Origin of the sequence: Marinobacter sp. tcs-11, assembly GCF_002049515.1 — a bacterium.
Lineage (GTDB): Bacteria > Pseudomonadota > Gammaproteobacteria > Pseudomonadales > Oleiphilaceae > Marinobacter > Marinobacter nauticus.
Genome location: NZ_LLYU01000019.1, coordinates 1 through 56,826 on the forward strand (window position 1 = coordinate 1; position 56,826 = coordinate 56,826).

Genomic DNA, 56,826 nt, shown 5'->3' on the forward strand with positions numbered 1-56,826 from the left:
GGAATATCGTTTATCGACAACTTCGGCGGTTACAGAAACTACCCCGGTTATTGAAGTCTTTTTTCGGTCATCCGGACCTGGCGTATATCGCCGGGTGATGTTCGCTTACTTTGTTTCTGATTAGTACGTACTGCGGGTGCAGAGCTCCGAGATTAAGAGCGGTACCGGGAACCGCACGCTCGCTTGGGGCGGCCTGGTCTTTAGTAAACGCCTGTAAGCGTCAAGGCAGTCATCATCCTGGGTAATAGGATCTATATGGCCCTGCAATTAGTTTTTATTGTTCCAAGCTCACATTCTTACGATCAGACGCTTCCGACAAGGAGATTATCTAATGAATCAAATTATTGATGTAACAGACGTGAACTTTGAGCAATCCGTGGTCCAGAGTGATCGGCCAGTCTTGGTGGATTTTTGGGCCCCGTGGTGCGGCCCCTGCAAAACAGTTACGCCGATGCTGAAGGAAATTGCTGATGAGCTGGGCGATCAGTTAACCATCGTCAAAGTGAACGTGGACGAGAGTCCGGAGATTGCTGCCAAGATGCGTATTCGGAGCATCCCGACTCTTGCTCTTTTTAATGAGGGCGGTGTGATTGCACAGAAAACAGGTGCCGGAAGTTTGGGTGAATTGAGAGCCTTTGTTAAAGGTAACTTATAAGTGCATAGCACAAGCCTCCTGCTTGGGAGGCTTTTTTGCATCTCGGGAAAAGTCTGATGAAAACCCAAGAACTTCAACTGTTGTACGTGTTCGATGCCATCATGACAGAGCGTTCAGTGACTCGCGCGGCCGATCGTCTCGCGATGACACAGCCGGCAGTGTCCAATGCAATTTCCAGAATGCGTCAGATTTGGAATGATCCGTTATTTGTACGCAAGGGCAGGAACATCGAGCCAACCTCCTATGCCTTGAGTCTCTGGGATCAGGTTAGTGATCCTATGTTTGCTCTCACCAACGCGGTCAGTGCGATACAGTTTGATCCAGGAACATCGAAACGCAGGTTTCGAATTGCAGTAACCGATATGTTCGTGGAGTTGGTCTGGCCTCAGTTGATTGAACTACTTGAGCGTGAGGCGCCGGGAGTGGACGTCCATGCCGTTCCGTACACGCCGGAGGGAACGCACCATGATCTCAGGGAGGCTCATGTTGATCTCGCTGTAGGTGTTCTCACTCAGCACGACCATAGTCTACGGAGTACTTGGTTATTCGAAGGTGGGTATTTGCTCGCTATGCGTGCAGACCACCCGCTTGCCGGAAGACCAATTACCATGGATGAGTTTCTGAGTGCCCGTCACCTGCTTGTAACAATGTCAGGGGATGCGCACGGGTTCGTCGATAGTTATCTGGATCAGAAGGGACATAGCAGGCGTATAGCATCGACGGTAAACCATTTTTCGATTGTACCGAAGATATTGCGAGCGTCAGACTTGATTGCGGCAGTACCCGAGTTGATCAGTCAGGATTGCGGTTTTGTGAACGGGTTGTGGATGGGTGAGCTTCCTTTCAGCGTGGATCCCACCAGCCTGTATCTAATCTGGCATGCTCGGCACGATCGTGATCCCGGTATAGTCTGGTTGCGAACACACGTTGAAAGGCTTCTTCAAGAGCGCTGGCATGACATCATGACCAAGTCCCCATGCAGTCGCCTCACCTCCAAAGCGATTGCATAGTCAAAGCATTCTATCGATCAGAGCCATGTTTGCCGGAAGACTGTTTGATTGATCAGGGCGGTCCTTAAGACCGCCCTTTCTCAACTGGTAACGGGAATAACGTTTGTGCTCGAGGCATCAGAACATTACGCCAACTTGTACACGCCGCCCTTGGCAATAGCCGATTGATAAGCAGGTCTGGAGTGAAGTCGTTCAAGCCAGGCTTGCAGATTGGGGCGCTGGCTCAGTAATTGAAACGACTTGGCAACTTCACCAATAAAGCTCATCTGAATGTCGGCGGCACTAAACGTATCGTTCACCAGATAGCTTTGTCCTTTCAGTGAGTTTTCGATAAAGCCCAGATGGTTGTCCAACTCGCTATTGATCCGCGGGTGTAGGGGGGCGCCATTGTTGCCAAGAGGATCAACGTAAATTTTCAGGAGCAACGGAAGCATTGCTGATCCTTCGGCATAGTGCAGCCATTGCACGTATTGATCATATTCCTTGGTGGTGCGGGGCGGCTGCAGATCAGCCCCGTCATAGTGCCGGAGGAGGTAGTCAATAATCGCACCAGATTCATGGATGATGGTTTGCCGGTCTTCAATGACGGGAGATTTGCCCAATGCGTGGATCTGGAATAATTCCTGTGGTGCCAAGTGGGTATCAGGGTCTCTTTTGTAGCGTTTAATATCGTATTCGAGGCCCAGCTCTTCGAGCAGCCAGAGAATCCTCTGCGAGCGTGAGTCATTTAGATGATGAACAATAATCATAATTTCCTTCCGTTTATGGTGTATCCAGATTGCTTCACTAGTTACGGAGGCTGGGCGTGAAATGTCTTAATGTTTTGCACTATAGACGACTGGTCTAATTCTGGCAAATGCTGAGTTCAGAGGCGACCATTCAGGGTCGCGGTAAAGAGGCTGGATAGAGTAACTGGCTCTTGGTGAAGTGTGACCTATTGACAACTAGACAATTGGTCTAGTGCGGCCTAAAATCGCCCCATGGAATCAAAAACAGTTTCTCACGATGTGCGAAAGCACGTTCTTAAAACGGCAGAAGTCATCATCAGTGGTAAGGGCTTCAGTGCTGTCGGATTAAATGAAATTTTGAAAGCCTCTGGTGTTCCCAAAGGGTCTTTCTATCACTACTTTGGGTCTAAAGAGGCTTTTGGTGAGGAGCTACTGAAAAGCTATTTTTCTGAATACCAGAGTTCCCTGGATTCGTTGTTGTCCCGCCCCGGCATGTCGGGGGCTGAGCGTCTTCTGAGTTATTGGGAATCCTGGTTAGAAACGCAATCCACGTGTGACCCGAAAGGCAAGTGTTTAACGGTTAAGCTTGCAGCCGAAGTTTGCGATTTATCGGAAGCCATGCGCAACGTATTAGCCAGAGAGACTGGCCGGGTTATTGCCAGACTGGCGCAAACCGTCGAGGAAGGAATCTCGGATGGGTCTCTGCCAGCCACACTTAACCCCAGAGGAACGGCTACTACTCTTTATCAGCTTTGGTTAGGCGCCAGTCTGCGTGGCAAGATCACCCGTGACCGGGAGCCGATGGAGTCCGCTTTGGAAGCGACCAAGGTGTTACTGGGCCAAACCTGACTTTTTTTGAACTGAAACTATACGACCGGTCTACTTATTTTTGGAGAAAATGCTATGAAAACAGTCACTCTTCGTGCTCCAGGTGGGCTTGATTCGCTGGAGGTAAGAGACACTCCAGACCCGGGGCAGCCGGGACCGGGGCAGATACGGGTTGCAATACGTGCCACCTCTCTGAATTACCATGACCTGTTGGTGGCGAATGGTAGTATCCCGACGGAAGACGGTCGGGTTTTAATGTCAGACGGGGCCGGCGTTGTTGAGGCTGTCGGTGAAGGCGTCACAGAGTTCCAGATAGGTGATCATGTTGTTTCCGGTTTTTTCCCTCAGTGGCAGGACGGGCAAGCCTACGACAGAGTTGGAAATTTTGCAGAAACCCCGGGCGATGGCGTCGATGGCTTTGCTGCAGAGTACGCGGTTCGCGCAGCTACTGATTTTACTCACGCTCCTAATGGGTGGAGTCATGCGGAAGCGGCGACTATCACTACTGCGGGATTAACAGCGTGGCGCGCTTTGGTTGTAGAGGGCAACTTGAAGGCTGGGCAAAGCGTTTTGGTGCTGGGAACCGGCGGGGTCTCAATCGCAGCTCTGCAAATTGCCAAAGCAATGGGGGCCAGGGTCATTGTGACCTCTTCATCAGATGCAAAGCTCGCAAGGGCTAGAAAGCTCGGAGCGGATCAAACCATTAACTATCGACGTTGTCCGGATTGGGGGCATGAGGTTCTCTCATTAACTGAGGGTCGAGGCGTTGACCATGTTGTTGAAGTAGGAGGGCCTGGTACTCTCAGTCAGTCTTTTCAGGCGGTTTGTGTAGGCGGCCACATAGCCCTTATAGGTGTTCTAACCGGTCGTGAGGGCCAGGTTCCTACGGGGCTGCTCATGGCGAAGCAGGCCCGGCTTCAGGGTTTGATTGTCGGTAATCGGCGGCAACAACAGGACTATATTGCGGCTCTTCAGCAAAATGATCTGCGCCCGGTGATAGATCAAAGCTTTCGTCTGGACCAATTAGCGGAGGCATTTGCCGTTCAACAAAGTGGCGGTCATTTTGGCAAGATCGTTGTTGAGTGGTGAGAGCTGTCGTGACGGCTAATCGGGTGATGTTGCGTCCGAGGCTCGGTTAGCATTAGGCAATGTGAAGCGTTGTCTCTTTGCCGTCCAGCACACTGGTGTTGAGGCGGCTTTTTTTGGTCTAGATATTCGGAAACTCTTGCTGAAGAAGGGTCAGTATCCAACTGTGCAGCGGATCCTGACTGGAACGAGAATGCCAGGCTGCGATCACATCGAAACACGGAGGCGATTGGTCGAGCTCGATCTCTTTCACCAGTGGGTTTGGCAAAATGCGTGATGGTAGGAATGCGATGCAGTCGGTTGATGCCACGCAAACCGGTGCGGCAGAGAAGCTTGGGACAGACATAACGACATTGCGTTTATAGCCATTACTGGCAAACCACTCATCGGCTGAGCCGATCAGGTTGGCTCGTGTCGGAGAGACAATGAGTTGGGGCAGTCCGGCAACGTCACCTATCGTAAGTCGCCGGGCGAGCAAGGGAGAATCTTTTCGGGTTACGCAGACATGGTGTTCTGAAAAAAGCCATTGTGTCTGACAGCTTTCAGGAACAAATGCCGGAAAAGTCAGCGCGAGGTCCACGTCTCCCGATGCCAGTAACGCATAGAGTCGATCACTTTCAAAATCTCGCACGATTAACTTCAATCCCGGTGCCAGCTTTCGTAACTTCATCATCAGTCTTGGCAATACAACCGCTACAGCGTAATCCGTCGCTGAGATCACGTAGGTCGCTTCCACAGTGGTCGGATTGAAGTCGTCAGGCGCCATCAAACGATCAATACTCTCGAAAACAGCGTTAACTCGTGGTTCTAGCTGTTCAGCAAGTGGCGTGGGTATGACCCCTTGTCCGGATCGTATGAACAGTCGATCCTGAAAGGCATCTCTGAGTTTGCTGAGCTGAGCGCTGACGGCTTGTTGGGTCATGCCCATCTGACTCGCGGCTCGTGTGACACTCCTCTCTTTTAACAGAATTTTGAACACTCGCAGCTGCTTCAGGTCGACTCGGCTAATATCACTCATAGTTGTATCTCTAACCAACAAATACTGTTTCTATTTGTTATTTTATCCGCATAGCATGCTCTTGTCATGACTCGCCACCCAGCGGCCTGGAATCTAGACATCGGTCTGTTGTGGGTGACGCGTTGATCCTATGCAGCGATAAGGTGAGAGCATTTCATGAGTCATAGTACTGATAGCGAACTAGTTCAACGGTCAATAAAGGCCGACTATAAGATGTTCATTGGCGGGCGATGGGTGACAAGTCTGTCCGGACGTTCTTCTCCTTCGATTAACCCGGCTACAGGCGCCGTGTTGACCAACATACCGATGGCCAACAAAGAAGATGTTGATGCTGCAGTGAAATCAGCGCGTAAAGCGCTGGCTGTTTGGGGTCAAACATCTCCCCAGGAGCGTCAACAGGCGTTGCTTGCAATTGCGAGCAGACTCGAAGCGCGAGCAGAAGAGTTTGCAATCCTTGAGACGCTTGACAATGGCAAGCCGGTCCGAGAAACCAGACAGATTGACGTCCCCCTGGCGATTGATCATTTTCGGTATTTTGCCGGTGTGATTCGTTCTCACAGCGATGAAGCTGTGCAGCTCGATAACAACACATTGAGCCTGGTGTTAAATGAACCTGTTGGTGTGGTTGGCCAAATCATTCCCTGGAACTTTCCGCTATTGATGGCAGCCTGGAAATTAGCGCCCGCGCTTGCAGCTGGCAATACTGTTGTCATCAAGCCATCCGAGATGACGTCTATAACCCTTCTTACATTGGGTGAAATTCTCAATGATGTACTGCCACCAGGAGTCGTAAATATTGTTACCGGTCAGGGTGCAGAAGCGGGACAAGCTCTTCTTGATCACCCAGACGTGGATAAACTTGCTTTTACGGGATCGACGGCGGTTGGGTACCGCGTGGCGAAGGCCGCGGCAGAAAAGCTGATCCCGGCCACTCTTGAGTTGGGCGGTAAATCAGCCAACATCGTGTTTCCCGATGCCAACCTGGAGAAAGCCCTGGAAGGAGCTGCTCTCTCTATTCTTCTCAATCAGGGAGAGGTCTGTGAGGCAGGGGCCCGTTTATTCGTTCATCACTCCATCTTTGAAAAATTCATTGGAGCGCTAAAAGAGCGTTTTGAACAAATCAGAGTAGGAGATCCTTTGGATCCTCAAACCCAAATGGGAAGCCAGGTCAGTGAACAGCAGATGGCGAGGATTCTGGGGTATGTCGACCTGGCGTCGCAGGAAGGCCTCAATGTTCTTACCGGTGGAAAGCGCTTGACCGGTGGGGCGCTGGGCCGCGGAAGTTTTATCGCGCCGACCATCATTACGGATGTATCAAACGATATGTCAGTGGCTCAGGAAGAGATTTTCGGCCCAGTGTTGGTGGTTATGCCATTTGAGGATGAAGCTGATGTTATCGCGTTGGCGAATGAATCCGATTATGGCTTGGCCGGGGCCGTCTGGACTCAGGACATCAATCGGGCCCTGCGAGTAGCTCGTGCAATTAAAACTGGACGGATGTGGGTCAACACTTATCACGAATTGCCCGCGCACGCACCCTTTGGTGGATATAAAAAATCTGGTATTGGCCGCGAAACTCACAAGATGATGCTCGATAGCTACACCGAGAAGAAAAACATAATCATCAGTTTGAATGAGTCCACGTACGGCCTGTTCTAGGGGCTTTTAGAGAGACCCTAAAGCAACATTAGAAACATACCTGAGAGGAATTAAAGTGATGAATGTAAGTTCTCTTTTTGAGTCGGTGAAATTGGGCCGTTTAAATCTGAAAAATCGTATTGTTTTGCCCCCTTTGACGCGATCAAGAAGTACGCAGCCCGGAAACATTCCAAATGATCTCATGGCCACCTACTACGCTCAGCGAGCCACAGCCGGTTTTATGGTAACCGAAGGCGTGCAGATTGAGCCGCGAGGTCAAGGCTATGCCTGGACTCCAGGTATCTTTACCGCAGAACAGATCGAGGGCTGGAAAAAAGTGACCCGCGCTGTTCATAGTCAGGGTGGCACGATTTTTTGTCAATTGTGGCACGTAGGACGGGTTTCCCATCGTTCGCTGCAGCCTGATGGGCAGGCTCCTGTTGCCCCATCCGCGATTCGCGCCGAAGGCGTAAAAGTTTTTGTTGAAACAGGGCCTGGGACGGGCGCGTTGGCAGATCCTGACGAGCCTCGTGAGTTAACCACGGCGGAGGTGCAGGAATTAGTTGCTATGTATGCGCGTGCAGCTCGTAACGCTGTTGAGGCCGGTTTTGATGGGGTAGAAATTCATAGTGCTAATGGCTATCTGGTCAATCAGTTTATCTCGGAGCATTCGAATCACCGGACCGACCAGTACGGCGGAAGCCTGAAAAACAGACTCCGGTTTCTTGAGGAAATCGTGTTTGCTATTTCTGCAGAGGTAGGCGCGGAGCGCCTTGGGGTGCGTTTTGCTCCATTGTTCGAGAGTACCGAGGAGGAACGAGTATATCTGGGGCTAGTTGAATCAGACCCGCATGAAACTTATCTGGAGGCTGCAAAGCTTCTGGAGAAGCGGGGGGTGGCCTATATCTCTATTGCCGAAGCGGATTGGGACAACGCACCAGAGCTTCCGGAAAGTTTCTGCGTGGCTCTGCGAAACGCGTTCAGCGGTGTTTTGATTTTTGCTGGCCGTTACACGCCTGAAAAAGCAATTCGCATGCTTGAGGCAGGTTATGGTGATCTGTTCGCTTTTGGTAAACCGTTCATAGCGAATCCTGATCTACCTGATCGAATTCGGAAGGGCTTGCCCTGGAACGATGTAGATCCGACAACGATGTACGGTGGAACTGATAAAGGATATACCGACTATCCGACTGTTGAGTCCCATCCCGATTCCCTCTCCAGAGAGAGGGTTACTGAACAGCTTTAAACAATGTCCCATGCAAATCCTCTTCCGAATCGGAAGGGGATTTGGTTGTTTTAAGTCTCGATGTACGAAGAGGGCGAAATCATACTTTCAGCAAAATTCATCATTTCAGGTGATGGTAGGCATATAGCGCAGTAATTATTCATATGAAAATCATTCCTTGATAATCAATCAACAATAGTAGATCGGCACGTTCAATAGTTTGAATTTTAGCCTCTCATCTGCTGCATCGTTGGAGTTCACGTCCGTTAAGGAAATGACCGATGAGTATTCATAGTACTGACCTTCTAGAGTGCATTGATTTGCGTAACCAAGCTGGTGAGGAAGAGGGGAGGTTTCCGAGGCGCGGGTATAAGCCCGTCACTGCAGTGATTCACAGCCAGAATGGTGATAAGCGAGTGATGAAGAAATACCCTAACGGAGTGTTTCCTTTATCATTGTATTTTCGTATGTTGGCGAATCATGAATACCGAATGCTCATCAGGGCGGATGGAACCGCGTTCACCCCCAGTTTGGCAAGCCGTTGTTCTGACGATCCGTGGACGATCACATATCGATATATCGATGGCATCGGTTTGAAAGATGCCTTCAGACAATCAGCGATTCCTGAAGATTTCTTCGTGAAGCTATACGCATCTGTGCAGCAGTTGCACCGGTACGGCATTGTCCATCTGGACCTGGGTAATTCTGGTAACGTATTGTGCTCGACTTCCGGGGATCCCAAAATAATCGATTTTGGATCTGCTCTTCCTCTGTATCTGCTCCCTCGTTCTATCGGAAGCTGGGCACGCAAGAGAGACTTGCTGGGCGTATTAAAGCTCTGGTATCGGTTTGATCGGAGGAGCATGCCAGAGGCTACGCTCAGATTTTTTCGGACAAACTATAAAAAAAAATATCTTCACCCCAAAACGCTTTCTAAAAGCGTTGAAGCGCTGTTTGGCTAATCCCTCGCAAGCACGGCAAGGGTCGTCGCCCGTAGCCGCCATTATCGGGTTGTTCATTTCTCTGCTTTTGTTGACGTTCATCATTTAACGTGATGTTAGGACCTTATCTTGAGCTGTTTCTTGACGGCACTATACGACCGGTCTAATCTATCGGTTTGATATCTTTTAGATTTAATGGCGACAAGAGGGCACCATGCAGACGGTGAAAGTAAACAATCAGACCCATGTTGTGGATGTGCCCGGTGACATGCCATTGCTCTGGGTGTTGCGGGACATTCTCAAACTGACGGGGACCAAGTTCGGCTGCGGCATTGCCCAGTGCGGCGCCTGTACGGTCCACATGGATGGCCAGCCCATCCGTTCCTGTGTCATGCCGGTGGGCGATGTCTCGGGCCGCGAGATCACCACCATTGAGGCCATCGGCGAGCAACCGTTGGCGCAAAAGGTCCAGCGCGCCTGGCTCGACCATGAGGTTGCCCAGTGCGGGTATTGCCAGTCTGGCCAGATCATGTCTGCGGTGGCGTTGCTGGCCAATAATACTGGCATCGACGATCACGCGATTGACCAGGCGATGGCCGGCAACATCTGCCGTTGTGCCACGTACACCCGGATTCGCAGTGCCATTCAGGACGTTAGCGAGAGTGTAGGAGTCTGGCAACCATGAGGGATAACCATCTGACACAGGAAAGCGCATCCCGCCGGCAGTTTCTGAAAGGCAGCACGGCGGCCATGGGCGGGCTTATGGTCGGCGCCTGGCTGCCACCGTTTGCGCCCAAGAGCGCCGCCGCAGCGGCCGTCGCCACCCAAAAGGGCGCCCTGGGTGACCGCTTTGCCGAAGGCTTTGGTGCCTTTGTCCGGGTTGGTCATGATGGCCGGGTTGCGGTGATCTCACCCAAAATCGAGATGGGGCAGGGCATTCACACGGGCATTGCCATGATGGTCGCCGAGGAGCTGGAAGTCGGGCTTGACCAGATTGACCTGCAGGAGGCACCACCCGATGCCGACCTCTATACCGACACGTTGCTGCAGTTTCAGGCTACGGGGGGCTCAACCTCGACCCGCTATACCTGGGAACCTTTGCGGCGGGCCGGGGCGACTGCACGAATGTTGCTGGTTCAGGCCGCCGCCTCGGTCTGGAAGGTTGAGGCAGGGCAGTGCCAGGCCCGGGACGGTCAGGTACTCGGGCCGGATGGTCAGGCACTCGGTTATGGCAAGCTGGTGGACCTCGCCGCGACCTATCCCCTGCCCGAGACCGTGGAGCTCAAGCAGCCGGAGGCATTCCGGCTGATCGGAACACCGGCGCAGCGTCTGGATACGCCGGCCAAAGTGAATGGTGAGGCAAAATTCACCATTGATCTGGACGTTCCGGGCATGCTGATTACTTCGGCCCGGGCCTGCCCGGTCTACGGCGGCACCGTGCGCCAGGTTTCTGATCGCGCAGCGCGGGCCATTCCCGGGGTGAAGGACATTGTGGTTCTGGAGAATGCAGTAGCCGTTACGGCCACCAATACCTGGGCGTGTTTTGAGGGCCTCAAGGCTCTTGACATTGAGTGGGACTACGGCGCCAACCGTGAACTCGATTCCGGCCGGGTTGGTGAGAAACTGCACGAGGCCAGCCGCCGTGATGGGGTGGTGGCGGCCGAGAACGGCAACATTGACCAGTCACTGGATACGGCAGCGACGCAGTTCGAGGCCGTTTATGAACAGCCGTTTCTGTCCCATTCCCCGCTTGAGCCGATGACCTGTGTGGCCCATGTACAGGCGGACGGTTGCGATCTCTGGGTGGGTACCCAGGTGCCCGGCCTGGCACAGCAAACCGCCGCGTCGGTCACCGGGCTCAGCCCGGAGCAGATCCGGATCCATAACCAGTGGATTGGTGGTGCGTTCGGGCGCCGGCTGGATTTCGATTTCATCACCCAGGCCGTCCAGATTGCCAGCAAGGTGGATTATCCGGTCAAGCTGACCTGGAGCCGGGAAGAAGACATGACCCACGATATGTACCGGCCCCGGTACGTTGACCGCATGACCGCAGCCATCGGGGACGACGGCTATCCGGCGGGATGGCGTCACCGCATTGCCGGAGGCTCGATTATTGCGCGCTACCTCGGTGGTTTGCCAGACAATGGTGTGGATTTCGATGCCGTTGAAATCGCGGTGGACCCGGTGTATCACCTGGATGATCTCAAGGTCCACTATATTCGGGAGGAGCCGGAGGTGGTGCCCATCTCCTGGTGGCGAGGAGTGGGAGTGTTGCGGGGCATTTATGCCGTCGAATGCTTCATCGATGAACTGGCGCATAACGCCGGCATCGATCCGCTGGCTTACCGTAAAACACTGCTCCAGCATCGCCCCAGGGTAGTGGCGGCACTGGAGCGGCTGGCGGAACGGAGCAACTGGGGTGAGCCGTTGCCCGAGGGCCGGGGGCGCGGCCTGGCGGTCGGTGAAGTGTTTGGCAGTGTGGTGGCGACCGTGGTGGAGCTGTCGGCGGTGGGTGACAAGGGCATTCGCATAGACCGCCTGGTCACGGTGGTGGATTGTGGCCTGGTGACCAACCCCACCTCTGTGAAAGCGCAAATGGAGGGCGGAACGCTGTTCGGATTATCGGCGGCGCTGTTCAATGAAATCGAGATCGAGCAGGGGCAGGTCCAGCAGGAAAACTTCCACGAGTATCGCCAGTTGCGTATGGGCGAAGCTCCCTCGGTGGAAGTGGATATTGTGCCCAGCGCGGAGGCACCGGGAGGCGTGGGTGAAGCAGGTACTGCGCTGATTGGTCCGGCGCTGGTCAACGCCGTTCATGCCGCATTCGGTGATCGTGTGCGCCAGTTACCGCTGACTCGTTCAGGCTATTACATTGTTTAAGGGAGGCGCTGTGAGAACGCTGGTTTATGGTTTGCTCGCGTATCTGATGACCGGAGCCGGGATGTCCCTGGCAAGTGAAGATGCGGCGATGCTTGAAAAAGGCAAATACTTGGCCAAGGCGGCCGACTGCGTGGCTTGCCACACCGCGCCCGGCAAGGAACCCTATGCCGGCGGGTTGGCCTTCGAACTGCCGTTTGGCACGCTGTATTCGCCCAACATCACGCCAGACCGGGAAACCGGTATCGGCGGCTGGAGCGATGAGCAGTTTGTCAAAGCCCTGCAAGAGGGTATTGGCCCGGAGGGCGATCATTACTACCCCGCCTTTCCCTATACGTCGTACACCAAAATGCCGCGCGAGGATATTCTGGCCATCAAGGCCTATCTGTTCAGTCTGGACCCGGTAGAGCAGTCTGCCCCGGAGAACGATATCGCGTTCCCCTTCAATCAGCGCTGGGGGCTGTATTTCTGGAATCTGCTCTTTCTGGACGAAGGCCGCTTTGAGCCCGACCCGGATCGCAGTGAGGACTGGAACCGGGGTGCCTATCTGGTCACAGGCCCCGGACACTGCGGGGAGTGCCATACACCGAGAAATCTGTTTCAGGCCATGGATAGCAGCGAGCGCCTGGCCGGGGCCGACCTGGGAGGCTGGCGTGCGTACAACATCAGCGGTAGCGATTCCCATGGCATTGGCACCTGGACAGAAGAGCAGCTGGTGAACTATTTCAGGCAGGGCTATGCCGAGGGCCTGGGCGTTGCCGGCGGCCCCATGGCAGAGGTCGTCGAGCTGAGCCTGCGGCACCTGAACGACCGGGATCTGCGGGCGATAGCGACCTATCTGAAACAGACCGAGCCACAGGCCACCGGCTTGCCCCGGCCGACGCCCCTGGCAGACACATTGGCGGCACCGGAGCAGCCCGGGCTGGGCAGCAAGGTGTTTGCCGAGGCCTGTGCCAGCTGTCATCAGTGGAACGGAGAGGGTAACCAGTCGCCGGCTGCGACCCTGGCGGGCCTGAAAACGGTTCACGATCCGAAGGCGCGGAATCTGATGGGTATACTGATGGAAGGCAATCCGGCGTCCTCGCTGCCGGTGAACCACCGGATGCCGGATTTCGGAACCATTTACAACGATTATGAGCTGTCGGCCCTGGCCACCTTCGTTCTGCAACACTTCGGTGGCCTGGACGCGGAGGTGACACCGGAGCAGATCCGGGAACGTCAGGCTTCGGCCTTGCATTAAACCTACACGGGTATTCCAGGATGTCGGGATTGGTGTCGCTGTTAGAGGCGATCGAGAATCAGGAGCGCGCCGGCGAGGAGTTCGTTCTGGCGACGGTGGTGAAGGTCGAAGGCTCGGCCTACCGGCGGCCGGGCGCGCGTATGCTGATTTCCTCGATGGGACAGTCGGAAGGCACGGTCAGTGGTGGCTGTCTGGAGCAGGATGTCATCCGTAAGGCCTTCTGGCTGACCTCAGATGGGCCGACCGTGCGCAGTTACAGCACGGACGAGGAGGGCGAGGCCAGTGATAGCTCCTATCATTTCGCACTAGGGTGTGATGGCAAGGTGCATTTGCTGTTTGAGCGGGTTACTCCCGACATCCAGTCCGATTTGGTGGATATCCTTAAACGTGTGAGAGCCGATATGCAGCAGGCGGTGGTTGCCACCGTCATCGGGGCGCCCGATGATTCCGGGGTTACCATTGGTGAGCGCCTGATACTTGCGCACTCGGGTGAACTGAAGGGCGGCCTGAGGGATGACGTTATCCGGCCGTCTGTTCTTGCCGATATGAAGTCGGTGATAGCGAACGGTCGATCTCGGGTACAAAAATATCGTGGTCCAAACCGCAGCATTGAAGTGTTTATCGAGCTGGTGTCACCACCACAAAAGCTCGTGGTTTTCGGTGCCGGGCATGACGCTCAACCGCTGGTCAAGTTTGCAAAAATGCTGGGCTGGCACGTCACTGTCATTGATGGTCGCGCCACGTTTGCCGTCCCGTCACGGTTTCCTTTGGCTGACGAGGTTCGGGTAATTGAGAGTCATGATTCGCTGTTATCGACAGAAGAGCTCCTTGATAACGCGGCCGTCGTTATCATGACGCATAGTCTTGAGCAGGACAAAAACTGGCTATCGCTGGCCTTGAGAAGCCGCGCCAGTTATGTCGGGCAGTTGGGGCCACGATACCGGACTGAACGCTTGCTGTCCGGGATGGATGAGTCGAATGGGTCGGAAGTGACACGAGAAAAATTGCATTATCCCGTGGGGTTGGATTTGGGGGGAGACACCCCTGAAAGTGTCGCTATGGCGATAGTATCGGAAATCAGTGCCGTTCTGCGTGGGCGCAGTGGCGGCATGCTCATGCACCGAAGTGGCGCAATTCACTAGCCGCTTGAGGGCGCAATCGAGTTGAGAGGCCGTTGAAGACGGTTCCGCCGAATGGCGGTTTGGAGAACATTTTTTTGCCGGGCGAATATACGACCGGTCTAATAAGCAGGAGGTCAATAATGAAGGTTTTTTACAAAACGGCTGCCACGGCATCTGGCGGGCGGTCAGGAACGTCCACACTGAATGACGGAAGCTTTTCCGTGCAAATGGTACCGCCTGGTAGCAACGTTACCGGTGTTAATCCTGAACAGTTGTTTGCTCTTGGCTATGCCGCCTGTTTTGACAACGCCATGCAGCTCATGGCGAAGCAACTGAAGGTGGACGCACAAGGGGCCAAAACCTCGATCGAAGTGGGCATAGGCCAACTAACCGAGGGCGGTTACGGCCTTGATGTCGATATTACAGCTCATTTGCCCGGGATGGCCAGTTCGGACGCCGAGCGATTAATCGAAGCGACGCATGAGCTCTGCCCATACTCTAACGCGATTCGCGGCAACGTGGATGTTCGCCTACACATAGAAACGGAGACAACCCAATAATGAAGAACTTTAACTTCAGAAACCCGACTCGAATATTATTCGGTAAAGGCACCATCGCAGATATTAAAGACCACGTTCCCGCTGATGCGAGAGTTCTTGTTCTATACGGTGGTGGCAGTGCGGAACGGACCGGTGTGCTGGCTCAGGTACGTGATGCACTCTCTGCCCATACGTTTTATGAGTTTGGCGGCATTGAGCCGAACCCACGCTACGCTACAGCGCTGAAAGCAGTTGAAACGATCCGGGAAAAGGATGTGACATTCGTGCTTGCCGTCGGCGGAGGATCCGTCATCGACGCAGCCAAGTTTATTGCAGCGGCTGCAGACTATGACGGTGATCCCTGGGAAATCCTCACGACACGTGGTTCAGTTATCACGAGAGCGATCCCATTCGGCACTGTGCTAACGCTGCCTGCAACCGGATCTGAGATGAACTCAGGCGCAGTGATTACGAATGCTGAAAAAGGCGCTAAGCTTCCATTTAGCAGCCCTCATTGTTATCCCACATTTTCGGTACTCGATCCCGAGGTTACCTACACCCTACCTCCCCGCCAGGTCGCGAATGGCGTGGTAGACGCGTTTGTCCACACAGTTGAGCAGTATCTGACATACCCTGTTTCTGCTTTCGTCCAGGATGGTTTCGCTGAAACTCTGCTGCGTACCTTAATCGAGCTTGGACCCAAGGCACTCGAGACACCGGATGATTACGATACCCGCGCCAACCTGATGTGGACAGCAACGATGGCTTTGAATGGATTGATTGGAGCCGGGGTACCGCAAGACTGGGCCACTCATATGATTGGTCACGAAATTACCGCGCTGAATGATACCGATCACGCTCGCACGCTGGCGATTGTTCTGCCTTCACTTCTGAATGATCAACGTGTCCCGAAACGAGAAAAACTTCTTCAGTATGCCCGTAATGTTTGGGGGATTGTTGATGGCGGTGAGGAGGACCGCATTGATGCTGCCATTGAAGCGACACGGGAATTCTTTCAGCGGATGGGGATAAAAACACAGCTGCGGGATTATGGCATCGCCGAACCCGAAATTGATCAGATTGTCACCGGCCTACAGGAGCATGGCATGACTGCACTCGGGGAATACGGTGTGATTGCTCCTGAAGATGCCCGTCGGATACTCGAAGCAGCACTGTAGGGAGAGCAATCATGACAAACATTGAAACGGTGAACCGAAAGTTCGTGCTTGCGAAACGTCCGAAAGGCGAGCCGACGAAAGACACACTTAAACTTGTCAGAGAGCAGATTCCCTCGGTTGGGAATAATCAGATGCTCTTGCGCACGGAATTCCTGTCTCTGGACCCCTACATGCGGGGCAGGATGAGCGATGCACCCTCCTACGCGGCCCCGGTGGAACTGGGCGAAGTCATGGTCGGCGGAACAGTCGCAAGGGTTGTGTCGTCTCATATCGAGGGCTTCTCGGCGGGAGACTGGGTGTTAAGTGGCAATGGTTGGCAGGACTATTCGCTGTCAGACGGGGAAGGGGTGATTAACCTGGGTTCCTCACCGGCACATCCGTCCTGGGCGTTGGGGGTGCTAGGCATGCCCGGGTTCACTGCCTGGGCCGGATTAACACAGATCGGTCGGCCGCAGTCCGGAGAAACCATAGCGGTGGCTGCAGCAACCGGCCCGGTAGGTGCCACTGTTGGTCAGATCGGTAAGCTCCTTGGGTGCCGCGTAGTTGGTATTGCCGGTACCCCGGAAAAGTGTGCTTATGCGGTCGAAGAGTTGGGGTTTGACGCGTGCCTTGATCACACTTCACCTGACTTCGCAGACCAGCTAACCAACGCGTGTCCGGACGGTGTTGATGTCTATTTCGAGAATGTAGGCGGCAGGGTCCTCGATGCTGTGGTTCCGCTTCTGAATACCAACGCGAGGGTACCGGTATGTGGACTTGTATCGCAGTACAACGCCACCGAACTACCGCAGGGCCCAGACAGGATGAACTGGCTGATGTCGGTGATTCTGCGCAAAAGGCTCAAGGTGCAGGGATTCATTATCTTCGAGGATTTCGGCCATCTCTACCAGGACTTCGCTGAAGTAATGGGTGACTGGGTCGAAGCCGGAAACATCAAGTATCGAGAAGAAATCATTGATGACCTGGAAAATGCCCCCGAGGCATTCATAGGCCTTCTCAGGGGCGAAAATTTTGGTAAACGGGTTATCCGCGTAGGTCGTCGCGCATAACACAGAATCTGTGATTAATTGAGGCAAGCGATGAAGATATTAATGGTACTGACTTCACATGATGAGCTGGGGGATACCGGCGAGAAAACTGGCTTCTGGCTGGAAGAACTGGCTGCGCCCTATTACGCCTTCAAGGATGCGGGAGCGGATATCGTATTGGCGTCGCCCAATGGAGGACAGCCGCCGTTAGACCCGAAAAGCAATGAGCCTGATTTTCAGACGGATGCTACGCATCGTTTTGAAGCTGATACCGAAGCAGTCGCAGCCCTGGCTTCAACGGTCAAACTCGCAGACGTGGTGGTTTCCGATTTCGACGCCGTATTCTACCCGGGCGGCCATGGCCCGCTGTGGGATTTGGTTGAGAACTCCGAGTCCATCGCGCTCATCGAAAGCGCAATTCGCGCGGATAAACCCGTGGCTGCAGTTTGTCACGCCCCGGGAGTACTCCAACACGTTAAAGACAACAATGGATTCCCCCTCGTTAGGAATAAGCGGGTGACCGGGTTCACCAATACAGAAGAGGAGGCGGTCGGCCTCACTAACGTAGTTCCATTCCTCGTGGAGGACATGCTGAAAGAACATGGAGGCAGCTACAGTTGTGGTGATGACTGGCTGTCATATGTGGTTACTGATGGTCTTTTGGTCACCGGGCAAAATCCAGCTTCTTCGGAGGCTGCTGCCCAAGCGTTGTTAACGCTTATAGCATCCAACTAATCTGGATTCAGGGCGTTATTACCCTCGAAAGCTGAACCAAACCAGCGAAGTCGGCCGGGATATGATTCAGGCTGGCCCTTTTCCCTCACCGGGCCCACTTGCCTTTTGGCATCCAAGAGACAAGTGGGCACTCGATAATGTAATCCCTCATGAAAAAGCTACTCATCCTGTCTTTTGGAATGTTCGCTATTGGCACCGGTAGTTTCATTATGGCGGGCCTGCTACCCGAGGTTGCAGAGAGCCTTAATGTCAATGTCGGAACAGCTGCAGGCATGATTGCCGCCTTTGCTGCTGCATATGCATTGATGACTCCTATTTCCGCCACGCTACTTGTGAATTTCTCTTACAAACCAATTCTGATCTTTGGTATGGCTGTCCTGGCTGTAGGGCATATCCTATCTGCAGCATCTTCGGATCTTGAACTGATAATCGCTGGCCGAGCCTTGGCGGGCTTTGGTTGCGCCTTGTATATGCCAATTGCCGGAGCTGCAGCGACCGCAATAGTTGCGCAGGAATACTGGGCGCGTTCATTATCCTTGATAACAGCCGGGCTGAGTGCCTCGACCGCTATTGGGGCGCCATTGGGAATTGCCCTCTCAACGAGTTTTGGTGACTGGCGGCTTGGTATGTGGTTCGTTGCCATCCTGGCCAGTTTGGCAGCTATCGGACTGGTATTTTTACTTGACCCTGCCCTTAAGCCAGCCACAAGAAAGAGACCCTTGGATCTTCTAAAACCGATCAAGAGACTCTCCATTTTGGGAGTCCTGGGAACAACCTTGTTCCTGATGACAGGGTCATACATCGTGCATAGCTACGCCAGTGTTCTTCTTGAGCCCGCCACCGCTGGTAATGGCCAGACTTTGGCTTTATTGATGGCTTGCTGGGGTGTTGCAGCGACTATAGGAACCTTCTCCGCTGGTAGATTAACTGATAAATGGGGCGGCAGGACGGTCATCTTTGCAGGGCTTGGATTGCTGGGCCTGGACTTCTTGATTTGGCCATTGCTTTCATCTTCGCCCGTTATGGCGGTGGTGCCAATTGTCGTATGGGGCGCCTTGGCCTGGGGCTGTCTGGTGCCTTTGCAACACCAACTAGTTAAAACCGCGCCCTCCAGTGCGTCGATTGTTCTTGGCCTGAACACATCCGCCATCTATCTGGGAGTTTCGTTCTCCACATTTATTGGGAAGCATGTATACCAAACACTCGGAACCGACTCTCTGAATGTAGTCGCAGCGGGCTTTATAGTTCTTGCCTTCGGGATATACAGCTTTAGCCATCACATCAGTTTGAATGATAAAGCCAATATAACGTGATGATTATTTTTGGCGCTTTGAAGTAAAGATAATTCCTGCCACGCGTCACTCCGGCATTGATTTAACAATCTACTCGGTGCCGGCTTCAGAGTTCCTAATGAAAACGAAAAAGGTTGAGTCAATGAGATATCGATTTCTCGTCGCACTGAGTGCGGCCGTTTTTATTCTTGCGGGTTGCGATAACGTAGCTCAAAACAATGTCTCCGACTCTCAGCCACCCGCGGTTGAGGTCGTCGCCGCAGCCCGCGTTGGTGTTCAACCACAGAAAACCTACACCACGCGCATTGAGGCGCCAGAGAACGTGGTACTTCGTCCCCGGTTGTCCGGTGTGATCGATAGAGTTCATTTTCAGGAGGGGCAAAGGGTAAATAAGGGCGACGTTCTCTTCCAACTGGATGATCGCCACCTGAAAGCTCGAGTGGAGCAGCTTAATTCCGAGCTGGCTCGTGCCCGGGCCGCGCTTCATCAAGCCAAAGCCGAAGCCGAGCGTGCTGGTCGATTGCTGCGCAGCAATGCCATTTCCGAAGAACAGGCGGAACTTCGCGAGTCGGTTCGTCGTCAGGCAGAGGCGGAAGTTTCATCTCTTAACGCCCAGCTCAAGGAAGCAGAGCTTCAGTTGGGCTACGCCACCATTCGGTCTCCGATCGAAGGTGACATTTCCAGAGCGAATATCACGGCCGGAAACACCGTCATTGCGAACCAGAGTCGTCTGACGACGATTGCATCGAATCAGGATCGCTACACTTATTTTGATATGGACGAGAGCACTTGGTATCGCTTCTTCCAAACACGTGATCAGGCACTTGGATCTCCGGTACGCATCCAGTTAATTGGGGAAAGCAATTTTTCACACGTGGGCGAGATTGACTTTGTCGACAACAGCATTGATTCCGACACAGGAACGCTCCGTTTGCGCGCGGTATTGTCAGATTCAGGCGGCACTCTGGTTCCGGGTGCATTTGCACGTGTGAAAATCGCTGTGGCCGGTACAGAACAGAAAATTCTTGTCCCGGATAGAGCCATTGCTACCGACCTGGACAGCCGGTTTGTGCTCACGGTAAACGATCATGGCGAAACTCGTTACACCCCCGTGGAAATTGGCCAGCGCTACGGCACTTTCCGTGTGGTAGAGCAGGGCATCGCCGAGGGCGATCTGCTGGTAGCAAATGGTGCTGCCAAGGTGGGGCCAGATATGAAGATTGCTCCAACTTTGCTCTCAGAAGCGCCTTCTGACATTGCTTTTACCCTTGAAGATCACGCATCGACAGTCCAGCAGACCGCTGGCGTCGAGTTCTGAGGCCTGCTATATGAAGTTTCCACACTTCTTTATCGACCGGCCGATTTTCGCCGCCATGCTGTCCCTGATCATACTGATCGGGGGGGGCATTTCCCTTTTCCAGTTACCGATCAGTGAATATCCGGAAGTCGTGCCTCCAACCGTCGTGGTTACCGCGAACTATCCGGGCGCCAACCCCAAAGTGATTGCTGAGACCGTGGCTTCTCCTATTGAGGATGAAATTAACGGCGTTGAGAACATGCTGTATATGTCCTCGCAGGCAACCGCAGACGGTCGAATGACGCTTACAGTGACGTTTGCCCTGGGCACGGATCTGGACAAAGCTCAGGTACAAGTACAGAACCGCGTTGATATCGCTCTGCCACGACTACCAGAGGAGGTTCAGCGCCTTGGCGTGGTGACGGAAAAGTCGTCTCCTAACCTGAGCATGGTCGTACATCTGCATTCTCCCGATCAGAGCCGGGACATTACCTACCTGGCGAACTATGCCGAACTGAATGTAAAAGATGAAATCGCCCGCCTGGGCGGAGTAGGGGATGTGCGGTTGTTTGGTGGGAGTGAATTTGCCGTGCGTCTATGGCTACGCCCTGACGACCTGGCTGCCCGTAATCTCAACGCGACGGATGTTGTTAACGCGGTTCGTGCCCAAAATCGACAGATCGCTGCGGGCACTTTGGGCGCACAGCCCGCGCCAACGGATAATCAGTTTCAGTTGATGTTGAATGTCCGTGGGCGACTGACTTCCCTGGATGAGTTTCGGGATATTGTGCTGAAAATCGGCGAGAACGGTGCTATCACTCGTCTGTCGGACGTTGCCCGGGTCGAATTGGGACAGAGCACTTACGCACTGGAAGCAGGGTTGGACGGAAAGCCGGCGGTTGCCATGCCCATTTTTCAGCGCCCCGGCGCTAATGCGATTGAGCTCTCCGACAGTGTCCGGCAGACTATGAACAAGCTGTCGGAATCCTTTCCGAAAGGCGTCACCTACGACATTGTCTACGACCCGACCGTGTTTGTTCGTGGGTCTATCGATGCAGTCATTGCCACGTTGCTCGAAGCCATTCTTCTGGTGGTGCTGGTGGTTGTGCTGTTCTTGCAAACCTGGCGCGCCTCAATTATTCCGCTTGTTGCAGTTCCTGTATCGCTTGTGGGCACCTTCGCGGTGATGCAGTGGTTTGGCGTTTCGATCAATACGCTCTCACTGTTCGGGATGGTACTGGCCATCGGGATAGTGGTTGACGACGCGATAGTGGTGGTGGAAAACGTCGAGAGGAACATTCATCAGGGATTGTCACCTCGGGAAGCTACCAAGGTAGCCATGAACGAGGTAACTGGCCCGATCATCGCCATTGCTTTGGTGTTGTGTGCAGTCTTTATTCCGACCGCATTCATCACCGGGTTGTCGGGTCAATTCTATAAGCAGTTTGCGTTGACCATCACCATCTCGACCGTCATCTCGGCAATCAACTCCCTGACTCTGTCACCGGCTCTTTCAGCCCTGTTATTGAAAGGCCATGATGAAAAGCCGGATCGACTTTCCCGCTTACTTGACAAGGTCTTCGGTCGTTGTGTGTTCCATCCCTTCAACCGATTCTTTGACCGGATCGGTACAGCGTATGAGTTGTTGGTCAAGAAACTGGTTCGTTACGGCGCCATTGTAGGCGTTGTGTATGTGGGCCTGACGGTATTCTCTGGCCACTTGTTCAATGTTGTTCCTGGCGGATTCATCCCGCAGCAGGACAAGCAGTACCTGGTTGCTGTGGCTCAACTCCCGGATGCGGCCAGCCTGGATCGAACTGTTGCGGTGGTTGATGAGATGCAAGAGCTTGCCCTTGGAATAGACGGCGTGGCTAATACGGTCGCCTTTCCGGGGCTGTCGATTAATGGCTTCACCAACAGTTCCAACAGCGGCGTTGTGTTCTTGCCGCTGGATGATTTTGATAAGCGGACGACGCCCGAACTGAGCGCCGGTGCCATTGCCGGAAGGCTGAATGCAGCCTTTGCCGGTATTGATGAAGGCTTCGTGGCTGTGTTCCCGCCCCCACCGATTTTGGGGCTGGGTACGACCGGCGGGTTCAAACTGCAGATCGAAGATCGCAGCAGTAAGGGTTTTGAAGCGCTTTTTGGTAGCTTGCAAACTACGTTGAACGAAGCCCGAAAACACCCCGCGCTGACTGGTTTGTACTCCAGCTTTCGGGTTCAGGTACCGCAGTTTGATCTGGATATCGACCGGGAGCGGGCGATGCTTCTGGGCATTCCGCTGGAGTCGGTGTTTGATACTCTCCAGGTGTATCTGGGCTCGGTCTACGTTAACGATGTGAACCTGTTTGGCAGCACTTATCAGGTGATTGCACAAGCGGAGGCTGAGAAGCGACTGGACCCCAAGCACATTCTTAACCTGAAGGTTCGCAACCAGCAGGGTCAGATGATCCCGCTCTCGGCGATCATGAATGTGGAGTCAACCATTGGGCCGGATCGTGTGATGCGTTACAACGGCTATCCTACGGCGGAGCTGAATGGCTCGCCCGCGCCGGGCTTCAGTTCTGATCAGGCTCAGGTTGCCATTGAAGAAGTGCTGGCTCAGACGCTACCGGATGGTATGACCTTCGAGTGGACAGAGGTGACCTACCAGCAAGAGCTGGCAGGCAACACCATGGTGTACGTGTTCCCGCTTGTTATCCTGTTGGTCTTCATTGTACTGGCTGCTCAGTATGAGAGTCTTCGTCTGCCGTTTGCCATCATCCTGATTGTGCCCATGACCCTGCTATCCGCATTGGCCGGCGTTTGGTTGACCAACGGGGACAACAATATATTCACCCAGATTGGCTTGATCGTGCTGGTGGCCCTGGCGAGCAAGAACGCGATCCTGATGGTGGAATTTGCCAGGGATCTGAATCTGAGTGGTTACACGCATTATCAAGCGATTATCGAAGCTTGTCGCCTGCGGCTTCGCCCGATCCTGATGACGTCAATTGCCTTCACCGCGGGCGTAGTGCCACTGGTGCTGGCCAGTGGTGCCGGTGCGGAAATGCGACACGCGATGGGTATTGCTGTGTTTTCCGGGATGATCGGTGTCACCGTTTTTGGTCTTCTCTTTACGCCCGTGTTTTATGCCGTCATTCAGCGTGCAGAAGCGGATGCCGCCAGAGCTCGTGAGAAGAAAGCGGCGACCAAGGATCAGATCACGGAGAACAACCATGCTTAAGAGCGCAGTCTGGATAGTCTTTGGATCAATCCTGCTCACCGGCTGTGCCGCGACCCCGGATTATGAAGCTCGACAGGCCGCCAATGCCCGATACCTGGATAGCCTTGAGTTCGATGTGCAGCCGGCGGGCGCCAACACACTGGCGTGGTGGCGAGATTATCAGGACACCCAGCTCAACCAACTTGTTGAGGTTGCCCAGACGGCAAATCTGGACCTGCTGGCTACGCGGCAGAGAGTTCGCCGGGCTATTGCAGACCTCGGGGCCGACGAAAGTCGGTTGTTGCCACAGGGAGAGGTAGTCGTCGACTATGACGCTACGGACCGAAACAGCGTCCAGGAAACTGCTTCTGTGGGCCTGTCGGCGTCTTGGGAGTTGGACCTGTTTGGACGGCTTAGAGCTTTGGTAGATGCGGGGGAAGCCAATCTTGAAGTTGCATTGAATAATCAGCGTTCGATGCTGAAAGAAGTGACCGTCGGTGTTGTGCGGGCCTACATAGAGTGGGTGGCAGCCCGACAGCGCGTTCAGCTGATCAAGGAAGATATACGGACTCTTGAAAATACCCGTAAGGTAATGGCGTTACGGGTCCATGAGGGGCTCTCGCCAGACCTCGATCTGGCGAGAGCGGACACCTTGCTGGAGCAGCAAAGGGCCAAATTGCCGGATGCCCGAGCCCAGTTATATCGGGCAAAAGCGGTGCTGTCAGTTCTGGTGAATGAAGACCCGGAAACTCTGACCCTTCGGCCGGCGTCGGGAGTGTTAGCTGTGTCGGTTGGTGTGCCGGGGGCTAATAGGGCGAATGAGGCAATGCAACGCAGGGCTGATATTGGCGGTGCACTGGCGACGCTCGCCAAAGATGTCGCGCAAGGCAATGCCCTGCGGGCAGAACTCTACCCACAAGTTTCGGTGGAGGGCTTCCTTGGCGTGACGGATGTAGCGGGCCAGTCTGATGGATTCGAAAGTACTGCGAGTATCGCCCCACGGATTTCCTGGTCGCTGCTGAGTTATCCGGTGATTATGCAGCGCGTGGACAGTCAGAACGAAGTGTCGGAAGAAAGCTATATTCGCTATCGGCAAACGATAATCAAAGCGGTGGCGAGTGCGCGGGTAGCGGTTTTCGACTACGGTCGAGCTGTTGAGGCCGATCGCGCAGCGGGCAGGGCCTTTGAGGCGGCCAATCAGTCGTTCAGCATCGCGTCTACCATGCATGGCGAGGGGGCGATCGGCTATCTTGATCTGCTTGATGCCAATCGAACCTTTATTTCGGCTCAACAGGATCGGTTGTTGGCCAGGCTTACGCGCGCCAATGCACAACTTGGGGTGCTTGCGGAGTTTAGTGGTGTGTGGTCGTCGGCGATTCATCAGAAGCTTTTAATAGAGCAGTCGTCCGGCTCTTAAGCGTTGGTGTGCAGTTTGGCGGGTACACGTACAGTGTGACCCTGACCCCACGGTTACTCATTACTTTGTCTCTGTGAATCACTCGATCCTCACAAAGGTTTCACATGAGGAAGATTGGTCGTTTTTCAAATCCTCTACGATAGTTCGATGGGGTTTGTCCGGTAAACTTCTTGAATTGTTTTGAAAAGTTGGAGGCGTCTGAGAAGCCAGAAGAAAGTGCAATTTCTAAAATGGAGTATTCGTTGCTCTGGAGTAACTGACTTGCATATTCTATTCGCTTTCTTAATATATAAACGTGAGGTGAATCGCCGGTTGCGGATTTGAATACACGACAAAAATAAAAAGGACTTAAAGCTACTTGCTGAGCTAAATCATCTACAAAGATTCGATAGGAAAGATTCGCTTCGATATATTCATCGATCCAGCGAACTTGCCTATTTGTCAAGGTTGACCTGGTGGCGTTATCGGTTCTCACTCTCCTTGTGTTTTCGCAGATGATCTGTGCCGCCAACGCTTTACCATAAAATTCGGCAAACATTGGACCATGCGGGTTGCCGTCTCGGATTTCATTGTCGATTGCCAGAGCGGTTTCCAGAAGCAAGCTGTTTTGTTTGAAAAACAGAGGATGACCGTGGAAGCGGCTAACGCCCATTTCTTCCGCCACGCTTGAAACGAGTTTCTCTGGGATGGTCATCAACAGTAGCTTACCCAATGGCGATGTATAACTGACCTGGTGGGGGCAGTTGTGGGGCAGATACACTGCAGAGCCCCTGTTTTGCGATTCTTTTCGGACAGTACCATCTACGCGTCGGTTAGCCTGAGCGGCCGAATTGAGCTTTACCATTAAGTAATGACCGGTCAAAGCATGTTCAATGGTTTCAAAATGATCTTTTTCTACCCGCTCGAAAAAGATGCTCTGCCATCCATACTCACGGCTTCCCCTGCCATCGTTGTTGGCGAGAAGTTGTTGTCGATCGTCTTCATGTTGGAAGTTGAATTGTTTCAGGCCCATAAAAACTCCGTTTAAAATGGTCGGTGTTTTCGCTACCCTTGAGTTTCGCGTTGTTCCGTCCGCTGGATCGCAATCGCAAGCCGCTTAACAGCTTCGTCCGCCAGGGAGGGCGTGATCGTTGAGAACGAAAGGCGAACCGAACTTAAGTCAGGTATCTCACAATAAAAATATTTCCCCGGAACAAACATCACGTGATGGCTTAGAGCTTGCTGAAGAACGAGTGATGCGTCCAGTCCGTTTGCAAATCGCCCCCAGAGGAACATCCCACCGTCGGGCACGTTGAGTTCGAGGGCGTCTGGCAAATGTTCCGAAATAGCTTTTATCAGCGCATCGCGCCGGCATTTGTAGGCCTTTTTAAGAAGTTGAAGTTGATCATCAAGGCGGCCGCTTTTCAGATAATAACCTGCAATATATTGCGATAGCGTACTACTGTGAAGATCCATAGATTGCTTGGCACGGCATAGCGAGTGAAAATAGCTCTCCGGGGGAATACACCAACCCAAGCGTAATCCGGGGGCGACAGTTTTTGAAAAAGACGAAATGTAGATAACCCGGTTTTTCGAGTTAAATGACTGTTCGGCTATTTCAAAGAGTGACGCAACATGCTCTCCGTCGTATCGAAGATCTCCGTATGGGTCGTCTTCAACGATCATAATGTCATGACGGATAGCAAACTCAACAAGTTTTGTCCTTTCGGGAAGTCGCAGGGTTGTGCCGGTTGGATTACTGAAGTTGGGAACAAGGTACATCAGCTTAATACGGTTATTGGCAACCAATGATTCCAATCGTGTGAAATCAATGCCGTACTGATCACCTTGGAATACTAATGTCTTCGCTCCTGCCATATTGAAAACCTGTAATGCGGCCAGATAGGTTGGCTCTTCAACCAACACACTATCACCCTCATCAAGAAAGGCTCTGGCTACAATGTCGAGCGCCTGCTGCGAACCGCTTGTAACTAGAATATGGTCGGGTTCCGCGCTGATTCCCTGCGCTACCATGCGGGAGGCAATTTCTTCCCTTAAGAACAATTCTCCTTCGGTCAGTCCATATTGATAGGTGGCATTTCTTGCACTTTCAACAGCTCGGAAAGTGGCCGCTTCAAGCCCTTCGGTATCTATGAGATCTGGTGCGGGTATTCCTCCCGCCAGTGAGATCATACCAGGGATTTTGGAATGCCTGAGCAGATCCCTTATCGCGGAACTGCTCATTGTCTGCATTCGACGAGAAAGAATGCTCTCGGAGGAGCTTGATGATCGATGGCTCATTTCAAATCCATTTGTTTTTCCAGAAGCATCTTCTGGCGTGTAGGTAACTATTTCGCGGTGTTATAAATGGTAGGGCCGGATGAAAGTGCTTGTCTTGGTTCAGATTGCGAAATTTGTGTTACTTTGCTCCTTGTTGGCCGCTGGCGTGATAGAAGCGGTATGGCATTTAACCATGTTACCAACCGCTTTAGCCGATGGGACGCGTCCAATTTATTGGGGGAAGTCCACACCAAACGCTAACCGCATCGGTTCCCACCGCTGGCGCTCCGGCACGCCGCAAAGCCAAGCGTTCAATGTACAGAAGGAGATCCCCTATGGGGCTGAAGGGAAGCTGTTTGTGTGGCGAGATAAGTTACGAGATCGACTCTGTGGATATGCCGATTGTGCATTGTCATTGTCAGACTTGTCGTAAAGCCCATGCGGCCTCATTTGCCGCCACTGCGGGAGTAAAGCGCGAGAACTTCCGTTGGCTCAGCGGCATAAATTCTATTTCTACGTTCGAATCATCTCCTGGCAAATCGCGCCATTTTTGCAAACGCTGTGGTTCTCATTTGGTCGCCGAGAGGCCTGCGCAGCCACACGTAATTGTTCGGGTGGCCACTCTGGACGATGATCCCGGTTTGAAGCCAGAGGCTCATATTTGGGTTTCGCACGACGTGCCATGGCTTGAGTCCGATAGAGTGTGTAAGTATAAGGAATGGCGCGACGACATTTAACAAATCGATCAAGTTCATTCCCGGCCTGGCGACCGTCCACCGGACGCCCCTATCGGGTCGTCGCTTGTTTTGGCGTCATACAGACTAAGGAGAGTCGATTTTGGATTTAGCTAATGTAGTACCGTGGGGGCGATCGCTAAAGGAATACCAAGCGATGTTTGGGCTATCGGATGATGATCTGAACAAGAAAATCCTAGGTTGCGGTGATGGCCCCGCAAGCTTCAATGTAGAGGCAACAGAGCGTGGGTGCCAAGTTGTTTCCTGTGATCCGGTTTACCAGTTTCAAGTCGACGAAATACGTCGTCGTATTGATGAAGTTTACCCTGAAATCATGACTAAGATGCGGCAGGACGCAGACAAGTATATTTGGAGGTCACTGAGTAGCGTCGAGCATCTTGGCGAGGTCCGTATGAATGCCATGTCGGGGTTCCTGGCCGACTTTGATGCCGGTTGTCAGCAAGGGCGGTATATATCAGCGTCTTTGCCATCATTACCGTTTTCCGACTTCGAGTTCGATTTGGCACTCTGCTCCCACTATCTTTTTCTCTACAGTGACCATGTGGATGGGGCAACTCACCTTAAATCAATGCGGGAGCTATGCAGAGTGGCGACCGAAGTCCGTGTCTTTCCTGTTTTATCCTTAGACGGAGAGGTCTCGAAGCATTTGGATCAGGTAATGACCGCATTATCTGCCGATGGGATTGATGTCTCATTGCAGCCTGTTAGTTACCGGTTTCAAAAAGGTGCTACTGAGATGTTGGTGGCAAATTCCGTATAACCAGTAGCTATTGGCGGACGCGCCTACGCTGCGCTCCGGCACGCCGCAACGCCAAGCGTTATCGAACCATCTGAATGTTCGCTTTGCGACCACACTGAATCTCATGCCTCAGCTACCAAGCCAGCTCTAATTGCCATGAAGCCCATGTTGGGCGTGGCCGGGTCGCTATGATGCCGGTGCTATCAGCAAGACTTAGTGCGGGTTGGGCGCAGTTGTTAGAAGCTGGTTATTGTTTGGCCGTGGCTTGCTTTCTGAATTTATTAGTAAGTTCTTTCAAGTAAGCTTCCCCGTGACCAACTTGATCACCTAGTCTCCTCAATTGCACGCTCCATTTGATTAAGAAAGAAATCAGCATGGCTGTTGTCAAAGCATAATGGAGGCCGGATCTTTAGAGTGTTCCCATATTTTCCTGCAGCACCAATGAGGACGCCATTCTGGCGAAGCGCATTTATAACTTTCGAGGTTTTTGCTGGGTCTGGTGTTCCCAATAAACTTGGGTCGATAAAATCTAGTCCCACGAACAGGCCGGCCCCTCGGACCGATCCGACTTCCTCATATTTATTGGCCAGATCTGTTAAACGGGTTTTGAGATAGAGGCCTACTTCTTTCGAATTGGCTATCAGACTTTCCTCTTCGATGACGTCCATGACAGCTGAGCCCGCCGCTACGGCGGCTGTTGAGCCTCCAAATGTATTGAAGTAGCCCACCTCCGCATTAAAAGAGGCGAATAAACGGTCGTTAGCAACAATGCCCGCCGCTGGATAACCGTTGCCCATTGGTTTCCCCATTGTCACGATATCAGGCGCAACATCATGTCTTGCGAAGCCCCACATGTTATCGCCTGTTCTGCCGAAGCCTGGTTGAACTTCGTCTGCAATGAACAAGCTCTCTTTGCTCTGTATTAAATCAACAGCGGGTTTGAGAAAACCAGCGGGATCGGCGATTACTCCGTCGCTTGAGAAAATGGTATCTACTATGAGGGCTGCACAGCCATAGCGGCGATCATTCAGGGTTTGAATGCCCTCTCTCACTTTATTGAGAAACCACGTCTTTGCCTCGTCCGGAGCCTGTGGCATTTCTGAGATAGGGATTACGAAAACGTGATCGGCGGGTTCGCTGGTTTTAAGTGAAGAGGGAGAGATCTCAGTTACAGCAGAGGTGTTGCCGTGGTAAGCAGCTTCAGTAACGATCACTCCATGGTTCTTGGTCCAGTGTCTGGCCAGCCGAAGTGCCATATCATTGCTTTCGCTGCCAGTGCACGTCATTACCATGCGGTTAAGCTTAGAGGGCATTGTATCCAGTATTCGTTCGATGTATTCGTGGATGGCCCCATGAAGGTATCGGGTATGGATATTCAGTTCCGCCATTTGCCGGCATACCGCATCAACAACTTTCGGGTGGCAATGCCCAACGGAAGGTACATTATTGTAGACGTCGAGATACCGGTTCCCAGAATCGTCGTAGAGCCAGACGCCTTCACCCCTCACAATGTGCAGTGGTTCTTGGTAAAAGAGCACCGATGTGGGGCCCACGGTTTTCAGCCTCCTCTCAACCATGCGGCTCAAATTAGTTGGCGTGCTTTTTTGTGTGTCGAAGCGGAAAGCATTTTGGTCAAGAATAGATCGGACACCTTTCACGTTCAGACTCCTAAATGCAGGTAACAAAAAGTCGATTTGCTAAATCAAACAAAGATTTACAGAAGCGCGTTGCAACGCTAATTGAACTTCCTCAGATGGATTGGCATCGCATACAATTTCACTTATCTGGTCCAGGGGGCAGACGGTTTCTAGCTTCCCAGAGCCAAGTTTGGAGTGATCAATCAGTAGAGTTGTTTGTTTCGACAACTTAATCATCGCGCGTTTTAAGCAGGCCACTTCCGCGTTGACTTCGGTAGGTCCGCGGGGTGTTAGAGCTCCACAACTAGAAAAGCAATGGTCTGCCTGATACCGCTGCAAATATTCAACGGTTAAACCGCCATAATTGGCATTTTCGTGGGCATTAAAAACGCCAGGTAGCATCAGTACTGTAAACGTGTAATTAGATGCGAGTGCTCGGGCCATAGCGAAGCTGTTTGTAATGACAGTCAGATCAGTGCGCTCTCTCGCTAACAGCTTTCCAAAATGTACGCACGTAGCACTGGCATCCATCATTAAAACATCGCCATCACTGACGCGGTGCAGGGCTGCGAGGCTGATCTTCTTGCGTTCATCGATAAGGAGCTCAGTGCGCTCTTCGAGGGTTGGTTCGGACGCGATTCTGGAATTGGCTGCTCCGCCATATGTGCGAATAACCAACCCTTCTGTTGCCATCGAATCAATATCTCGCCGAACTGTTTCAACCGAAACATCAAAATAGTCAGCCATCTCTGAAATCTGAACGACGGGCTGCCGGTCCAATTGCTCACGAATCTCGCGCCAACGCGCTTTTTTTGTCCACCTTCTCTTCGTCACAGCATTCACGCGCTCTGGTTTATGAAGTCTGATGCTTTGTTGTGCGCAGTATGGGGTAAAAGTTGGTAGGTGCCAAGTTATGGTGCGGAGAAAACTAGAGCGTTTTGGCTTTTATAGGATCTTTTTAATTCAAAAAAAACCTCTAAAACCAGACACCTAGATGTTTTTAATCTAATTTTTTAAGTGGTGGCCTGAAATATGCTTGAGCTCTAGTGGTTTAAAAATGTGGTAAATGCCAAGTGAAAATGTTGGGGGATCGCACATGTCGAAGCTAAAGACCAATCGTCGTAATTTTCTGAAGGGAATGGGGATGGCGGCGGGCGCGGCCGCAGCTCCAGGAGCTCTCTGGCCAAATATGGGTTGGGCTGCGTCAAAAGATAGGGCTCGTGAGCTGAATATCCTGGTTTGGGAGGGTTATAACTCGCCGAACGTTCTGGATCCTTTCCGCCGATCTTTTGATACACGGGTCTCTGCCCAGAATGTTCTCTCTGATCCGGATGCAGTGAATAAGCTCCGAGCCGGGGAAAATAAAGTATGGGACCTCGTAAATCTCAACAACCCTTGGGCGAGAGAAATCCTCTACCCGGAAGGCTTGATCAAACCGCTGGACCAAGAGCGTTTTCGGCCCTACTTCGACCAGATGCTTGAGGAATTTCGTTGGCCTTATAAGTGGGCGATGAGTCTGGATCAGAAAGAACTGTTGGGCATGACTCAGCGATTCGGACCGCTGTCGTTCGTGGTAAACACCGATAAAATTTCACGTTCGATGGCTGAAGATCAGGGCTTCAACCTCTTCATGGATCCCTCCATGAAGGGCCGTTACGGAATGCTCACCTGGGCAAACTGGAATATTTATCACATGTGTATAACGGCCGGCTTCACGCCGTTCAAAGAGCACACCGAAGCTGAATTTACAGAGTTCGAGCGAGTTGCAAGGTATCTGTTCAAAAACGCGAAGGTTCTCTCAGACGACCATCTGATGATGAACCAGGCGCTGATTACCGGTGGTATTGATGCCTACTTCACGGGCGGCACTTACTCCTGCTCAATCGCACGAATGGATGGCTTTTCAAACGTCAGGGGTATTACGCCGAAATCCGGACCGATCGACGGGAAGGGTGGCATTGTTTGGATCGAAGTCACCTCCGTTGTTAATAACCCTGAGCTTTCGCCGAGGGCCGAAGATTTCCTTGAGTATGTGCAACGCCCCGATGTGTCCAGACAAGTGGCGTTCGCCGAGGGCTCTCACAACCCCGTAACTCAGTTGGGAATGAAAGAAGTACGTGATGCGTTCACTAAGCAGGAGCTGGATGCCATTCAGTATGACAGCCTTGAGTGGGAGTTGGAGCACTGTGCGGATTACGACGTGAATCCTGACTACGACCGAATGCTCGAAATCTATACGCGTGCCCGTCGCGAGGCGTAATCCCGATATGCTCCGGTCCGGCGTGCTGCCGGACCGGAGCATACCTATATCCACTGGAGGCAGGTATGACTGAAAGCATTCTTGAATTGCGGAATGTAGAGAAATACTTCGGCGACTTTGTAGCGGTCGAACGCATTAACCTCGAAGTAAAAAAAGGTGAGTTTTTCACGATCGTAGGCCCATCCGGCAGTGGCAAGACGACCATGATCCGGATGTTGGTTGGTATGGATAAGCCATCTCGCGGCGATATTTTGATGTCGGGAGAGCGGGTTAACGATGTGCCTGCCAATCGCCGCCCAACCTGCATGGTTTTTCAATCCTTGGCGTTGTTTCCCCATAAAACTGTTGGAGAAAACATAGAGTTTCCCTTGAAGCTCCGCGGAGAAACAAAGAACAACCGGAAAACACGAGCAATCGAATTGCTGGAACAGCTCCACCTGTCAGACGCCTATTATTCAAAAAAGGTAAGTGAGTGTTCTGGCGGTGAGAAGCAGAGGGTGGCTCTGGCAAGAGCACTAGCCTTCGATCCTGAGATCCTCTTCTTCGATGAGCCGCTTTCGGCCCTGGACTATCGCCTGCGGAAAACGCTGGAGAAAGAACTTAAAGATATTCAGCGGAGAACCGGAAAGACTTTTGTTTACATCACCCATTCACTTGAAGAAGCAATGGTCATGAGTGATCGCATTTCAATAATGCGTGATGGCCGCATCGTGCAGATTGGAACTCCCGATGAAATCTACAATAAGCCCGCGAATAGCTTTGTCGCCCAGTTTATGGGTGAAGTAAATCAATTCAATGTTACCCGCCAGGAGGACGCTCGCTTTCTGGATACAGATACTCAAGACAGTTACGTCGGACCTCCAGGCGCTGATCTTGAATCTGGCATTCTTATCGTGCGACCTGAGCGCATTCAAATTTTAGCCGAGGGCGAAGCGGCTGACACAGAAATAGCTGGCACTGTGCAGAACCAGTACGTGCTGGGTTCGAGAGTTCAATATGAAGTGAAAGTAAAGAAACGCTCCCTGCTGGTTGAAACGATGATTGGCGATGCATGGGATGTCGGAGAAAGCGTCCGCTTAGGGTGGAATTCCGATCAGGCTTTTCTGCTTGCGAGATAGGAGGATCCTGAACATGAACATGCCATCTAAATCATATTCTGTAACCGACTCTTCTCCAGAACGTTTGCCGGAAAACATGGGGGGCGCTCTGAAGGTCAGGGCTCGAAAAACGTTACTTTGGTTTAAACAGCCTGGAGCACTTCTAAGCCTTCCTGCGTTATTTATTTTTGTGGCGGGATTCATAGGTCCGCTGGGGCTAGTGGTCATATACAGCTTTATGCCCGAGCGCTCCTTTGCTTTTAACCAGTTACCGACCCTAGAAAACTTTGTCACTATTTTCCAGGAAGGTTATTACATTTCATACGCCTGGTCTGTCTGGCTCGCTCTGGTATCGACACTGATATTAATCGTGATCTGTTGGCCTGTCGCCTACGGCCTATCGCGAATCTTCAGGCGCTCGATGATCCTCACGCTACTGCTGGTTCTGCCCCTATTTGTTTCAGAAAACGTTCGTCTTTTTGGCTGGGTATTAACGCTTCTGAACCATGGCATTCTGGACGGCACAACCAGAACGCTCTTTGGGTGGGAGCTTCCTGACATGCTCTACAACGCGCCCGTGACTGTATTGGGGATGGTGTATGTTTATTTGCCCTTCATGTTATTCCCAATGTCATTAGGCATATCAATGGTGCCCGATGCCTGCCGTGAAGCGGCTTTCGATATGGGAGCGACGCGTTGGCAGGTTTTTAAAGAGGTAGAACTGCCGCTGGCAATGCCAGGCATCATGATTGGATGTTTGTTGTCGTTTGTCCTCGTGCTTGGCTCCATATCGGAAGCGAAGATACTCGGAGGCCAGTCGATCATCATGATCTCTCATGATATTGAGACCGCGTTTACCTACGCACAGAACTGGCCTCTGGGTTCGGCTCTCTCAACGTTATTGATCCTACTCACTGCGGTCCTCGTGATTGGCCTCTTGTCCCGGCTGAATCTGGACAACTTGTTGTCGCGAAAATAGGAGCTAAGTCATGTCAGCTACTGAGACTGCATTCAGAAATCGTAAAAGCGAAAAGGCGATTCGGATCTGGACGGTTGTCATTTTGCTATTCATCTACCTTCCGATGGTTGCAGTTTTTATTGCATCGTTCTCCAAATTGCGCTTTTTCATGTTCCCCGTAAAGGCCTGGTCCCTTGACTGGTACGCGTCGGTGTTCAGTTCGATCGAGATTCGGGACTACCTGGGGACCTCACTCTTGATTGCGGGCGTCGTCACGATCGTTTCTGTTGTTCTGGCAATAGCGGGGGCATTGGCATTTGCGCGATATGAATGGAAAGGTCGCAGCCTTTATCAAAAACTGATTTTGCTACCGATCTTCTTTCCTCAGGCGGTGCTCGGCTTGGCCATTCTGTTGTGGTCTTCGGCACTGGATATCAGCCCTGGTTGGCAGCTGGCGGTATTTGCTCATTTGGTCTGGATCATTCCGATTGTCACGTTGGTCATTAGCATCCAGGTATACGGTTTCGATCCCTCTGTGGAAGAAGCTGCATACGATCTTGGAGCGTCCCGCTGGCAGGTATTCACGGAGGTGACATTGCCAATCCTTTGGCCAGGCATTTTTTCAGGAGCGTTGTTTGCCTTCCTTCTCTCGTGGGGCAATTTTCCACTGTCGACTTTCACAACGGGTGCAGAGCAAACCGTGCCGGTGTGGCTTTACGCAAAAATGGTGGCTGGATATTCGCCGCAGGTCCCCGCACTGGGTTCACTGACCACATTGATGGCCGGCTTGGTTCTTTTTGGTGGCTATTGGTTGGGTCGCCGAAAAGCCAAAAAGTAATCAGGATCTCTGCTTCGAAGAAGGTGAATTTATGGATTCGGCAATACATTTCGATCAGCTCAACAGAGAAACCCAGCTGATATTGCTAGAGCAAGTTGCCAGGCAAGCTCTTGGAGAATGGGGGTTATCTGAGGGCGCAGGGCTGAAGTTGCTTAGCCTCTCAGAGAACGCCACGTACCGAGTAGATTTGGGCAGCTCCGACAGGGCAGTGGTTATGCGCGTACACCGTCCCGGCTATCACACTCGAAATGCAGTCAGGACAGAGCTGGACTGGATGGCTGCGCTCCAGAGGGAGGCCGGAATTCTAACCCCCCAAGCAATACCAACTTCCTGTGGCGAGTACGTGGTGGAGGTCGAAGGCGATGACCATCTGATGGAAACTCGTTTTGTAGACCTGTTCGGGTTTATTGAGGGTACGGAGCCAGACGAGAACCGGCTTGAGGAAGCATTTCGAGACCTGGGCAAACTGACGGCGCGGCTACATAAACACGCTAAGAGTTGGCAACGACCAGCCTACTTTGAACGTCTGGTCTGGGACTTCGACGGATGTCTGGGCAATAGACCTAACTGGGGTGATTGGCGTGAGGCTCCCGGCTTGGATGAGCAGTCTCGGGAGTTGTTGGAGGAAACCTCTGAAACGATTAGGACGAGGCTTGAGGAATTCGGGAAAGGCTCCGATCGCTATGGTTTGATTCATTCTGATCTGCGTTTGGCGAATCTACTGGAAAACGGTACGGATATCCGAGTCATTGATTTCGATGACTGTGGTTCAGGTTGGTTCTTGTACGACCTAGCGTCAGCGATCAGCTTTATTGAGACACGGCCCGATGTACCGGAATTAGTCGCTTCATGGCTCTCTGGGTACTCAGAGATCACTGATCTCTCGCAGGCGGAGAGATCTGAAATACCGACATTTATCATGCTGCGGCGGATGACGCTTCTGGCATGGATCGGGTCGCATCCTACCGCAGACATGGCAGTAGAACAGGGCGTGGAATTCGCGAATGGCACAGTCGAGCTCGCCCGAGCCTACCTTTCTGATCCTCAATCGCTCGTAAAAAGAAAGACTTGAGCACAAACAAACATACGGTATGCCTTCTCATGAACAGGCAATTGAAATAAGAGGGACGAAATATGATTACATCGCTTGAAGGACTCTCGGTCATGGTGACCGGAGCAAGCAAGGGTATTGGAAAAGGTATAGCCTCGGGCTTTGCATCAGCAGGTGCAAAGGTTCTCGTGGTTGCTAGAAGTGAGGCGTCAGCTGCAACCGCGGTTGAAGAGATCGTGTCGGCCGGGGGGACAGCGAACCATTATTGTGCGGATGTTAGCAGTCGTAAAGACATGGAGGCCGCAGTTGCCCGTTGTGTTGAGTTGTACGGTGGACTAGATGTGTTATGTGCGAATGCAGGCATTTTCCCGTCTGCCGACCTTGAGTCCATGACGGACGACCAGTGGGACGAGGTCATGAACACCAATCTGAAAGGCACGTTCGTCAGCGTGCAGACGTGTCTACCTGAATTAAAGAAGAGTCAGGCAGGGCGGGTTGTGGTTACATCCTCCATCACTGGGCCTATCACAGGATTTCCCGGTTGGTCGCATTACGGCGCCAGCAAGTCCGCCCAACTAGGATTCATTCGCACAGCGGCCATCGAGCTGGGTAAATATCAGATCACGATAAATGCCGTAATGCCGGGAAACATCATTACTGAAGGCCTCGAAGATATGGGGCAGGAATATCTGGATCAGATGGCAGCCTCAATCCCACTCAAAAAGCTGGGTAGTACCGAGGATATTGCTAATGCCGCCATGTTTCTCGCTTCACGCGAAGCGGGCTATGTGACCGGGCAGACAATTGTTGTTGACGGTGGTCAGGTTCTGCCTGAGTCCCTGGAGGCCATGGAATAGAGCAGGGAGCAAATCCCTCGGAGGAAGAATGAGTGGGTATGCACAGTTGGCTGGCGGTGAGCGTTGGCATTTTCAAGACCTGAAATGCCTTCTCGCAGCGGCAACTCCGCTCCGATCTGGAGATGTACTGGCGGGTGTTGCTGCATGCTCTGATACGGAGCGGGTTGCGGCGCAGATGGCTCTTGCCGATCTGCCTTTAAAGGCGTTCCTGAATGAAGCGGTAATACCCTATGAGTCCGATGAGGTCTCAAGGTTAATTCTCGACAACCACGATGCCTCGGCTTTCGCCTTGGTCAGCCATCTGACAGTAGGTGACTTCAGAAACTGGCTGTTGAGTGACGAGTGCACTGAGGAAAACCTAAAGACGATATCGGCGGGACTCACGCCCGAAATGGCCGCGGCAGTGTCGAAAATTATGCGTCTTCAGGATCTGGTGCTTGTGTCGCAGAAGATCCGAATCAAAACGGCGTTCCGCAATACCATGGGACTCAAGGGCAGGATGTCGACAAGGCTGCAACCGAATAGTCCAACGGATAGCGTTTCAGCCATCGCCGCGAGCGTTCTGGATGGACTAATGTACGGTAACGGGGATGCAATGATAGGAATTAATCCGGCGACGGATAGCCTATCGGCCATCGGCGAACTGTTAGAAATGTTGGATTCTGTGGTTGGTAATTACAGTATTCCTACTCAGACGTGTGTCCTGACGCATATCACTTCCACTATTGAATTGATTAACCGGGGCAAGCCTGTAGACCTTGTCTTCCAGTCTATCGCCGGGACCGAAGCGGCCAATCGTAGTTTCGGTGTTTCGCTGTCATTGTTGGAGGAAGGGCGTGAGGCGGCGATGGGCCTCAAGCGCGGAACGGTCGGCAACAATGTTATGTACTTCGAGACCGGGCAGGGAAGTGCTCTTTCGGCTGGAGCTCACCATGGTTTAGATCAGCAAACCTGTGAAGCAAGAGCATACGCGGTAGCCCGGCACTATGATCCATTCTTGGTTAATACCGTTGTTGGATTTATAGGGCCTGAATATCTCTATGACGGTAAGCAAATTATTCGGGCCGGCCTGGAGGATCATTTCTGCGGGAAACTGTTAGGTGTGCCAATGGGTTGCGATATCTGCTACACCAACCATGCCGAAGCGGACCAAGACGATATGGACACCTTGTTAACACTCCTTGGGACCTCTGGGGTCAATTTTATAATGGGTATCCCAGGCGCCGACGATATCATGTTGAATTACCAAAGCACCTCCTTTCACGATGCACTCTATGTCAGGAAAGTACTTGGATTGCGTCCGGCACCTGAGTTTGAGCGCTGGCTAAAGGACATGGGAATTATGCAAATGGACGGTGGAGCTTTGACTACTAGTCAGAGTCTCCCGGCTCCCTTTTCCAGAGCAGTTTTGGCCGCGACGGCGGAGGCGGGCCAATGAACAGAGATCATCGTTTTCTATCTGGAGGTGTAACAGCTGATCCGTGGGATAATTTGAAACGGTTGACGGCAGCGCGTGTGGCGTTAGGCCGGGCGGGAACAAGTCTGCCGACATCAGCTCATCTGGAATTCCAGCTGGCCCATGCCGGAGCCCGGGATGCCGTGCACTCTGGCCTAGACGCCGATCGCTTGGCCGATCAGATACGGGACAAGGGCCTGAGCTGCTTTGTCGGCAACAGTGCTGCTGTCGGTCGTGAGGAATACCTTCAGCGCCCTGATCTTGGGAGGAAGTTGGATGAGGCAACTAAAAAGTCTTTAAGCGATTGGCACCAGGAAGAGGGGGCTCCTGAGTTCGATCTTTCAATTGTTATTGCTGATGGACTATCTGCTAGAGCAGTGCGTGACCACAGCTTACCGATGCTTGCTAACTTAATAACGTTGGCTGAAAAGGAGAACTGGAGTCTATCGCCGGTTGTCATAATTCGCCAAGGGAGGGTCGCAATTGGAGACGAGATAGGAAGCCAGTTGGCTGCCCGTATGGTCGTCTTAATGATCGGAGAAAGGCCGGGGTTGAGTTCTCCTGATAGCCTTGGCGTCTACTTTACCTTCGAACCTAAGCCTGGTTTGCGGGATGATTCTCGAAACTGCATTTCAAATATTCGTCCAGAAGGTCTTAGTCATGCTTTAGCCAGCCATAAGTTGACTGGTCTGCTTCGGGGTGCGAACGAGCGGAGGCTATCCGGGGTCCAACTCAAAGACGATTCAGAACTTGTAGCTGTAGATTCAGGCATCGCGGACATTGGCAATTTCCTCGCTCTTGCCGATATCCGCGAAAGTGACGCTTCGGAATCTTAAGCCTCTAGAGCCACCCAGTGGCCTTGGTTAATTTCGCCGTACTGACTTGGTTTAGATTGGTAACCTTTGGGCTTAATCGGATCTGGGGCTTTACTGTCTTCAAGGAGAGCCCGAAAGTCTCTCTTGCTGTCCAAGGCAGGAATCGGGACTGCAGAAAGTAAGCGCTGTGTGTAAGGGTGCTGTGGATTGTGCAGGACTTGATCCCTCGAACCAATTTCAACGATTCTTCCACCAAACATAACTGCGACTCGATGGCATAAGCGCTCAATCACGGCCATATCGTGGGAAATGAACAAGTAGCTCAGATTGTACTGGCTCTGCAGATCTTCCATAAGGTCAAGGACCTGTGCCTGCACAGACACATCCAATGCCGAGACCGGCTCGTCCGCAACGATGATTTTCGGGTTCAGTGCCAAAGCCCTGGCTATGCAAATTCGTTGGCGCTGGCCACCTGAAAACTGATGTGGATAGCGTGTCATAGCATCTGCTTCCGGTAATCCAACCTGCGCCAACAACTGGGCTACACGTTCCTTACGTTCCTCAGCATTTCCACGTCCATGAATGAGAAGGGGTTCTCCTACTAGTTCGGCAATGGTCTTTCTTGGATTGAGGGCGGCGAAGGGGTCTTGAAAGACCATTTGAATATCTTGCCGAATCTCTTTCAAAGCGCTTCCTTTTAAGCCCTTGATGTCTTTTCCCAGAACCTTAATCGAGCCTTCAAAATTGAGCATGCTCATAAGCGCGCGTCCGGTTGTCGATTTTCCGCAACCGCTTTCTCCAACCAAACCAAGGGTTTCGCCCTCGTGAAGTACAAAGTTAACGTGATCGACAGCGTGTACTTCCCTCGGTGGCTCGAACAAGGAATTCTTCCGCATTGGATAGCGGACACTCAGGTTTTCCACTTCAAGTACCGGCGGGCGTTCCGGCCTCTCCGATAGTGGCGGTGCTGTCCCCAGTCGAGGTACGGCGGCTAGAAGCTGCCTGGTATAGGCTGCAGCTGGATTGGAAAAGAGGGTTCGGATTGGAGCTGTTTCTTCCACAACACCGCGATTCATCACGACAACGTTGTCCGCCATTTCAGCAACTACGCCCATGTCATGGGTAATCATCAGTACGCCTGTTTGATACTCTTTCTGAAGCTCTCGAATCAATTCCAGTATCTGGGCCTGGATAGTAACATCCAGGGCTGTGGTCGGTTCATCGGCGATTAGAATCTGTGGGCTGCAGAGCATCGCCATCGCTATCATAACTCTTTGACGTAACCCGCCGGAAAGCTCATGCGGGTATTGGCGCAGACGCTCGGAGACTTTGGGTATCCGAACGGCGTCGAGCATAGAGCGGATCTGTTGCCATGCTGCATCACCTGATGCGATCCGATGGCGCTTGAGGGTCTCCATCATCTGATCTCCAATGCGCATGATTGGATTCAAAGATGTCATTGGCTCTTGAAAAATCATTCCAATCTGTTTGGCCCGGATGTTTTGCATTTCGGGTTCAGACTTGCTGAGTAACTCTTCATTATGAAAAAGAATGGCACCACTCGGAGTGCGGGCCATTTTGGGCAAAAGCCCCATGATCGCGAGTGCTGATAACGATTTACCGCTACCAGACTCTCCTGCAATACAAAGTGTTTCTGACCTGTTCAGATTAAAATTAAGGTCGTCAACGACTCGCTTACATGACTGACCCTGACCAAACTCAATGCTCAGGTTTTCAACCGATAAAAGCGATTTCCCGGCTTGTGCCGAATCAGGGACAGTCATACTCACGTCATCTCCTAGTTAAAAACGACTTTGGGAACATAGAAAGACACGACACAGTTAGGCATGTCGACAATTTCACTGATGCGCAGGTCTCCACACACGGAACACAGCATGTAAGCTTGCTCGACTGGCATGCCGTGCTCGCGAGCAACCCACTCAACGGCCCCGCTAACAGCATCTCGCGCCGCTTGCATAAGGTCTGGGCCCACGCCCGTGAAGACTTCGTAGCCCGCTTGGTCGAGGTGCCGAGTTACTGGACCTGCCGTAGTAAATCGTGGCATCGCAAGCGGGGTATCTTTGATCAGATCCAAAGTGACGGTAATGTCCATGGCACTCTCAATTGCAGTGCCACAAATCTCTCCGTCCCCTTGGGCCGCGTGAGTATCTCCGATAGACAGCAGAGCACCCGCAACCTCCACTGGCAGGTACAGAGTAGAACCAGCGTTCAGATCGCGGATATCCAGATTACCTCCGACCCGGCGTGGCGGAACCACGGAATGTAAGCCCGGTTCTGCCAATGCCAAACCGATCGTTCCGGCAAATGGTTTGAGGGGTACCCTGGCGTATTTGCCGAACATTGCCGGCGCCATGCTTGATGTATCGTAATTCCAGAGAGCCAGTGCTGGATCTTTGAACTGGTCTGTGAGCAAGCCGAACCCGGGAATATTGGCTGTCCAGCCAAATCCTGAGGGCCGAAAGCTGTCGATGGTAATTTTCAGGATGTCACCAGGTTCCGCGCCCTCGACATAGACAGGCCCAGTGACAGGGTTGATTTTGTCAAAGGGCATGTCACGAACCGATTCCACAGTCGAATCGGAAGTGAAGTACCCATTGCCAGAGTCTTTGCACTCAAGTTCCAGCGTGGTTCCTGGCGCTACTCGTGCAACGGGCTCAATGCTGTTATCCCATCCATGATGGTGGTGACCATGGATGGTTTTTACCAGGCTGTTCTCACACATTACTTCACCCAGATATAGTCGTAGTTGACAGGGACGTGCACAGGATCGACGTAGAGCGCATCTTCACCGCCCATTCTCTTGGAGTGCACGGTGACCCGTTGCTCGTTAAAAATTGGAACCCAAGGAGCATCCGCCATTGCTTGAGTAAATACTTCACCCCACAGCTCAGTTCTAGCCTCTTGTTGCTCTGCAGCGGCCATAGCATCTGCCTTGGCACCTTTAGCATCGAGTTCTTCGTTGCAATACCAAGCCCAATTCCAGCCTCCTGGAACTGCGCCGTCACACCCAAGGATCGGTCCCCAGAAGTTTGAAGGATCGGGGAAGTCAGCAATCCACGCCATGCCACCGGACCAAACCATTGGAGCCTGATCCTGAACGCCTCCAGCTGCTATAACATTGGCTTGTGCTAGCGATTTGATATTCGCCGTAATGCCGATATTCGCCAGATCCTGCTGCATAGCTTGGGCAATTCGCGGCTGAGGATCGGTGTTCATAACGAACAATTCTGTTTCAAAACCGTCCGCGAAGCCTGCCTCTGCCAGCAAGGCCTTCGCGCCTTCAGGATCAAATTTATACCCTTCGTAATCCGAGTCGTAACCAGGCATCGCTGGCGGTAAGGGCTGATTCGCAGGTGTTGCCCGGCCGTTGATGATGCGTACGATGCGGTCTTTGTTGATCGCCATATTGATCGCTTTACGCACTTTTAGGTTGTCCAGCGGAGGCATCGTGACATTTAGCGTCAGGTATCCTGTGTGTAGCTGGTCGCCTGTGACCATTAGATCCTGGAATCGCGGATCATTTTTAAACTGAAGGTATTTCGCTGGGGGAATCCCGTCGCCCGCGATGTCCACTTCGTCCCGTTCCAGGCGCTGCAACGCCACCAACGGTTCTTGGCCGACTTCGAAGGTGATGGTGTCGATGTAAGGAACGCCCGAGCGGAAATACTCTGGATTCTTCTCGAATACGAGCTTTTGTCCAAGAGTCCAGTCTGTGAGCTCGTAAGCTCCAGTGCCAACCGGATTCTTACCAAAATCTTCACCGTATTTTTCGACCTCTTCCTTGGGCACGATAGACGCAAAGTTCAGTCCCATTACGTGCAGGAAGGTCGCATTTGGAGCAGTCAGCTCAATCGATACGGTGTAGTCGTCAACGACTTTGACACCTTCCAATTCAGTGGTCTCCCCTTTGGAAACCGCTTCATAGCCAACGATTGGAGAAAAGAAACCGGCGCCAGGACTTTTTGTATTTGGGTTGGAGGTTCGCTCCAAAGAATACTTAACATCGGCCGCTTTCATTTCGCGGCCATTATGGAATTTAACCCCTGGGCGTAATTTGAAGGTATAGGTCTTCCCATCTTCAGACAGCGTGTAGCTCTCGGCGAGGTCTAACCTGAGTTCGGTGGTTCCTGGATCGTAGTCCATCAGGCCGTCAAACAGACTTTTTATCATGGACCAGTTTTGCCAATCGTAACCGATAGCTGGGTCAAGAGTTGCGACGTCATTTTGATAGGTCACAATGATATCGCCGCCGCTCTTCGGTTCAGCAGCCTGAACAGAGGCGGCAAACATGAGTGATGCGATAGTACTCGTGAAGAGGCTTTTACGAGTTTTCAAGGTCATAGTACGTGCTCCGTTGATTATCATTTTGCTTCTTTGAGGTTAGTGCTCTTACGACTTCTCCAGGTTGATCCGAGGATCGACTAAGGGAACCAGTAAATCGGCAATAAGGTTTGCAAGGACAATGACGACTGCCGATACCATAGTGACTCCGACAATGACGGGGATATCGACGCGTTGAATGGCTTGCCAAGCGAGCTGTCCAAGCCCCGGCCAGCCAAATACAGACTCGACGACTACCAAGCCACCGATGAAGATGCCGATGTCGATACCTACCATCGGAATCACTGGGATAATTGCGTTGGGAAGAACATGGCGGAAAATGACACGCATCCTTGTCAGACCCTTGGAGTGGGCCGTCCTAATGAAGTCTTGCTGTAAGACCTCAATCATCGACGAGCGAACCATCCGTGAGTACCAGCCACTGCCAAGCAGGCCGAGTGTGATGGCGGGCAAAAGAATATGGTGCGTCGTGCCATAACCGCCGAGTGGGAACCACTCCAGGTGGACGGCAAACAAGTAAAGAAACAGCATGGATGCGATGAAATGGGGTGACGAAACTCCCACGAACGAGAACGCCATTAAGCCTCTATCCAGAGCCGTATTCCGTTTCAACGCCGCCAAGACGCCAAGGCTGATGCCAATCAGCAGCTCAAACCCAATACCCCAGACCAAGAGTTGCGAACTGGCAGAAAGTCGTGACCCGATCAATGCGGAGACTTCTGTCCGTTGAATGTAAGACCTGCCAAGGTCCCCCTGAACCAGGTTCATCAGGTATTGGAAATACTGCTGGTAGAAGGGTAGATCCAAACCTAATTGTGCTCGGATATTGGCTACCGTTTCTGGCGTGGCGCTTCGTCCCGCCAACTGCCGCGCTGGATCCGCCGGGATCAGGTAAAGGAGCAGATAAGTAATGAACGATACCCCCAGTAATATCAGAACGGCGTAGGCCAGACGTCGGAGAATATAAATAGTCATTAGTCTCTCCCTTTCAGAGATGGATCCAGCTCATCGCGCAAGGCATCACCGACGAGGTTGAAACTGAGCGAAAGCAGGACAATCAGTGTTCCCGGGAAGAGCACCAGCCAAACAGCAGAGGTGAAATAGGTCTGACTCTCGAAAATGATGTTGCCCCAGCTTGGCGTGGGCGGCTGAACACCAACACCAAGAAACGAGAGTGTGGCTTCCAACAACACCGTGGTGGAAATTCCTAATGTGGCCCAAACCATGATTGTGGGCAGCAAGTGAGGGAGTAAGTGAGAGAAGAGGATGCGGCGAGTGCTGGCGCCCAAAGTCCTTTCCACTGCTATGAACTCTCGGGATGAGATGGCAATGGTTTCGGAATAGATGACCCTGGCCACTTGCACCCAGTTAACCATGGCGATGACCAAAGCTACTATCCATAGGCTTGGTTCAAGGATGGCTGCCAGAGCGATTGCCAAGAGAAGCGCGGGAAATGCCATCATCAGGTCGGTCATACGCATTAAAACGTTCCCGACCCAGCCTCTAAGAAAACCGGCGGTAACCCCGACTAAGGTGCCAATGAGGATTGCGATGCCATTGGCGACAATGCCGATGATAAGCGAGGTCTGTGCTCCATAAATCAACCGGGATAAGAGGTCCCGCCCCAGCAGGTCTGTACCCAGTAAAAAGGTACTGTTTGGAGGAAGGGGAGCGCCTTCCATAGTCAGCCCCTCGAAGAACTGTTTGTTGGGATCGTAAGGGGCAATCCAGGATGCAAAGAGTGATGCTAGGACTACGGAGACAATGACAAAAAGCGAAAAAGCGACTGATTTATGCCGACAGAGTTTTTTGATCAATTGGAAAGCAGACATGGTTAGTTCCTGATCCCAATGGTAGGTTCAATCTGCTCGATATCACTGCAGATCGCTTCGATACTGATGTTGAGTTCCATTGATAAGGTACGAATGCGGTCGAAGGCGTCGTGCTCATCAATTTTTAGATCTGTCATTAGCCTTGCGACCGCTTTGGCGATTTGGGGGCGAGCCTGTATTTGGAGGGATTGGCGCGAGTTTTCAGCCTTCAAAGCGTTTATTTGTTCTCTTAAATTACTGGCCATCATCAGCGTGGTGTACACGGAGCTCTGAGTTAGCGGCCGATTTAGCATGGCGGTTGCGCCCACCCGAATTGCGCTCTGGATTTGTGACAGTGTTTCGTGGCGCGAAAGTGCGATTATGGGTAACCCCTGATTACGGGCCTGGTTCAAAATTTCCTGGCTTTGCAACTCATCAATTTCAACAATTACAGCGAGGATGCTCTCGTCGAGATTCTGAGCAGCTGAATCTGCAGAGAGCGCTTCCATTCCAAGACGCCGGATGCTTTTGGTGAGCATTTGCTGGGTCCGGTCGTCGCAATCAATTAGCAATAGCTTTCGGCGGCCGGGAAAAGACTGATTGTATTCTGTCATTTGACTACCCTCAGAAAGTGGCCTTGGGTACTCCGTGCTGCAAGGTTCCGAAACACGTCGAAGTTGCTTTGAACCAGGTATGGATCTGCGGCTATCGATCCGCTTTCAATGTGGACGAGCTCGAATTGGCCTCCCTTAGCCTCGGCGATGTAGCTGGGCAGGCTAAGGTGGTTGTTGTGCTCAGCAATCGTTATCTCGCCCAACAAAGATTGGTATTTCAGTTGATACAGAGCATCAGCAATGGCTTCAGGATCGTCATGTCCGACTTTCTGTCTTGCCGTTGCGAACAGATGCATTGCGATATAGGCGACGGTGTAATAGTGCGAGAAGGGCTGTCTCCCATGTAATGCACTTTGTCTGGCGACAAACGAGGGAGCGACGCATTCAAAAAAAGCACCGCAAGACAGCAATCGAATGGAGTCTGCACCCTGGATGCGCGGCAGTTCGGACTCTGTAAAGTTGCAACTGAGTACAGGGTTGCGAATGCCTTTCTTTGAGCAAGCTGCGCTTAACTGCCGGAGGAAGTGGTATGAGGACTCACCGACCAGGTTGTTCAAAACAAAGCCAGGGTTGTGGCTCATGATGTTTTCGATGAGGGCATCGAAATCCGTGTCACCGAAACGGTAGTATTTTTCTGCAGTAACTTCGCCTGCAGCCGTCTCTACTAGCTCTCGTGCGATGCGGTTACTTTCCCAACCCCAAACGTAATTCGAGCCCACCAAGCATGCCCTAGCGCCAAAATTGGCAATTGCATACTGCATCAAAGGTAAAAGATTTTGATTGGGGCAGCCGCCGAGGTACAGAACACTCTCGCTGCACTCGTAGCCTTCATATGGACAGGAGTACCAGAGCAGGCGATTGGCACGTTCCAGGTCTGGAATGATTTCTTTGCGACTTGCAGACGTTGTTGTCCCGAATATGTGTTTGGCACCGCTTTCCGTGAGGCGCTCAAGGCCCACCGCATACCCCTGAAGCTCGCCATAGGGGTCGTGTTCGGTTGAGGCGATAGTGAACTCGTAAGCCGGATCTTCGTTGATTTCTGTAATTGCGTCTCGAAGTCCCGCCAAAGTGCTGCGCCCCAGATCTTGGTAGGTGCCATGGGACGATACTAGTAATCCAACATTTACAATTGCAGACATCTTCTTATTCCATAAAAAAAGCCTGAACATTCGCGAATTGCGAATGTTCAGGCTTCGATACCCTAGCGCCAATTCCAGCGCTGCTATTTTTGAAGACTTACGGTTTTAACCAGCTTCTTGAACTTGCTAACAATACATGAAAATAGTGTGCCAACTATCTTAATGACCTCTTGCCTAGTTTATTAGCTACATTTCGCGGACTCTCCAGGTTTTGCCTGAGCTTATTAAGTTGTAAATAATTCCCTTTGTTGCTCCATAATCAAGCAGATTGCGCTAGATTGGTGCAACTTTGGTGAGGTCCGAACTAGATGGGGCTTGTCTGGGCAGTTGCAAGAGCAGAGCATAAAATGGCAATTGCCCGGAGGGCTTCCGCCGCTCGTAAGGTTAAGTTGAGGAACTCGCTAATCCGAAAGAGGTCTTTGAGACAGGTCACGCCAACCGCTTATAAAGCATGCAATTCTGCCCACTGAGGTGGCCCCAATCCGTTGGACAATAAGCGTAAGGGTCGAGGAATCCTCGGATACGGATATGTCGCCTCAATTTGAATGTTTACCATATCTTCCAAATTCCTAACTTCAAGGAGAAAGGGTGGGTAAGCTTTCTGATCAAGTCGACTGGCAATATCTGCTGCGTGAGTTCTGGCTACTTTATCGGTTTGGTTCAGCTGGCGGAAACTCGACTATCCGTTCTCATCTCAAGGAGGTGCGTAATCGGCTCAACGCTGAGCTGGAAAAGAACCCCACAGTTGCTTTCGACCAACCCAATAACTTGCCCGTATGCGCCTGGTTCAATCGAGCCATTGATCAGGGTTTAAACGAGCGCACTGCGCCGCTCGCCAGGGCGCTAATGCGTGTTCAGGGAGAACTTACGTGGAGATATGGCTATGAGCGGATGCGTCCCGGTTTGGCACGCAAATACGCGTATGCTGAGTTACTCGGTCCAAACGGCCCAGTGATCAGCGAAAATTTGATTCTGGGGGCGGTGCTGTTCGCGCCAAAATGCACCTACCCCGAACATAGCCATGACGGAATCAGTGAGTCTTATATTTGCATCAGTGGGTCAGTTTCAGACAGCAACTACAGCGTGTTCTCGCCGGGTTCGCTGTTGTTCAATCCCCCGAAAAGGGCGCATCGGATGACAACAGGTGATTTTGAGCCAACCTTGCTTGCATATGCCTGGACCGGAGAGCCTGAAAAGCTGGCGAACCAAAAAATGGACTTTTCGATTAAGAAGTAGTTGGCAGGTTTGGACAGTTTGATTGGCTCGCATGCTGAAGGAATTATTGCTAAACCAGAATGTTCGCTTTGCGACCAGGCCGAGCTTCTCAAACTCCCAAACATAAAGCGAACATTCGAGTCAGGAGTTCTCAGAAGACGATGTTGTGCTGATGATCAGAGACATTGAGCAGTTTTTGGCTCAATACTTACTTGCCTCTTGTCTCTTTTCTATTCTGTCGGCATGGGGCCCTACGCTAATTTGCCGGTCTGGCAAATCGCGACTACTTCGTCATTTCTGAGAAGTTGCGTAACCAGCCAACTATAGACTATCTATTTTGCCATGGCTCAAATAACGTCACTGTATGTCTATAAGGTCGTCAGTCAGGCAAGTCCGGGCGTCGAAACGCGGGACTTGATACGCAAACTTGGCCTACCCGTGGACGGCCCCATCGATCCGACAAAGATGGTGTCTTCACCGGAGTACTATGATTTCTTTGCGGCTTTGGTTGATCGAGATCCCAAGGGCCTCTCATTACCGTTGAGAATCGGCGCCTCGATGCGAAGCGACGAGTACGGCGCTTTCGGTCTGGCATGGAAATCCGCGCCGACCTTGCGTGGCTCATTCACAAGGGCAGAGCGGTACGGGCATGTTCTGGGCAGTGCAGAAACCTATTCGCTTGAGGACACGGCACAGGGGACATTCTTTAACCTTGAAAAAGCCGGGGATGGTTCCACGGGCATGCTGCTCTCCAACGAGGCCAGCATGTCGGCGGTGCATACCATCATCAAGGAAGTCAGCTCCTCAGATTTCATTCCTTTGGCCATCTACTTCAAGCATGCGCCGAGAGGCGATACCAGAGTGTACGAGAATTATTTCGGTTGCCCGGTCCATTTCGAGACGGGACGAGATGCGGTGCTTGTAAGAAAAGAAAGCATCGAAACCCCCAACAGACTGGGCGATGAATCCATCGCCCAGTTCTTTGACCGCCATCTTGAACAGCAACTGAATTCGCTTAAGGGCGACATCTACCTGCAACAGCAAGTTCGGCGTGCTGTCGCCAACGTGCTTAGTGAGGGAGTACCGAAGCTGTCACGGATTGCGTCCGAACTGAATATGGGCGCACGGACATTGCAAAGAAGGTTGTCGGAGCAGGGGTATTCCTTTCAAAACGTTGTCGACATGGCGCAAAAGGATCTCGCACAGAGACTTCTTCGTGAGACAGACTACAGCCTTGCCGAAGTCGCCTTCCTGACGGGGTTTGCCGAGCAGAGCGGGTTCACGCGGGCTTTCAAGCGTTGGGCAGGGCAGACTCCACGATCCTATCGGCTTTTGACCCGTTAAGTTTGAAGTTGGCGCCGTCTGCACAAACTCTGGCATGCCGAGGCAATAACAAGCGACGCGGTTTCACGAAAATGGACTTGCACTTAAATCAAAAGTAGCAAGTCAATGAAACCATCCAACCAGGCACATCAGACAATTCTCGTCTTGGGCGGTACCGGCAAAACCGGTAAACGCATCGTCGGTCAGCTGAAAGACAGCGGTTATGAGGTTCGAGTTGGATCCCGCTCAGCCATCCCATCGTTTGATTGGGACAACGAGAAAAGCTGGGACCCTTGCCTCACTGGCGTCACTTCAGCCTATATCACCTACTCGCCAGACCTGGCCATGCCAGGCGCAACCGACGCTATCCAGGCGTTTGTGAGCCTGGCCAAACGACGAGGAGTGAAGCGGCTCGTCCTGCTATCCGGCCGTGGCGAAGCCGAGGCACAAGCCTGCGAAGACATTGTTCAGGAGTCCGGACTGGAATGGACCATCGTCCGCGCAAGCTGGTTCAACCAGAACTTTTCTGAAGGCGCATTCATCGACATGGTTCTGAATGGCGCGATCACACTGCCAGCGGGCGATCAGGTCGAGCCTTTCGTGGATGTGGATGACATTGCAGATGTGGCTGTTGCTGCTCTGACTCAGGACCACCACAACGGCCATATCTATGAGGTGACGGGACCAAGATTGATGACTTTCGCGGACGTGGCCAAAGACCTTTCCCGCGCGACCGGCCGTGAGATTTCGTTCATCGACGTACCTCACGACGGCTTTATCGCCGAGATGGAGAACGCTGGAGCGCCAAAGGATGTGGTCTGGATGCTGGATTATCTGTTCGCAACGGTTCTAGATGGCCGCAACGCCCAATTGACCGACGGCGTTCAACAGGCACTTGGCCGACCACCGAAAGACTTCGCTGTGTATGCCGAGGAAGTGGCAGAGACCGGTGTTTGGCAAGGGCGGTAACGGGCTGCGCCAGGGTAAACATACAGGTTTGGCAGCAGTATTCAGCAGTAGTCAAACCTTATGCTCTCCCAATATTACCTTACAGAGAACATAAAAAATGCTTGATAAGATACTGTTAAATATATCAATCGCTCTCTACGCAATTGCTGTTCCGTATTTGGGAATCAACGACACCCACGTCTTTAACCCAGACTGGGTAGCCCACGCAAGATTGCACGAAGTGTGGCAGTTGATCACCAACTCTTCCCTGGGTGCGATTGCCCTGTGGCTTACCTGGATGTCTGCGGATGGCCGGGGGAAAGCCAGTGTAATTGCGCTCTTGATCACCGGCGGTTTCCTCGCAGCCTATGCCTTACAGGGGGCCTACGGCGGATCAATGGTGCATCCGGATGGCACTGAAAAGACGTTGTTTGGCGTCAATGTCGGCGTGATTGGGTTCGGCTGGGTATTTCTGAGCTCCATTTTTACGCTCGTTAGAGCAGGGCGCCAGGAAGCGACAGAGAAAAATTGAAGCTGTTTAAATATAGTGGCGACGCGATGTAACACTTGAACCGGCTGGGTTACTGATAGGTAACGGGGACACAGACCTTAAAGACCTTCAGGAGCCCAGCATGGCCCACAAGTTTGCGGAAATCGCTTTTACCCGGACCGTTAAGCAGGTTCAGGAGGACATGGGTAGCCGGTCGGGTTACGCATCCATAGAGACCGGCCCCGACCGAAACCATCTGCTCAGGGAGCGGGAGCGCACCTTCATTGAAGCTCGTGACAGTTTCTATATTGCCAGCGTCAGTGAGACAGGCTGGCCTTACATCCAGCATCGGGGTGGGCCGGCCGGGTTTTTGAAGGTAATAGACCAGTCGACCATCGGTTTCGCTGATTACTCGGGCAACCGTCAGTACGTCACAACGGGAAACGTCCTGAACAATGATCGCGTGGCGCTGTTCCTGATGGACTATCCGAACCGTAGGAGGCTAAAACTGCTTGGCCGGATGGCGCTTGTGGGTTCCGACCAGCCGTCGATTCTGGACGATCTGAAGGACGATAGTTATGACGCGAAGGTAGAGAAGGGCATGCTCATTCATGTCGAAGCCTTCGACTGGAATTGTCCGCAACACATAACCCCTCGCTACAATCAGGCAGAGGTCGAAGCCCTGCTCGAGTCGATGCGAGACGGCGGCTGAACCGATATCACAGGGTAGACTGAAGCTTGCCGCTGTAGCGCCGGAGTTTGCCTACGGTTTCTGACCAGTCATCTGCCCCTACCATATCGGTAAACTCACCGTGAGCTTCTTCCCATCTTACCAATGCCTGCTGATATATTTCCTCGCCTTCCGGCGTCAGAGCCAGGCCTAGCGAACGCTTATGGCCCGTTGGCTGAGACTGAAGCAAGCCCTTGGCAATCAGTTTTTCAACCGTTCGCTGAAGCGATGTCCGCTCCATTCCGAGTAACTCAGCCAGCTCGTTGATGGAGTTTGGTGGTGACAGTTTGATGGCATTCAGAATTGAGAACTGGGTAATCCTGAGACCGGTATCGGAAAGGTGATGGTTGTAGTGCCGGGTTACCAGCCGGGAAAAAACGCGGGAGTAAAGAGCCGCGCAGGTTCTGGCAACATCAAGCGGCGTTGTTTCCTGATCAACAGACTGCTCAGACATGTTGGGCTCCTGCTAATGAAGTGTATATGCATGATCGTAGGTTGCAGTGCGTGCATTGTCCAGACAATCAGGTAAACGGAATGGCTGCAATTCTGGGGTAGTTTCAGTAACAGATAGGCCCGCTGGACGTCTGTGCAGTAAAGATCACTCTATAACGACCTCATCAAACACGAGGGAGGCACCATGAAAAACCAGGAACTCAACCTGTTACACGTGTTCAGCGCCATCATGACGGAAGGCTCAATCACACGAGCGGCGGACCGACTCGGTATGACCCAGCCAGCGGTTTCGAACGTTGTTTCCCGAATGCGGACGGCCTGGAAAGATCCTTTGTTTGTGAAGCGGGGGCGGCAGGTAGAACCGACTTCGTATGCGCAAAGCCTTTGGGACCAGATCCGCAATCCGCTGTACGAACTGTCCAATGCGGTAAATTCTACCCGTTTCACACCCAGTGAATCCCGCAGGACGTTCAGGGTAGCTGTTACCGATCTGATTCTCGAGATGGTCTGGCAACCGCTGGTCTCCGAGCTGCAGAAAAGTGCGCCAGGGATTGATTTGCATGCGGTACCTTTCTCACCCGCCACTGCAGCGAATCATCTGCGCGAAGCAAGTGTTGATTTCGTAATTGGATTCTTCGAGCAGCACGATCACAGTCTCAGAAGCCTGTGGTTGTTCGACACCGGATATGTATTGGCCATGAGAAGTGGCCATGAGCTCAGTGGTCGTCCGGTTGACCTTGATTCATTTCTGAATGCCCAACACCTGCTGGCAACCATGTCTGGTGAGGCTCACGGTGTTGTCGACGATACACTCAACCGGCGTGGCCTGGAGAGACGCGTGGCAGTGACGGTAAACCACTTTTCCGCGGTTCCAAATCTGCTCAGAAACTCCGACCTGGTTGCTACTATCCCCGAAGTTATCACCGGCGACTGCGAATTCTGCGCAGGTATTTCCATTACCAGTCTGCCAATTGAGGTGGAGCCCACCAGCCTGTATCTCGCATGGCACACCCGACACGACCGGGATCCGGGCATTATCTGGATTCGGAGCGTGATCGAGCGGGTCGCAAAAGAGTGTTGGGCAAACGCGATGGCGGCCAGGGCGCTTGATTGCGGTCCGCTAACCGTGATTAAACCCGGCTTGGACAATCGGCCCATTAACTAGAACGCTTGTCCCTTTGTGACGGTGCTCCGGTGGTTACTATTTCTCTCGTAGACATCAACCACTGGAGAAACCAACATGAAAAACATCACTGCCAAAGCCTTGCTTCTTGTTTCCATCGCCCTGATTTCCGCTTCCGCCAGCGCAACCCTGGCGGACCGAAAATCAGACAGCGACGATTACGGCCACTCCGTGAGTAGCCCGTACAGCGGTCAAAAAGTAATCCGCGGCCAGGTTATTCTGAAGTAAAGCGCAATACCAACTAAAAAGGGGCAAGGATTCAGAATCCTTGCCCCTTGTCTGTTTCAGCTCTATCAGGCCACGTTAGCGTTTTCCTCAACTACGTTTTTCTCAGCTTCGGCGGCTGTCGCGTTCAGCTTTTTCCATTCCCTGGGCGTCATGCCCGTATTCTTTTTGAAAGCCCTCGAGAACCCGGAGGCGTCTTCGTAACCAACTTCGAAACAAATAATCGACATGGGCTTGTCTTTGAGGATGAGCTTCTTGGCTGCAGAGATTCGGACATTCTGGACGTATTCGCCAGGTGCCAGGCCGAGCACGTTTTTGAAGTGCTGTATGAAGGTTGAGCGGGACATGGTCGCCACTTCAGCCAGCTTATCAACAGAAAGATCTCCATTCAGATTTCTGTCGATGCAATTCAGCACCTTGCTCAGCTGACGGTCCGCAAGCGCGGATAGCATGCCCTTGGGTGTTTCTCCTTCGGAAACGATATGCCGTAGCACATTCACGAAAATCACCTCAACGAGTCGGTTCATAACCGCGTCCCGCCCCTCCTGGGCTGCTTCGGCCTCCGCGAACAGTACATCTACGAATGAGCCAAGGCCCTGAACCGAAGACAGGGGAAGTACAACGGAAGGGGGCAGCGCCTGGAGGACTGGGTTTCGGGAACCAGTCTGGAACTTGATTGACGCGCATATTATCTCGGCGCCTTCCTTGTTGGCACCGAAAAGCTGATGCGGCTGAGAGCACACTGAGAAAATCATGGTTGGTTCGGTGAGCGTAATCTTCTCCCGATTGCCTTCCATGATGTCGAGCACCCCCGAACGCAGTACATGGATATAACCGGTTCCTTCTTCTTCAAAGGAAGCGAGACCACAAAGCTGACCCCGAAAGAACACGCCGGCGTTTACGTTAAGTTGGTCGAGAATGTAAGAAAGCCTGTCCATAAGCCACTCCAGATAATTGGCATAGAAGTTTGAACGATCGTACTCATTCAGTACCGCTCAAGGCCTTAATGTTTCAGACGTAGTCATCATTCATTCAAAGGAGATACCCAATGACTCGTTTCAACAAACTTCGTGCCTTCGTTGCTGTTGCTGCCATGAGCGCTGCCTCTGTTGCTTTTGCTGCTGATATCGACATGAATGCCGACGCAAATGATGTTGCCATCAGCGGCTACGATCCTGTGGCTTACTTTTCCGATTCAGAAGCCACCAAGGGTTCTGCGGAATACACCGCCACCTACAAGAACGCGATCTACCATTTCTCCAGCGCCGAGAACCGTGATCTGTTCCGTGCCGACCCCAGTGCCTATGCGCCTCAGTACGGTGGTTACTGCGCGTTTGGCGTGACCATGGAGAAAAAATTCGACGTTGATCCCGAAGCCTGGCGGATTGTCGATAACAAGCTGTACCTGAACCTGAACAAAGACGTGCAGAAGCGTTGGCTCACCGATGTGCCCGGTTTCATCGCCAATGCCAACGACATCTGGCCGGAGATCAAAACTGTGGAAGCAGCCGAGCTGTAATTCCCTGCCAATGATATGAGCACGTCCCGGGGTCCTTGGCGTTATTGCTCGGGGACCCTGAAACAAACTGTGAAGGTGATAGATATGAACCAGAAACTTCTTTTCAGCGCAGCACTGGCGGCGGCATTGGCCGGCGCCATGTCCGCGCCCCTGGCTCACGCAGGTGGCAAAGAAAAGTGTTACGGCATTTCGCCTGTAGGTGGTAACGATTGTGCGAACCTTGCCGGAACCCACTCCTGTGCAGGGCAGTCCAAAGTCGCCAACGACCCGGGTGAGTACAAGATTGTCGAGAAAGGCACCTGCGAGGATCTGGGTGGTTTTGACAAGGAAACGGCCCTGAAAATCATTGCTGAGAAAGGCAAAGGTTAAGAGCCATGAGTAATCGTCAGGCCACAGCCCACAGCAATCCGGAACTCAAGAAGACCGCCGTTGGGGTAGGGCTGCGATCCGAGCACTACCAGAATGTTCTGGAGCAGACACCCGCGCTCGATTTTCTTGAGGTCCATTCGGAGAATTTCTTCGCGGACGCTGGTATCGCTGTCGATCTTCTTCAAGAGGTCTCGGCCAGCACGCCAATCAGTCTGCATGGCACCTCGGCAGGTTTGGGGTCGGTTGAGGCTGTTCCTGATGATTACCTCAAGAAACTCAAGCGTCTTGTGGATCGGGTGGATCCGATACTCGTGTCGGACCACCTGTGTTTCACCTGGGCAAGGATCGGCGGAAGGCTTTTTCACGGTGGTGATCTGCTACCCATTCCCTTTACCGAAGACAGCTTGCGGCATGCGGTTAATAACATTGATCGCATACAACAGTACCTTGGCCGTCAGATCGCTATTGAGAATGTCTGTGCCTACATCGAGTATGACCAAAGTGATTTCGACGAAGCGAGTTTTCTCGGTGAAATCGTAGCTCGCACGCAGTGTGGCCTGATCCTCGATATCAACAATCTGATGGTGAACGCCCGCAATGGGCAAGTCTCAAACCTGGAGAACTTTGTTGATCGCTACGTCGAATCACTCGACTACTCTGCGATC

General features: G+C 52.4%; 55 protein-coding genes (1 of these 55 only partly in view). 40 read left to right on the forward strand and 15 right to left on the reverse strand.

Annotated features, from left to right (window positions below):
- Positions 1-331: 331 nt before the first annotated feature.
- Both trxA and ARC85_RS15975 read left to right on the forward strand, forming a co-directional pair.
- Entirely contained in the window at positions 332-655 is a 324-nt protein-coding gene (trxA, locus tag ARC85_RS15970) for a thioredoxin (RefSeq protein ID WP_286715417.1), read from the forward strand.
- A gap of 56 nt (positions 656-711) precedes the next feature.
- Positions 712-1,665, forward strand: a complete 954-nt coding sequence (locus ARC85_RS15975; protein ID WP_286715419.1) for a LysR family transcriptional regulator — start codon at positions 712-714, stop codon at positions 1,663-1,665.
- 125 nt (positions 1,666-1,790) lie between these two features.
- Here ARC85_RS15975 and ARC85_RS15980 read toward each other — a convergent pair whose 3' ends face one another.
- Entirely contained in the window at positions 1,791-2,414 is a 624-nt protein-coding gene (locus ARC85_RS15980; protein WP_286715421.1) for a glutathione S-transferase, read from the reverse strand.
- Between the two features lie 231 nt (positions 2,415-2,645).
- On the opposite strand from ARC85_RS15980, the gene ARC85_RS15985 reads away from it, so the two are divergent.
- Together ARC85_RS15985 and ARC85_RS15990 are read left to right on the forward strand one after the other, a co-directional pair.
- Entirely contained in the window at positions 2,646-3,242 is a 597-nt protein-coding gene (locus ARC85_RS15985) for a TetR/AcrR family transcriptional regulator (RefSeq protein ID WP_110651750.1), read from the forward strand.
- A gap of 54 nt (positions 3,243-3,296) precedes the next feature.
- Entirely contained in the window at positions 3,297-4,310 is a 1,014-nt protein-coding gene (locus ARC85_RS15990; RefSeq protein ID WP_232902955.1) for a zinc-dependent alcohol dehydrogenase family protein, read from the forward strand.
- A 118-nt stretch (positions 4,311-4,428) separates the two neighbouring features.
- On the opposite strand, the gene ARC85_RS15995 is transcribed toward ARC85_RS15990, so the two are convergent.
- On the reverse strand, positions 4,429-5,325 hold the full coding sequence (locus ARC85_RS15995; RefSeq protein WP_232902956.1) for a LysR family transcriptional regulator: 897 nt from the start codon (positions 5,323-5,325) through the stop codon (positions 4,429-4,431).
- A 156-nt stretch (positions 5,326-5,481) separates the two neighbouring features.
- Here ARC85_RS15995 and ARC85_RS16000 point away from each other — a divergent pair, with 156 nt between their 5' ends.
- The 15 genes from ARC85_RS16000 to ARC85_RS16070 all read left to right on the forward strand — a co-directional run bounded on the left by ARC85_RS16000 (position 5,482) and on the right by ARC85_RS16070 (position 25,058).
- The gene (locus ARC85_RS16000) at positions 5,482-6,984 is read left to right on the forward strand and encodes an aldehyde dehydrogenase family protein (protein WP_286715423.1); all 1,503 of its coding nucleotides are present in this window, start codon (positions 5,482-5,484) and stop codon (positions 6,982-6,984) included.
- 58 nt (positions 6,985-7,042) lie between these two features.
- Positions 7,043-8,209, forward strand: a complete 1,167-nt coding sequence (locus tag ARC85_RS16005; protein ID WP_286715425.1) for an alkene reductase — start codon at positions 7,043-7,045, stop codon at positions 8,207-8,209.
- A gap of 260 nt (positions 8,210-8,469) precedes the next feature.
- Positions 8,470-9,150: a protein kinase family protein gene (locus ARC85_RS16010; RefSeq protein WP_286715427.1), complete on the forward strand. Its 681-nt coding sequence runs from the start codon at positions 8,470-8,472 to the stop codon at positions 9,148-9,150.
- Between the two features lie 193 nt (positions 9,151-9,343).
- The gene (locus ARC85_RS16015; RefSeq protein WP_286715429.1) at positions 9,344-9,814 is read left to right on the forward strand and encodes a (2Fe-2S)-binding protein; all 471 of its coding nucleotides are present in this window, start codon (positions 9,344-9,346) and stop codon (positions 9,812-9,814) included.
- Entirely contained in the window at positions 9,811-12,009 is a 2,199-nt protein-coding gene (locus ARC85_RS16020) for a xanthine dehydrogenase family protein molybdopterin-binding subunit (RefSeq protein ID WP_286715431.1), read from the forward strand. Before ARC85_RS16015 ends, ARC85_RS16020 begins: the two co-directional genes overlap by 4 nt.
- 46 nt (positions 12,010-12,055) lie before the next feature.
- A complete protein-coding gene (locus tag ARC85_RS16025) occupies positions 12,056-13,246 on the forward strand; it encodes a cytochrome c (RefSeq protein WP_286715480.1) in 1,191 nt (396 codons plus the stop codon).
- Positions 13,247-13,278: 32 nt separating this feature from the next.
- On the forward strand, positions 13,279-14,388 hold the full coding sequence (locus ARC85_RS16030) for an XdhC family protein (protein WP_199007188.1): 1,110 nt from the start codon (positions 13,279-13,281) through the stop codon (positions 14,386-14,388).
- Between the two features lie 119 nt (positions 14,389-14,507).
- Entirely contained in the window at positions 14,508-14,927 is a 420-nt protein-coding gene (locus ARC85_RS16035; protein ID WP_206856375.1) for an organic hydroperoxide resistance protein, read from the forward strand.
- Entirely contained in the window at positions 14,927-16,084 is a 1,158-nt protein-coding gene (locus ARC85_RS16040; protein ID WP_222180566.1) for an iron-containing alcohol dehydrogenase, read from the forward strand. The genes ARC85_RS16035 and ARC85_RS16040 overlap by 1 nt, the downstream gene beginning before the upstream one ends.
- A gap of 11 nt (positions 16,085-16,095) precedes the next feature.
- Positions 16,096-17,133 carry an NADPH-dependent curcumin/dihydrocurcumin reductase gene (curA, locus tag ARC85_RS16045; RefSeq protein ID WP_222180565.1) on the forward strand — a complete coding sequence of 346 codons (1,038 nt, stop codon included), beginning with the start codon at positions 16,096-16,098 and terminating at the stop codon, positions 17,131-17,133.
- Between the two features lie 30 nt (positions 17,134-17,163).
- Positions 17,164-17,847 carry a type 1 glutamine amidotransferase domain-containing protein gene (locus ARC85_RS16050; protein ID WP_232902725.1) on the forward strand — a complete coding sequence of 228 codons (684 nt, stop codon included), beginning with the start codon at positions 17,164-17,166 and terminating at the stop codon, positions 17,845-17,847.
- Between the two features lie 149 nt (positions 17,848-17,996).
- Positions 17,997-19,160, forward strand: coding sequence for an MFS transporter (locus tag ARC85_RS16055; RefSeq protein WP_232902726.1), 1,164 nt, complete (start codon positions 17,997-17,999; stop codon positions 19,158-19,160).
- A 121-nt stretch (positions 19,161-19,281) separates the two neighbouring features.
- Positions 19,282-20,457 (forward strand): efflux RND transporter periplasmic adaptor subunit, encoded by a 1,176-nt coding sequence (locus ARC85_RS16060; protein ID WP_286715433.1) that lies wholly within the window; start codon positions 19,282-19,284, stop codon positions 20,455-20,457.
- A 10-nt stretch (positions 20,458-20,467) separates the two neighbouring features.
- Positions 20,468-23,662, forward strand: a complete 3,195-nt coding sequence (locus ARC85_RS16065; RefSeq protein ID WP_232902728.1) for an efflux RND transporter permease subunit — start codon at positions 20,468-20,470, stop codon at positions 23,660-23,662.
- The gene (locus ARC85_RS16070) at positions 23,655-25,058 is read left to right on the forward strand and encodes a TolC family protein (protein ID WP_232902729.1); all 1,404 of its coding nucleotides are present in this window, start codon (positions 23,655-23,657) and stop codon (positions 25,056-25,058) included. The genes ARC85_RS16065 and ARC85_RS16070 overlap by 8 nt, the downstream gene beginning before the upstream one ends.
- Before the next feature lie 100 nt (positions 25,059-25,158).
- Here the strand turns inward: ARC85_RS16070 and ARC85_RS16075 are convergent, their stop codons facing one another.
- Positions 25,159-26,070, reverse strand: coding sequence for a helix-turn-helix domain-containing protein (locus tag ARC85_RS16075; RefSeq protein ID WP_023009236.1), 912 nt, complete (start codon positions 26,068-26,070; stop codon positions 25,159-25,161).
- Positions 26,071-26,102: 32 nt separating this feature from the next.
- The gene (locus tag ARC85_RS16080; protein WP_286715434.1) at positions 26,103-27,338 is read right to left on the reverse strand and encodes an aminotransferase-like domain-containing protein; all 1,236 of its coding nucleotides are present in this window, start codon (positions 27,336-27,338) and stop codon (positions 26,103-26,105) included.
- 79 nt (positions 27,339-27,417) lie between these two features.
- Between ARC85_RS16080 and ARC85_RS16085 the strand changes: the two genes are divergently transcribed.
- The 3 genes from ARC85_RS16085 (at position 27,418) to ARC85_RS16095 (ending at position 28,832) form a co-directional block, all read left to right on the forward strand.
- Positions 27,418-27,750, forward strand: a complete 333-nt coding sequence (locus ARC85_RS16085; protein ID WP_226610592.1) for a hypothetical protein — start codon at positions 27,418-27,420, stop codon at positions 27,748-27,750.
- The gene (locus ARC85_RS16090; protein WP_200861363.1) at positions 27,653-28,054 is read left to right on the forward strand and encodes a GFA family protein; all 402 of its coding nucleotides are present in this window, start codon (positions 27,653-27,655) and stop codon (positions 28,052-28,054) included. Before ARC85_RS16085 ends, ARC85_RS16090 begins: the two co-directional genes overlap by 98 nt.
- 100 nt (positions 28,055-28,154) lie before the next feature.
- Positions 28,155-28,832: a hypothetical protein gene (locus tag ARC85_RS16095; protein ID WP_031210228.1), complete on the forward strand. Its 678-nt coding sequence runs from the start codon at positions 28,155-28,157 to the stop codon at positions 28,830-28,832.
- Between the two features lie 302 nt (positions 28,833-29,134).
- Here the strand turns inward: ARC85_RS16095 and ARC85_RS16100 are convergent, their stop codons facing one another.
- Together ARC85_RS16100 and ARC85_RS16105 are read right to left on the reverse strand one after the other, a co-directional pair.
- Complete coding sequence (locus tag ARC85_RS16100) at positions 29,135-30,469, reverse strand: aspartate aminotransferase family protein (RefSeq protein ID WP_286715436.1); 1,335 nt, start codon at positions 30,467-30,469, stop codon at positions 29,135-29,137.
- A gap of 39 nt (positions 30,470-30,508) precedes the next feature.
- Positions 30,509-31,291 (reverse strand): DeoR/GlpR family DNA-binding transcription regulator, encoded by a 783-nt coding sequence (locus tag ARC85_RS16105; RefSeq protein ID WP_353744314.1) that lies wholly within the window; start codon positions 31,289-31,291, stop codon positions 30,509-30,511.
- Between the two features lie 253 nt (positions 31,292-31,544).
- Between ARC85_RS16105 and ARC85_RS16110 the strand changes: the two genes are divergently transcribed.
- From ARC85_RS16110 to eutC, 8 genes are all read left to right on the forward strand, one after another.
- Entirely contained in the window at positions 31,545-32,708 is a 1,164-nt protein-coding gene (locus ARC85_RS16110) for an ABC transporter substrate-binding protein (protein ID WP_286715438.1), read from the forward strand.
- 65 nt (positions 32,709-32,773) lie between these two features.
- On the forward strand, positions 32,774-33,826 hold the full coding sequence (locus ARC85_RS16115; protein WP_286715440.1) for an ABC transporter ATP-binding protein: 1,053 nt from the start codon (positions 32,774-32,776) through the stop codon (positions 33,824-33,826).
- A 13-nt stretch (positions 33,827-33,839) separates the two neighbouring features.
- A complete protein-coding gene (locus ARC85_RS16120) occupies positions 33,840-34,784 on the forward strand; it encodes an ABC transporter permease (RefSeq protein WP_286715442.1) in 945 nt (314 codons plus the stop codon).
- 10 nt (positions 34,785-34,794) lie between these two features.
- Positions 34,795-35,601, forward strand: coding sequence for an ABC transporter permease (locus tag ARC85_RS16125; protein WP_286715444.1), 807 nt, complete (start codon positions 34,795-34,797; stop codon positions 35,599-35,601).
- Positions 35,564-36,673, forward strand: coding sequence for a phosphotransferase enzyme family protein (locus ARC85_RS16130; protein ID WP_286715446.1), 1,110 nt, complete (start codon positions 35,564-35,566; stop codon positions 36,671-36,673). Before ARC85_RS16125 ends, ARC85_RS16130 begins: the two co-directional genes overlap by 38 nt.
- A gap of 62 nt (positions 36,674-36,735) precedes the next feature.
- Positions 36,736-37,509, forward strand: coding sequence for a 3-oxoacyl-ACP reductase FabG (gene fabG, locus ARC85_RS16135; RefSeq protein ID WP_286715447.1), 774 nt, complete (start codon positions 36,736-36,738; stop codon positions 37,507-37,509).
- A 28-nt stretch (positions 37,510-37,537) separates the two neighbouring features.
- Positions 37,538-38,947 (forward strand): ethanolamine ammonia-lyase subunit EutB, encoded by a 1,410-nt coding sequence (locus ARC85_RS16140; RefSeq protein ID WP_286715448.1) that lies wholly within the window; start codon positions 37,538-37,540, stop codon positions 38,945-38,947.
- Positions 38,944-39,801: an ethanolamine ammonia-lyase subunit EutC gene (gene eutC / locus ARC85_RS16145; RefSeq protein WP_286715451.1), complete on the forward strand. Its 858-nt coding sequence runs from the start codon at positions 38,944-38,946 to the stop codon at positions 39,799-39,801. Before ARC85_RS16140 ends, eutC begins: the two co-directional genes overlap by 4 nt.
- On the opposite strand, the gene ARC85_RS16150 is transcribed toward eutC, so the two are convergent.
- The 7 genes from ARC85_RS16150 to ARC85_RS16180 are packed head-to-tail and all read right to left on the reverse strand — an operon-like array spanning position 39,798 to position 47,706.
- Entirely contained in the window at positions 39,798-41,564 is a 1,767-nt protein-coding gene (locus ARC85_RS16150) for an ABC transporter ATP-binding protein (protein WP_286715484.1), read from the reverse strand. The two genes, eutC and ARC85_RS16150, sit on opposite strands and share 4 nt — an antisense overlap.
- A 14-nt stretch (positions 41,565-41,578) precedes the next feature.
- Positions 41,579-42,523, reverse strand: a complete 945-nt coding sequence (locus ARC85_RS16155; RefSeq protein ID WP_286715454.1) for an acetamidase/formamidase family protein — start codon at positions 42,521-42,523, stop codon at positions 41,579-41,581.
- Positions 42,523-44,142 (reverse strand): ABC transporter substrate-binding protein, encoded by a 1,620-nt coding sequence (locus ARC85_RS16160; RefSeq protein ID WP_286715457.1) that lies wholly within the window; start codon positions 44,140-44,142, stop codon positions 42,523-42,525. The genes ARC85_RS16155 and ARC85_RS16160 overlap by 1 nt, the downstream gene beginning before the upstream one ends.
- A 48-nt stretch (positions 44,143-44,190) precedes the next feature.
- Positions 44,191-45,117 carry an ABC transporter permease gene (locus ARC85_RS16165; RefSeq protein WP_286715459.1) on the reverse strand — a complete coding sequence of 309 codons (927 nt, stop codon included), beginning with the start codon at positions 45,115-45,117 and terminating at the stop codon, positions 44,191-44,193.
- Complete coding sequence (locus tag ARC85_RS16170; protein WP_286715462.1) at positions 45,117-45,974, reverse strand: ABC transporter permease; 858 nt, start codon at positions 45,972-45,974, stop codon at positions 45,117-45,119. The genes ARC85_RS16165 and ARC85_RS16170 overlap by 1 nt, the downstream gene beginning before the upstream one ends.
- Before the next feature lie 2 nt (positions 45,975-45,976).
- Positions 45,977-46,567: an ANTAR domain-containing response regulator gene (locus ARC85_RS16175; RefSeq protein WP_286715464.1), complete on the reverse strand. Its 591-nt coding sequence runs from the start codon at positions 46,565-46,567 to the stop codon at positions 45,977-45,979.
- Positions 46,564-47,706 carry a transporter substrate-binding protein gene (locus ARC85_RS16180; RefSeq protein ID WP_286715466.1) on the reverse strand — a complete coding sequence of 381 codons (1,143 nt, stop codon included), beginning with the start codon at positions 47,704-47,706 and terminating at the stop codon, positions 46,564-46,566. Before ARC85_RS16180 ends, ARC85_RS16175 begins: the two co-directional genes overlap by 4 nt.
- A gap of 588 nt (positions 47,707-48,294) precedes the next feature.
- Between ARC85_RS16180 and ARC85_RS16185 the strand changes: the two genes are divergently transcribed.
- The 5 genes from ARC85_RS16185 (at position 48,295) to ARC85_RS16205 (ending at position 52,394) form a co-directional block, all read left to right on the forward strand.
- A complete protein-coding gene (locus ARC85_RS16185) occupies positions 48,295-48,942 on the forward strand; it encodes a dimethylsulfonioproprionate lyase family protein (protein ID WP_286715468.1) in 648 nt (215 codons plus the stop codon).
- 321 nt (positions 48,943-49,263) lie between these two features.
- The gene (locus ARC85_RS16190) at positions 49,264-50,265 is read left to right on the forward strand and encodes an AraC family transcriptional regulator (protein ID WP_149600569.1); all 1,002 of its coding nucleotides are present in this window, start codon (positions 49,264-49,266) and stop codon (positions 50,263-50,265) included.
- A 105-nt stretch (positions 50,266-50,370) separates the two neighbouring features.
- Complete coding sequence (locus ARC85_RS16195) at positions 50,371-51,213, forward strand: NAD(P)H-binding protein (protein WP_149600570.1); 843 nt, start codon at positions 50,371-50,373, stop codon at positions 51,211-51,213.
- Positions 51,214-51,310: 97 nt separating this feature from the next.
- Entirely contained in the window at positions 51,311-51,724 is a 414-nt protein-coding gene (locus tag ARC85_RS16200) for a hypothetical protein (RefSeq protein WP_286715470.1), read from the forward strand.
- 100 nt (positions 51,725-51,824) lie between these two features.
- Positions 51,825-52,394, forward strand: coding sequence for a pyridoxamine 5'-phosphate oxidase family protein (locus tag ARC85_RS16205; RefSeq protein WP_149600572.1), 570 nt, complete (start codon positions 51,825-51,827; stop codon positions 52,392-52,394).
- Positions 52,395-52,401: 7 nt separating this feature from the next.
- On the opposite strand, the gene ARC85_RS16210 is transcribed toward ARC85_RS16205, so the two are convergent.
- Positions 52,402-52,866 (reverse strand): MarR family winged helix-turn-helix transcriptional regulator, encoded by a 465-nt coding sequence (locus tag ARC85_RS16210; protein WP_149600573.1) that lies wholly within the window; start codon positions 52,864-52,866, stop codon positions 52,402-52,404.
- Positions 52,867-53,049: 183 nt separating this feature from the next.
- Between ARC85_RS16210 and ARC85_RS16215 the strand changes: the two genes are divergently transcribed.
- Together ARC85_RS16215 and ARC85_RS16220 are read left to right on the forward strand one after the other, a co-directional pair.
- Positions 53,050-54,030, forward strand: a complete 981-nt coding sequence (locus ARC85_RS16215; RefSeq protein WP_149600574.1) for a LysR family transcriptional regulator — start codon at positions 53,050-53,052, stop codon at positions 54,028-54,030.
- Positions 54,031-54,105: 75 nt separating this feature from the next.
- On the forward strand, positions 54,106-54,276 hold the full coding sequence (locus tag ARC85_RS16220; RefSeq protein WP_188093624.1) for a hypothetical protein: 171 nt from the start codon (positions 54,106-54,108) through the stop codon (positions 54,274-54,276).
- Between the two features lie 65 nt (positions 54,277-54,341).
- Here ARC85_RS16220 and ARC85_RS16225 read toward each other — a convergent pair whose 3' ends face one another.
- Positions 54,342-55,211, reverse strand: coding sequence for an AraC family transcriptional regulator (locus ARC85_RS16225; RefSeq protein ID WP_149600575.1), 870 nt, complete (start codon positions 55,209-55,211; stop codon positions 54,342-54,344).
- A 110-nt stretch (positions 55,212-55,321) separates the two neighbouring features.
- Between ARC85_RS16225 and ARC85_RS16230 the strand changes: the two genes are divergently transcribed.
- From ARC85_RS16230 to ARC85_RS16240, 3 genes are all read left to right on the forward strand, one after another.
- Complete coding sequence (locus ARC85_RS16230) at positions 55,322-55,792, forward strand: YHS domain-containing (seleno)protein (RefSeq protein ID WP_014421588.1); 471 nt, start codon at positions 55,322-55,324, stop codon at positions 55,790-55,792.
- Positions 55,793-55,876: 84 nt separating this feature from the next.
- Positions 55,877-56,161 (forward strand): BufA1 family periplasmic bufferin-type metallophore, encoded by a 285-nt coding sequence (locus ARC85_RS16235; RefSeq protein ID WP_149600576.1) that lies wholly within the window; start codon positions 55,877-55,879, stop codon positions 56,159-56,161.
- Between the two features lie 5 nt (positions 56,162-56,166).
- Positions 56,167-56,826, forward strand: partial view of an MbnB/TglH/ChrH family RiPP precursor modification enzyme gene (locus ARC85_RS16240; RefSeq protein WP_149600577.1) — the 5' portion only. 243 nt of this gene lie beyond the right edge of the window; only the first 660 of its 903 coding nucleotides appear in the window; it begins with the start codon at positions 56,167-56,169; the stop codon falls past the right edge of the window.

Excerpts from the sequence above, each read along its gene's own strand:
- ARC85_RS16115 (WP_286715440.1), top strand. The coding sequence starts at position 32,774 with ATGACTGAAAGCATTCTTGAATTGCGGAATGTAGAGAAATACTTCGGC.
- ARC85_RS16085 (WP_226610592.1), top strand. The coding sequence starts at position 27,418 with ATGAAAGTGCTTGTCTTGGTTCAGATTGCGAAATTTGTGTTACTTTGC.
- ARC85_RS16040 (WP_222180566.1), top strand. The coding sequence starts at position 14,927 with ATGAAGAACTTTAACTTCAGAAACCCGACTCGAATATTATTCGGTAAA.
- ARC85_RS16175 (WP_286715464.1), bottom strand. The coding sequence starts at position 46,567 with ATGACAGAATACAATCAGTCTTTTCCCGGCCGCCGAAAGCTATTGCTA.
- ARC85_RS16230 (WP_014421588.1), top strand. The coding sequence starts at position 55,322 with ATGACTCGTTTCAACAAACTTCGTGCCTTCGTTGCTGTTGCTGCCATG.
- ARC85_RS16160 (WP_286715457.1), bottom strand. The coding sequence starts at position 44,142 with ATGACCTTGAAAACTCGTAAAAGCCTCTTCACGAGTACTATCGCATCA.
- ARC85_RS16205 (WP_149600572.1), top strand. The coding sequence starts at position 51,825 with ATGGCCCACAAGTTTGCGGAAATCGCTTTTACCCGGACCGTTAAGCAG.
- ARC85_RS16120 (WP_286715442.1), top strand. The coding sequence starts at position 33,840 with ATGAACATGCCATCTAAATCATATTCTGTAACCGACTCTTCTCCAGAA.
- ARC85_RS16055 (WP_232902726.1), top strand. The coding sequence starts at position 17,997 with ATGAAAAAGCTACTCATCCTGTCTTTTGGAATGTTCGCTATTGGCACC.
- ARC85_RS16215 (WP_149600574.1), top strand. The coding sequence starts at position 53,050 with ATGAAAAACCAGGAACTCAACCTGTTACACGTGTTCAGCGCCATCATG.
- ARC85_RS16165 (WP_286715459.1), bottom strand. The coding sequence starts at position 45,117 with ATGACTATTTATATTCTCCGACGTCTGGCCTACGCCGTTCTGATATTA.
- ARC85_RS16065 (WP_232902728.1), top strand. The coding sequence starts at position 20,468 with ATGAAGTTTCCACACTTCTTTATCGACCGGCCGATTTTCGCCGCCATG.
- ARC85_RS16035 (WP_206856375.1), top strand. The coding sequence starts at position 14,508 with ATGAAGGTTTTTTACAAAACGGCTGCCACGGCATCTGGCGGGCGGTCA.
- ARC85_RS15995 (WP_232902956.1), bottom strand. The coding sequence starts at position 5,325 with ATGAGTGATATTAGCCGAGTCGACCTGAAGCAGCTGCGAGTGTTCAAA.
- trxA (WP_286715417.1), top strand. The coding sequence starts at position 332 with ATGAATCAAATTATTGATGTAACAGACGTGAACTTTGAGCAATCCGTG.
- ARC85_RS16220 (WP_188093624.1), top strand. The coding sequence starts at position 54,106 with ATGAAAAACATCACTGCCAAAGCCTTGCTTCTTGTTTCCATCGCCCTG.
- ARC85_RS16210 (WP_149600573.1), bottom strand. The coding sequence starts at position 52,866 with ATGTCTGAGCAGTCTGTTGATCAGGAAACAACGCCGCTTGATGTTGCC.
- ARC85_RS16180 (WP_286715466.1), bottom strand. The coding sequence starts at position 47,706 with ATGTCTGCAATTGTAAATGTTGGATTACTAGTATCGTCCCATGGCACC.
- ARC85_RS16025 (WP_286715480.1), top strand. The coding sequence starts at position 12,056 with ATGACCGGAGCCGGGATGTCCCTGGCAAGTGAAGATGCGGCGATGCTT.
- ARC85_RS16200 (WP_286715470.1), top strand. The coding sequence starts at position 51,311 with ATGCTTGATAAGATACTGTTAAATATATCAATCGCTCTCTACGCAATT.
- ARC85_RS16060 (WP_286715433.1), top strand. The coding sequence starts at position 19,282 with ATGAGATATCGATTTCTCGTCGCACTGAGTGCGGCCGTTTTTATTCTT.
- ARC85_RS16075 (WP_023009236.1), bottom strand. The coding sequence starts at position 26,070 with ATGGGCCTGAAACAATTCAACTTCCAACATGAAGACGATCGACAACAA.
- curA (WP_222180565.1), top strand. The coding sequence starts at position 16,096 with ATGACAAACATTGAAACGGTGAACCGAAAGTTCGTGCTTGCGAAACGT.
- ARC85_RS16070 (WP_232902729.1), top strand. The coding sequence starts at position 23,655 with ATGCTTAAGAGCGCAGTCTGGATAGTCTTTGGATCAATCCTGCTCACC.
- ARC85_RS16225 (WP_149600575.1), bottom strand. The coding sequence starts at position 55,211 with ATGGACAGGCTTTCTTACATTCTCGACCAACTTAACGTAAACGCCGGC.
- ARC85_RS16050 (WP_232902725.1), top strand. The coding sequence starts at position 17,164 with ATGAAGATATTAATGGTACTGACTTCACATGATGAGCTGGGGGATACC.
- ARC85_RS16140 (WP_286715448.1), top strand. The coding sequence starts at position 37,538 with ATGAGTGGGTATGCACAGTTGGCTGGCGGTGAGCGTTGGCATTTTCAA.
- ARC85_RS16005 (WP_286715425.1), top strand. The coding sequence starts at position 7,043 with ATGAATGTAAGTTCTCTTTTTGAGTCGGTGAAATTGGGCCGTTTAAAT.
- ARC85_RS15985 (WP_110651750.1), top strand. The coding sequence starts at position 2,646 with ATGGAATCAAAAACAGTTTCTCACGATGTGCGAAAGCACGTTCTTAAA.
- ARC85_RS16155 (WP_286715454.1), bottom strand. The coding sequence starts at position 42,523 with ATGTGTGAGAACAGCCTGGTAAAAACCATCCATGGTCACCACCATCAT.
- ARC85_RS16090 (WP_200861363.1), top strand. The coding sequence starts at position 27,653 with ATGGGGCTGAAGGGAAGCTGTTTGTGTGGCGAGATAAGTTACGAGATC.
- ARC85_RS16150 (WP_286715484.1), bottom strand. The coding sequence starts at position 41,564 with ATGACTGTCCCTGATTCGGCACAAGCCGGGAAATCGCTTTTATCGGTT.
- fabG (WP_286715447.1), top strand. The coding sequence starts at position 36,736 with ATGATTACATCGCTTGAAGGACTCTCGGTCATGGTGACCGGAGCAAGC.
- ARC85_RS16110 (WP_286715438.1), top strand. The coding sequence starts at position 31,545 with ATGTCGAAGCTAAAGACCAATCGTCGTAATTTTCTGAAGGGAATGGGG.
- ARC85_RS15975 (WP_286715419.1), top strand. The coding sequence starts at position 712 with ATGAAAACCCAAGAACTTCAACTGTTGTACGTGTTCGATGCCATCATG.
- ARC85_RS16195 (WP_149600570.1), top strand. The coding sequence starts at position 50,371 with ATGAAACCATCCAACCAGGCACATCAGACAATTCTCGTCTTGGGCGGT.
- ARC85_RS16190 (WP_149600569.1), top strand. The coding sequence starts at position 49,264 with ATGGCTCAAATAACGTCACTGTATGTCTATAAGGTCGTCAGTCAGGCA.
- eutC (WP_286715451.1), top strand. The coding sequence starts at position 38,944 with ATGAACAGAGATCATCGTTTTCTATCTGGAGGTGTAACAGCTGATCCG.
- ARC85_RS15990 (WP_232902955.1), top strand. The coding sequence starts at position 3,297 with ATGAAAACAGTCACTCTTCGTGCTCCAGGTGGGCTTGATTCGCTGGAG.
- ARC85_RS16235 (WP_149600576.1), top strand. The coding sequence starts at position 55,877 with ATGAACCAGAAACTTCTTTTCAGCGCAGCACTGGCGGCGGCATTGGCC.
- ARC85_RS16170 (WP_286715462.1), bottom strand. The coding sequence starts at position 45,974 with ATGTCTGCTTTCCAATTGATCAAAAAACTCTGTCGGCATAAATCAGTC.
- ARC85_RS16000 (WP_286715423.1), top strand. The coding sequence starts at position 5,482 with ATGAGTCATAGTACTGATAGCGAACTAGTTCAACGGTCAATAAAGGCC.
- ARC85_RS16015 (WP_286715429.1), top strand. The coding sequence starts at position 9,344 with ATGCAGACGGTGAAAGTAAACAATCAGACCCATGTTGTGGATGTGCCC.
- ARC85_RS16080 (WP_286715434.1), bottom strand. The coding sequence starts at position 27,338 with ATGAGCCATCGATCATCAAGCTCCTCCGAGAGCATTCTTTCTCGTCGA.
- ARC85_RS16125 (WP_286715444.1), top strand. The coding sequence starts at position 34,795 with ATGTCAGCTACTGAGACTGCATTCAGAAATCGTAAAAGCGAAAAGGCG.
- ARC85_RS16020 (WP_286715431.1), top strand. The coding sequence starts at position 9,811 with ATGAGGGATAACCATCTGACACAGGAAAGCGCATCCCGCCGGCAGTTT.
- ARC85_RS16010 (WP_286715427.1), top strand. The coding sequence starts at position 8,470 with ATGAGTATTCATAGTACTGACCTTCTAGAGTGCATTGATTTGCGTAAC.
- ARC85_RS15980 (WP_286715421.1), bottom strand. The coding sequence starts at position 2,414 with ATGATTATTGTTCATCATCTAAATGACTCACGCTCGCAGAGGATTCTC.